The sequence below is a fragment of the Streptomyces sp. S186 genome, assembly GCF_051603415.1.
GTDB lineage: Bacteria > Actinomycetota > Actinomycetes > Streptomycetales > Streptomycetaceae > Streptomyces.
This window is the reverse complement of the sequence record NZ_CP193932.1, coordinates 8,154,201-8,211,871: the sequence shown is the minus strand read 5'-3', so window position 1 is coordinate 8,211,871 and position 57,671 is coordinate 8,154,201. Positions and strand designations below refer to the sequence as shown.

The 57,671-nt window shown below is 70.2% G+C and carries 46 protein-coding genes and 3 pseudogenes (1 of these 49 only partly in view); 19 read left to right on the top strand and 30 right to left on the bottom strand.

The genetic code is table 11. The features are described 5' to 3' along the window. The 6 genes from ACRAS8_RS35665 to ACRAS8_RS35640 form a co-directional block, all read left to right on the top strand. A protein-coding gene (locus ACRAS8_RS35665) for a hypothetical protein (protein ID WP_438490173.1) crosses the window boundary here: on the top strand, positions 1–599 show its 3' portion. Its footprint begins 1,618 nt before the window's first position; only the last 599 of its 2,217 coding nucleotides appear in the window; its start codon lies beyond the left edge, outside the window; its stop codon occupies positions 597–599. 17 nt (positions 600–616) lie between these two features. Beyond that, a complete protein-coding gene (locus ACRAS8_RS35660) occupies positions 617–1,177 on the top strand; it encodes a phage tail protein (RefSeq protein ID WP_438490172.1) in 561 nt (186 codons plus the stop codon). Further along, entirely contained in the window at positions 1,174–4,494 is a 3,321-nt protein-coding gene (locus tag ACRAS8_RS35655; RefSeq protein ID WP_438490171.1) for a baseplate J/gp47 family protein, read from the top strand. Before ACRAS8_RS35660 ends, ACRAS8_RS35655 begins: the two co-directional genes overlap by 4 nt. Then, positions 4,491–7,475: a beta-propeller fold lactonase family protein gene (locus ACRAS8_RS35650; protein WP_438490170.1), complete on the top strand. Its 2,985-nt coding sequence runs from the start codon at positions 4,491–4,493 to the stop codon at positions 7,473–7,475. The genes ACRAS8_RS35655 and ACRAS8_RS35650 overlap by 4 nt, the downstream gene beginning before the upstream one ends. 65 nt (positions 7,476–7,540) lie before the next feature. Next, positions 7,541–8,167 carry a DUF4255 domain-containing protein gene (locus ACRAS8_RS35645; protein WP_438490169.1) on the top strand — a complete coding sequence of 209 codons (627 nt, stop codon included), beginning with the start codon at positions 7,541–7,543 and terminating at the stop codon, positions 8,165–8,167. Continuing rightward, positions 8,164–10,347 carry an ATP-binding protein gene (locus ACRAS8_RS35640; RefSeq protein WP_438490168.1) on the top strand — a complete coding sequence of 728 codons (2,184 nt, stop codon included), beginning with the start codon at positions 8,164–8,166 and terminating at the stop codon, positions 10,345–10,347. The genes ACRAS8_RS35645 and ACRAS8_RS35640 overlap by 4 nt, the downstream gene beginning before the upstream one ends. Here the strand turns inward: ACRAS8_RS35640 and ACRAS8_RS35635 are convergent. The 12 genes and pseudogenes from ACRAS8_RS35635 to ACRAS8_RS35580 form a co-directional block, all read right to left on the bottom strand. Continuing rightward, positions 10,310–10,747, bottom strand: a complete 438-nt coding sequence (locus ACRAS8_RS35635; RefSeq protein WP_438490167.1) for a hypothetical protein — start codon at positions 10,745–10,747, stop codon at positions 10,310–10,312. The two genes, ACRAS8_RS35640 and ACRAS8_RS35635, sit on opposite strands and share 38 nt — an antisense overlap. A 7-nt stretch (positions 10,748–10,754) precedes the next feature. Next, positions 10,755–12,080: a phage tail sheath family protein gene (locus ACRAS8_RS35630; protein ID WP_438490166.1), complete on the bottom strand. Its 1,326-nt coding sequence runs from the start codon at positions 12,078–12,080 to the stop codon at positions 10,755–10,757. A gap of 35 nt (positions 12,081–12,115) precedes the next feature. Next, positions 12,116–12,556, bottom strand: a complete 441-nt coding sequence (locus tag ACRAS8_RS35625) for a phage tail protein (RefSeq protein WP_438490165.1) — start codon at positions 12,554–12,556, stop codon at positions 12,116–12,118. A gap of 25 nt (positions 12,557–12,581) precedes the next feature. After that, a complete protein-coding gene (locus ACRAS8_RS35620) occupies positions 12,582–14,039 on the bottom strand; it encodes a phage tail sheath family protein (RefSeq protein WP_438490164.1) in 1,458 nt (485 codons plus the stop codon). A gap of 269 nt (positions 14,040–14,308) precedes the next feature. After that, positions 14,309–15,063, bottom strand: a pseudogene (locus ACRAS8_RS35615) (carbamoyltransferase C-terminal domain-containing protein); the annotation flags it as partial. Positions 15,064–15,124: 61 nt separating this feature from the next. Beyond that, positions 15,125–15,469: pseudogene (locus tag ACRAS8_RS35610) on the bottom strand (radical SAM protein); the annotation flags it as partial. Positions 15,470–15,502: 33 nt separating this feature from the next. After that, positions 15,503–15,685 carry a hypothetical protein gene (locus tag ACRAS8_RS35605; protein WP_438490163.1) on the bottom strand — a complete coding sequence of 61 codons (183 nt, stop codon included), beginning with the start codon at positions 15,683–15,685 and terminating at the stop codon, positions 15,503–15,505. Further along, positions 15,682–16,245 carry a hypothetical protein gene (locus tag ACRAS8_RS35600; RefSeq protein ID WP_438490162.1) on the bottom strand — a complete coding sequence of 188 codons (564 nt, stop codon included), beginning with the start codon at positions 16,243–16,245 and terminating at the stop codon, positions 15,682–15,684. The genes ACRAS8_RS35605 and ACRAS8_RS35600 overlap by 4 nt, the downstream gene beginning before the upstream one ends. A 150-nt stretch (positions 16,246–16,395) precedes the next feature. Continuing rightward, the gene (locus tag ACRAS8_RS35595) at positions 16,396–16,974 is read right to left on the bottom strand and encodes a methyltransferase (protein ID WP_438490161.1); all 579 of its coding nucleotides are present in this window, start codon (positions 16,972–16,974) and stop codon (positions 16,396–16,398) included. Then, the gene (locus ACRAS8_RS35590; protein WP_438490160.1) at positions 16,952–17,404 is read right to left on the bottom strand and encodes a methyltransferase family protein; all 453 of its coding nucleotides are present in this window, start codon (positions 17,402–17,404) and stop codon (positions 16,952–16,954) included. Before ACRAS8_RS35590 ends, ACRAS8_RS35595 begins: the two co-directional genes overlap by 23 nt. A gap of 118 nt (positions 17,405–17,522) precedes the next feature. Further along, positions 17,523–17,660: a hypothetical protein gene (locus ACRAS8_RS35585; RefSeq protein WP_438490700.1), complete on the bottom strand. Its 138-nt coding sequence runs from the start codon at positions 17,658–17,660 to the stop codon at positions 17,523–17,525. Beyond that, complete coding sequence (locus ACRAS8_RS35580) at positions 17,602–17,946, bottom strand: class I SAM-dependent methyltransferase (protein ID WP_438490689.1); 345 nt, start codon at positions 17,944–17,946, stop codon at positions 17,602–17,604. The genes ACRAS8_RS35585 and ACRAS8_RS35580 overlap by 59 nt, the downstream gene beginning before the upstream one ends. Positions 17,947–18,748: 802 nt before the next feature. On the opposite strand from ACRAS8_RS35580, the gene ACRAS8_RS35575 reads away from it, so the two are divergent. The 5 genes from ACRAS8_RS35575 to ACRAS8_RS35555 all read left to right on the top strand — a co-directional run bounded on the left by ACRAS8_RS35575 (position 18,749) and on the right by ACRAS8_RS35555 (position 32,226). Beyond that, positions 18,749–19,246: a hypothetical protein gene (locus ACRAS8_RS35575; RefSeq protein WP_438490159.1), complete on the top strand. Its 498-nt coding sequence runs from the start codon at positions 18,749–18,751 to the stop codon at positions 19,244–19,246. Positions 19,247–19,546: 300 nt separating this feature from the next. Beyond that, positions 19,547–21,676, top strand: coding sequence for an MMPL family transporter (locus ACRAS8_RS35570; RefSeq protein WP_438490688.1), 2,130 nt, complete (start codon positions 19,547–19,549; stop codon positions 21,674–21,676). Positions 21,677–22,085: 409 nt separating this feature from the next. Further along, entirely contained in the window at positions 22,086–28,307 is a 6,222-nt protein-coding gene (locus ACRAS8_RS35565; RefSeq protein WP_438490158.1) for an SDR family NAD(P)-dependent oxidoreductase, read from the top strand. Continuing rightward, positions 28,307–30,601: a 3-hydroxyacyl-ACP dehydratase gene (locus ACRAS8_RS35560; RefSeq protein WP_438490157.1), complete on the top strand. Its 2,295-nt coding sequence runs from the start codon at positions 28,307–28,309 to the stop codon at positions 30,599–30,601. Before ACRAS8_RS35565 ends, ACRAS8_RS35560 begins: the two co-directional genes overlap by 1 nt. 23 nt (positions 30,602–30,624) lie before the next feature. After that, the gene (locus tag ACRAS8_RS35555) at positions 30,625–32,226 is read left to right on the top strand and encodes a PfaD family polyunsaturated fatty acid/polyketide biosynthesis protein (protein ID WP_438490156.1); all 1,602 of its coding nucleotides are present in this window, start codon (positions 30,625–30,627) and stop codon (positions 32,224–32,226) included. 29 nt (positions 32,227–32,255) lie between these two features. Here the strand turns inward: ACRAS8_RS35555 and ACRAS8_RS35550 are convergent, their stop codons facing one another. Continuing rightward, positions 32,256–32,378, bottom strand: a complete 123-nt coding sequence (locus ACRAS8_RS35550; RefSeq protein WP_438490687.1) for a universal stress protein — start codon at positions 32,376–32,378, stop codon at positions 32,256–32,258. On the opposite strand from ACRAS8_RS35550, the gene ACRAS8_RS35545 reads away from it, so the two are divergent. From ACRAS8_RS35545 to ACRAS8_RS35525, 5 genes are all read left to right on the top strand, one after another. Further along, complete coding sequence (locus ACRAS8_RS35545) at positions 32,364–32,639, top strand: hypothetical protein (protein WP_438490699.1); 276 nt, start codon at positions 32,364–32,366, stop codon at positions 32,637–32,639. The genes ACRAS8_RS35550 and ACRAS8_RS35545 overlap by 15 nt on opposite strands. A gap of 13 nt (positions 32,640–32,652) precedes the next feature. Then, a complete protein-coding gene (locus tag ACRAS8_RS35540) occupies positions 32,653–33,513 on the top strand; it encodes a universal stress protein (RefSeq protein WP_438490155.1) in 861 nt (286 codons plus the stop codon). A 124-nt stretch (positions 33,514–33,637) separates the two neighbouring features. Further along, positions 33,638–34,345, top strand: coding sequence for a CBS domain-containing protein (locus ACRAS8_RS35535; RefSeq protein WP_438490154.1), 708 nt, complete (start codon positions 33,638–33,640; stop codon positions 34,343–34,345). Then, positions 34,342–35,211 (top strand): universal stress protein, encoded by an 870-nt coding sequence (locus tag ACRAS8_RS35530; protein WP_438490153.1) that lies wholly within the window; start codon positions 34,342–34,344, stop codon positions 35,209–35,211. The genes ACRAS8_RS35535 and ACRAS8_RS35530 overlap by 4 nt, the downstream gene beginning before the upstream one ends. A gap of 58 nt (positions 35,212–35,269) precedes the next feature. Beyond that, positions 35,270–35,998, top strand: coding sequence for a helix-turn-helix domain-containing protein (locus ACRAS8_RS35525; protein WP_438490152.1), 729 nt, complete (start codon positions 35,270–35,272; stop codon positions 35,996–35,998). 141 nt (positions 35,999–36,139) lie between these two features. Here the strand turns inward: ACRAS8_RS35525 and ACRAS8_RS35520 are convergent, their stop codons facing one another. The 15 genes and pseudogenes from ACRAS8_RS35520 to ACRAS8_RS35450 all read right to left on the bottom strand — a co-directional run bounded on the left by ACRAS8_RS35520 (position 36,140) and on the right by ACRAS8_RS35450 (position 53,901). Next, positions 36,140–36,493: a CU044_2847 family protein gene (locus ACRAS8_RS35520; protein WP_438490151.1), complete on the bottom strand. Its 354-nt coding sequence runs from the start codon at positions 36,491–36,493 to the stop codon at positions 36,140–36,142. A 39-nt stretch (positions 36,494–36,532) separates the two neighbouring features. Next, on the bottom strand, positions 36,533–37,807 hold the full coding sequence (locus ACRAS8_RS35515; RefSeq protein ID WP_438490150.1) for an extracellular solute-binding protein: 1,275 nt from the start codon (positions 37,805–37,807) through the stop codon (positions 36,533–36,535). Continuing rightward, entirely contained in the window at positions 37,804–38,772 is a 969-nt protein-coding gene (locus ACRAS8_RS35510; RefSeq protein WP_438490149.1) for a hypothetical protein, read from the bottom strand. The genes ACRAS8_RS35515 and ACRAS8_RS35510 overlap by 4 nt, the downstream gene beginning before the upstream one ends. Continuing rightward, on the bottom strand, positions 38,769–40,280 hold the full coding sequence (locus tag ACRAS8_RS35505; RefSeq protein WP_438490686.1) for a vWA domain-containing protein: 1,512 nt from the start codon (positions 40,278–40,280) through the stop codon (positions 38,769–38,771). Before ACRAS8_RS35505 ends, ACRAS8_RS35510 begins: the two co-directional genes overlap by 4 nt. A gap of 46 nt (positions 40,281–40,326) precedes the next feature. Further along, positions 40,327–42,423 carry a tetratricopeptide repeat protein gene (locus ACRAS8_RS35500; RefSeq protein ID WP_438490148.1) on the bottom strand — a complete coding sequence of 699 codons (2,097 nt, stop codon included), beginning with the start codon at positions 42,421–42,423 and terminating at the stop codon, positions 40,327–40,329. Then, a complete protein-coding gene (locus ACRAS8_RS35495; protein ID WP_438490147.1) occupies positions 42,410–44,131 on the bottom strand; it encodes a trypsin-like serine peptidase in 1,722 nt (573 codons plus the stop codon). The genes ACRAS8_RS35500 and ACRAS8_RS35495 overlap by 14 nt, the downstream gene beginning before the upstream one ends. A 105-nt stretch (positions 44,132–44,236) precedes the next feature. Beyond that, positions 44,237–45,169 (bottom strand): hypothetical protein, encoded by a 933-nt coding sequence (locus ACRAS8_RS35490; RefSeq protein ID WP_438490146.1) that lies wholly within the window; start codon positions 45,167–45,169, stop codon positions 44,237–44,239. Between the two features lie 14 nt (positions 45,170–45,183). Continuing rightward, entirely contained in the window at positions 45,184–46,035 is an 852-nt protein-coding gene (locus ACRAS8_RS35485; protein WP_438490145.1) for a papain-like cysteine protease family protein, read from the bottom strand. Positions 46,036–46,564: 529 nt separating this feature from the next. Next, positions 46,565–49,402 (bottom strand): hypothetical protein, encoded by a 2,838-nt coding sequence (locus ACRAS8_RS35480; RefSeq protein ID WP_438490144.1) that lies wholly within the window; start codon positions 49,400–49,402, stop codon positions 46,565–46,567. A gap of 71 nt (positions 49,403–49,473) precedes the next feature. Next, positions 49,474–50,997 carry a peroxidase family protein gene (locus ACRAS8_RS35475; protein WP_438490143.1) on the bottom strand — a complete coding sequence of 508 codons (1,524 nt, stop codon included), beginning with the start codon at positions 50,995–50,997 and terminating at the stop codon, positions 49,474–49,476. Next, positions 50,931–51,248, bottom strand: a complete 318-nt coding sequence (locus tag ACRAS8_RS35470; RefSeq protein WP_438490142.1) for a hypothetical protein — start codon at positions 51,246–51,248, stop codon at positions 50,931–50,933. Before ACRAS8_RS35470 ends, ACRAS8_RS35475 begins: the two co-directional genes overlap by 67 nt. Further along, complete coding sequence (locus ACRAS8_RS35465) at positions 51,245–51,640, bottom strand: hypothetical protein (protein ID WP_438490141.1); 396 nt, start codon at positions 51,638–51,640, stop codon at positions 51,245–51,247. The genes ACRAS8_RS35470 and ACRAS8_RS35465 overlap by 4 nt, the downstream gene beginning before the upstream one ends. 149 nt (positions 51,641–51,789) lie before the next feature. Next, a pseudogene (locus ACRAS8_RS35460) lies at positions 51,790–52,577 on the bottom strand (preprotein translocase subunit SecY). Between the two features lie 391 nt (positions 52,578–52,968). Then, the gene (locus tag ACRAS8_RS35455; protein WP_438490140.1) at positions 52,969–53,370 is read right to left on the bottom strand and encodes a cellulase; all 402 of its coding nucleotides are present in this window, start codon (positions 53,368–53,370) and stop codon (positions 52,969–52,971) included. 24 nt (positions 53,371–53,394) lie between these two features. Then, positions 53,395–53,901 (bottom strand): SigE family RNA polymerase sigma factor, encoded by a 507-nt coding sequence (locus ACRAS8_RS35450; protein WP_438490139.1) that lies wholly within the window; start codon positions 53,899–53,901, stop codon positions 53,395–53,397. 342 nt (positions 53,902–54,243) lie between these two features. On the opposite strand from ACRAS8_RS35450, the gene ACRAS8_RS35445 reads away from it, so the two are divergent. Together ACRAS8_RS35445 and ACRAS8_RS35440 are read left to right on the top strand one after the other, a co-directional pair. Continuing rightward, on the top strand, positions 54,244–54,498 hold the full coding sequence (locus tag ACRAS8_RS35445) for a hypothetical protein (protein WP_438490138.1): 255 nt from the start codon (positions 54,244–54,246) through the stop codon (positions 54,496–54,498). 53 nt (positions 54,499–54,551) lie between these two features. Continuing rightward, positions 54,552–55,328: an SAM-dependent methyltransferase gene (locus tag ACRAS8_RS35440; RefSeq protein ID WP_438490137.1), complete on the top strand. Its 777-nt coding sequence runs from the start codon at positions 54,552–54,554 to the stop codon at positions 55,326–55,328. Positions 55,329–55,401: 73 nt separating this feature from the next. On the opposite strand, the gene ACRAS8_RS35435 is transcribed toward ACRAS8_RS35440, so the two are convergent. Then, the gene (locus tag ACRAS8_RS35435) at positions 55,402–55,956 is read right to left on the bottom strand and encodes a GNAT family N-acetyltransferase (protein ID WP_438490136.1); all 555 of its coding nucleotides are present in this window, start codon (positions 55,954–55,956) and stop codon (positions 55,402–55,404) included. Here ACRAS8_RS35435 and ACRAS8_RS35430 point away from each other — a divergent pair. Then, positions 55,937–56,605, top strand: coding sequence for a methyltransferase family protein (locus ACRAS8_RS35430; RefSeq protein WP_438490135.1), 669 nt, complete (start codon positions 55,937–55,939; stop codon positions 56,603–56,605). The genes ACRAS8_RS35435 and ACRAS8_RS35430 overlap by 20 nt on opposite strands. Positions 56,606–56,988: 383 nt before the next feature. On the opposite strand, the gene ACRAS8_RS35425 is transcribed toward ACRAS8_RS35430, so the two are convergent. Further along, positions 56,989–57,642: a hypothetical protein gene (locus ACRAS8_RS35425; RefSeq protein ID WP_438490134.1), complete on the bottom strand. Its 654-nt coding sequence runs from the start codon at positions 57,640–57,642 to the stop codon at positions 56,989–56,991. Positions 57,643–57,671 lie beyond the last annotated feature (29 nt).

The following is a 57,671-nucleotide window of genomic DNA, read 5'->3' as shown; positions in this document are numbered from 1 at the left end:
AATGCCAGGTGTCCCCGGACGCGGTGGCCGTCATCGACGGCGTCTTCTTCTTCATGAAGGGGACGAGGACCGAGCCCGCCCTCTGGCGTCGCGAGGACGACCCGCTCCACGTCCTTCTGGTGCCCCGCTTCGAGGGAGATCCGGAGGAGGAACCGTCCGGTGCCGCGTTCGACATCCCTGCGCACGTCCGGGACTCGGTGGTGGGCGTCGCCGACGCCACCCGGCTGCTGGGCGAACGACTGCTGGTCAGGGAACCCGACTACCACCGCTTCGGAATCGCGGCGACCGTACGCCCCTGGAGCTGCACGCCGGCGGACCGGGAGCGGACCGGGCTGGCAGCCGAACGGGCCCTGCGCCGCTTCTTCCACCCCACGGCCGGCGGGCCCGACGGGCGGGGCTGGCCGTGGGGCCGTCGGGTCCACGCTGGCGACGTCTTCACCGTGCTGGAGGCGGTGCCGTGGGTCCGGGACACGACCGACGTGAGTCTGTTCGTCGGCGACGGCGACAGCGACGGGGCCGTGCCGTCCGTCGAGGTCTCGGAAGGCGGACTGGTCCTCGTGGACGGCGTGGACATCTTCGTCGACATCACCGAAGGCTGAGGAAGAGAGGACCGCGCATGTCGCCGTACCCCGCACGTCCGCTCCCTCTGCCGGCCGTCTACGGGCACGACGAGGTCACGCTCGCGTTCGCCGCCGCGATCGGCGAGATCATGGCTCCCGCCGAGGAACGGATCGACGGTCTCGACGCGGTGCTCGACCCATGGCGCGCGCCACCGGCCTTCCTGGACTGGCTGATCCGGATCACCGGCGCCCGGGTGGAGCCGGGCTGGCCGGAGATCCTGCGACGCAAGGCCGTCGATCTCGCGCCCCGCCTGGCCGCTCACCGCGGGACACCGTACGGGCTGCACCTGGAGGCCCGGGAGATCCACGGCTGGGTGCCGCCCGGCTTCAAGCTCGTCGTCGTCGACCCGGGCCGCGCCTTCACCCTCGACGACCAGGCGCCCGGAGCCGGACGCCTGCTCGACGTCGCCCTGACCGCCCCGGCCACCGAGGACCAGCGGGCGCTGGAGAGCAGCCTCACGCGCCTGGTACGGGCACACTGCCCCGCCCACCTCCCCTTCAAGGTCACGGTCACCCTCGCGCGCAAGGGTCCTGATGAGAGGTCACAGCAGGGATGAGTCTGCCGACACCCGAGTACGACGGGCGCACCCGCGACAAGGTCGTCGCCACCGCCGTCGCCGCCGTACGGCGGGCGGAGCGTGCCTGGAACGGCCAGGACCGGACGGACCCCGGCCGGGGCCTGATCGAGACCTGCGCCGACATGGTCATGGCCCTGCGCGACCGGCTCAACCTGGCCCCCGACCAGCGCCGGCTGCAGATGCTGCGGCTCCTGGGCGTGCGGCCCTACCGGCCGTCGCCCGCGCAGGCCGAGGTCGTCCTCGGGCTCGCCGCGCCGTCGCCCGAGCCGGTGGTCGTCCCCGCGGGCCAGGAGGTGGCCACGCGACCGGTGGGCGCGGCGGAGCCGGTCGTCTTCAGCACGCTGACGGAGGCCGTGCTCAACCCCTGTGTCCTCCTCGCCACCGGGCACTTCGCGGAATCGAGGAGGGCCGACGGCACTCTGGAGGGCGCCCTGACCGCCTTCGGCCCGGGAGCGGGTCGGCCCGTCGAACCGGCCGGCCCCGACTTCGCCGGACCGGCATTCCACCTCAACCTCCCCTACCTCGGCGACTTCCCGCCGCCCGGGGACGCCTTCGCGGACACCGGCTCGGTGACCACAAGCGGTGGCGACTCCCCGCTGTCGTCGTATGCCCTGGTCGTCCTGTCGGTACCGGTACCGAGTACGCGTGTGACGCTGGACGTGAGCATGGGCGTCGGTCTCGCGCCCAAGGCGGGCACAAGCCTCAGCCGGGGGCACTGGGAGGCATGGCAGGGAACGCACTGGACCGGCTGCCGGGTCGTCACGGACACCGTGGCCGCCCAGGGCCGGTCGGGCAAGGTCACGCTCGACCTGCCCCCCGCTCACGCCCCCGCCCAGCTGCTGCTCCACCGGACGGCCGGCGAAGACGGCGGCGACTCCGTGCAGCGCCTGAGGGACGTAGGGCTGATCCGCTACTGCTTCGACGGGGTCCGGAGCCCGCTGACCCGGGTCGAGCTCGCGCCGGTGCTCGCCGTCTCCGTCCCCGTCATCCAGGCCCGGCTCGTACAGCACGAGACCCTGGGCACCGCGACGGGCGCCCCCGGCGAACGCCTCCGCTTCGCCCATCCCCCGCTGACCCGCAGCACCGACCCCCTCGTCGTCGAAGCCGTCCTCGACGGCCGGACCGCACAGTGGACGTACGTCGCCTCGCTCGCCGGATCGGGGCCCGACGACCGGCACTTCACCCTCGACCCGCGCACCGGGGAGGCCGTCTTCGCACCCGTGGTGGCCGGTGCCCGAGGACCACGACAGCGCGGTGCGCCACTTCCGGCAGGAGCGGTCGTCCGTATCCGGCGCTATCTGACCGGCGGCGGTGCCCGGGGCAACGTGCCCGCCCGCACCGTCACCGTGCTGCGCACACCGCTGCCGTACGTCTCCGACGTGACCAACCCCGCACCGGCGATCGGCGGCACGGAAGGCGAGAGCGCGGCCGCCTGCGCCAGGCGCCTGCCCCTGGGCTCCCCGGTGCCGGAGCGAGCGGTCGTCCCCGCCGACTACGAGCAGCTCGCACTGGCCGCTTCGGCGGGCATGGCCCGCATCCACCACGTCCGGGACATACCCGACGACGCGCTCGACCCGGCCCGCAACTACCTGCCGTGGCTGCCGGCCAGGACAGACGTCGTCTTCACTCTGGCGCCAGGCGTGCTGACGGCTCCCGCAGGGATTCAGGTCACCACGGGTAAGCGCGACCTGGTCTTCACGACGACGGGGGAGGCCACGCGCAGACCGCCGGACGCGGCGGGCGCGGCACACCTCGGACTCGTTCCCGGCATCACCGCCGCCGTCGAGATGTTCGAGGCGGGTGACTACCAGGAGAACGGGACGTTCTCCGGGCCCTTCAAGGAGGGCGGCGGACTGGTCCTGGCTCTGGTGAAGATCGAGGAATCGCACGATCCGGACCACCTCACGCTCTGGGTGACGGCGGGAGGCGACCGTGAAACGGCGGGAGGTGACCGTGGACCGGAGGACCGCATCGCGGTATCCGTGTTCGCGCCGAGGAAGTCAACTCCGTGGTGGGACACCGCCGTTCCCCTCGCCTATGCCTCCGCGCCCGCGCAAGAGATCACGGTGGCCGACGGGTCGACGGTCTCCGCCCATCCCGTCCACCTGACCCAGTCCGCGCGCTGGCGAACGGCCGTCGCCGGCGGTGACCTCGTCAGCACGGCGCAGGACGCCGTCGACAGACGGGACGACAGCGTCCCGAACGAGCGGGCCGCCTGCTGGATCGCCGTCCAGATCCTCGACCCCAAAGGCACACCCACCACGCCCTACACGGTCTACGTCGACTCCGGGACGACGGACGCCGTTCCCGCCGAACAGTACGAGGAGCGCAGCGGGGCACAAAAGGAGTGCAAGTCCACGGACAAGCCCGGTCAGGTCTACCCCCTGTTGTACTCCCCCGTGTACGTCCCGGAGAACGAAGAGCTTCCCAAGGTGCGCGTCGGCGAAGAGAACTGGCATACCGTCACGTCCTTCCACGATTCCCTTGAGGACAGCAAGGACGTGGTCATCAACGCCAGTACGGGCGAGGTCCACTTCGGTCCGGAGGTGACGGGCGTACCCGGGGGCAGCCGGCGGTACGGCGCCATTCCCCTGCCCCCGGGCACACCCATCACCGTGCACGGTTCGTACAAAACCACGCTCGGTGCGGCGGGCAACGGCAGGCGCCCGGGCGAGATCAGCCGGCTGAAGAACCCGGACGACCGCATCGTCAGCGTGCGCAACGTCTCCACCTCGCACGACGGCAGGAACGGCTACACCGACACCAGCGGCGGCAGCACCCAGGCCGGCGTGACGCTGATGGTCATCCCCTTCGTGACCACCGACGAACGGGGCTGGTTCCCCTTCCACATGCTCACCCCCTCCCGCGACGCCTGCGACACCTTGCGCCGCTCCCTGCGCGCCTGCCAGCCGGAGGGCGTTCCGGTGTGGCTGAAGCAGCCCGTCTACCACGGCATCCGGGTCGATGCCCGGATCGTTCCCGCCGATTACCGCACCGCCGACGAACGCGACGAGCTGCGTGCCGCCGCGGAACGCGCCCTGTACCGGTACTTCAGCCCCGTCACCGGCGGACCGGACGGCACCGGATGGCCGCTGGGGCGCCCGGTGTACGCGGGCGAGGCGTTCCGGGTCCTGGAACGGGTGCCGGGGGTGGGCCGGGTCGCCACGGCCGAGCTCGTCCCGGTCGATCCGCTCGACGGCTCGCCGTCGGACCCGGTCGTGCGAATCCCCTGCGGGCCCGGCGAAACCGTGTATTCCGTCGAACACCGAGTCACCGTGGCGGAGGTGCCCTCATGAGCGAGCGGAACGAGCCCTTGTTGCTGTCCCCGGACTGGGGTGCGGACGCGCTGGCCGTCGTGGGTCTCACGGCACCGGAGCGCCCCGAGGTCGGTGTCACCGCTGCGGGCAGCAACCCACGTGCCGTCGCCGTCAGTTCGGACGGCACACGGGCCTACGTCGTGAACCACGACGACGGAACGCTGTCCGTGGTGGACCTCACGGCTCCGGAACACCCGGTCATGCGTACCGTTCCCGCCGGGAACGGCCCGTGTGCCGTCGTGGCAGGACTCGTGGACGACCGGGTCTGCGTGGCCGCGTGGGCGGACGGCACGGTCGTGGTGTTCGACAAGGAAGGACTTCAACAGGGGCCGCCCCTGCCGGTCGGCAGCGGCCCCTGCGCGCTGGTGTCGGCTCCGGGCGGCGGAACACGACGGGTCTGTGTGATCGACGAGACGGACGCCACGGTGTCGGTGGTCGACGTGAGCCAGGCGGGCGCGCCGTTCGTCACCATGCCTCCCGTCTCTGTACCCGGGCTCACCAGGGCGGCCGCGGTGGCGCCGGGAGGACGGTTCGTGTACGTCGCGAGCCGGGGGGAGGGCACGGCCGACGGCCGGGTGACGGTGCTGGACCTGGACTCGGACGGCGCGCCGTCGGGCGACCCCGTGCCCGTGGGGGCCGAGCCCCGCGCCCTCGCGCTCAGCCCCGCCGGCGACCACCTTTGCGTGGCCAACTACGGCTCCGCGTCCGTCTCCGTCGCCACTGTGGACGTGCACAGCGGCCGGGTCGGCACCCCCCGCACCGTCCTGGTCGGGCCGCACCCAATCGCCGTGGCCTTCGCCCCGGACGGCGGCGTGATCCACGTCGTCGGCCAGACCTCGGGCCTCCTCACCGCCATCCTCCCGGACACCCTCGACCACACGGCCGTGCCGGTAGGAGGGGTGCCGGTCGGGGTGGTGTTCGGCCCGGAAGGCCACCACTCCTATGTCACCGACCAGGCCACCGGACAGCTGACCGTCGTACGGGCCGCGCCTTGCAGGACGACCGGTATCTCCACCGGAGCGGGGTCGAAGCCGGTCAATGCCGCCGTGGACCCCGACGGCACCTGGGCCTACGTGGCCGACTCCGCATCGGACAAGGTCGCGGTACTGGACCTCGGCGGCCACGCCCCGCTCGGCCCGATCAACCTCGGGGCCGAGCACAAGCCTTGGGACGTCGCCCTCGCAGCCGACCTGGGGTTCGCCTGCGCGACCAGTCCGGACTCGTCGCATCTCCTCGTCCTCACGCCCGCGCAGGGGACGAGGCTCAGTGCCGACGGCGACGTCGAGGTGACGCCGGTTTCCCTGGAGTCCGGCGCGTGCCCGCGCGGAGTGGCCGTCACCCCCGACAGCCGGTACGCGGTGACCGCCGACTCCGGTACGGCGACGGTGTCGTTCGTCGACCCGAAGGGCGGTAAGTACCCGATCAAAGCTGAGGTCCTGGGGTGCCAGGAGCCCACCGGTGCCACCGTCTCCAAGGACGGCCGGACGCTCTACGTGGCGGACTTCGCTGCCACCGGGGAGGGCCGGCCGGGCGGGCAGATCGCGATCCTCCGGAGGACAGGGCCGGGAGAGTGGAAGCCCCAGGAACCCCAGGGCGTCATCGACGCGACGACGGGCGTCCTGTCCGGACCGCACGAGATGGCCCTGTCGCCCGACGAGCTCCGGCTCTACGTCGCCAACTACCAGAACGGGACCGTCTCGGTCCTCACACGCGACGCGGTGAACGCCCCATGGCGTCATGAGATGACGGTGGCCAAGTCCCCGACCTCCATGCACCAGCCCACCGGCCTGGCCCTGTCACCGGACGGAGGAACCCTCTACGTGTCCAACGACGCGGGACAAGTGGCAACGGTTGAGGTGTTCAACGTCTCCACCAACCCGGCGGAGCATCGGGAAACGATCAAGATCAAGACCGCCAAGACCCCCCTCAACGCCGGGCTCGCCCTCTCCCCCGACGGCCGCTACCTCTATGCGGTCGACGCCGAATCCTCGCTGTCGCGGGCCGGGGCGTCGGGCGCGGTGTACGGCATCGAACTCAACGCGGGCGACGAGATGCGCGTCGTCGCCACGGCCCCCCAATGGCACATCGACCGGCCCAACGCGCTGGTCTGCCGGGACGACCACACCCTGTACGTGGTCAACAAGGGAAGGAAGGACAGCCCCGACCCCCGCGAAGCATGCCTGGCGGTGATCACCCTGAAGAAGGATTCGCGACTCGATGTCGAGAGCGCCGAGTCCCGCCCCCTCGACAAGGACGACGTGCCGTACGCGGCGGCGTTCTCCGACGACGGGACACTGTTCGTCGCCAACTACGCCACCCGGACGGTCACTGTCTTCGGGTCCAAGGTGACGCCCGTCCCGGTCGGTCAGCCGGACGCGTCCCAGCCGTGGGACGTGGCCGTCACCGACGACGGCGCCTACGCCTATGTCACCGACCGCACCGCCGCCGCCCTGCGGTGCGTCCACCTCTCCGACCACGACGTGACCTCCCTGGACGTGGGCCGGGACCCCATGGGCGTGACGAGCGCCCCGGGCGGGCTGCGGGCCTATGTCGCCAACCACGGGGACGACAGCATCTCGGTCATCGAGCGCTCCCCCGGCAACGGCGAGGGTGCGCCGGGCGCGCCCGCAGTCGTGGCGACCTGGCGGCACCCACGGCTCGCCAGGCCCGAGTCGGTGTCCGTATCGGCTGACGGTGCCTGGCTCTTCGTGACCACCGAGAACAGCGGAGCGCTGCTGATGCTCGACACCCGGACCGGAACACCCGGGTTCACCGTTCCGGCCGGCGAGAAGCTCGTCGGAAGCGCTCCGCACCCGCACCCCACCGCGCATCTGGTGTACCTGGTCGACGAGGCCGGAGAGGCCGTCGCGGTGGTCGACACCACGCCGCTCCGCGCTCTGGACGGGACACCACTGGGGCTCGACGTACGGCAGGCGGTCGGCGGGACCGCAACGCCCTGACCCCGACCCCATCGGCTCTCACTCACCCATCTCCCCCATCCGGCGTCGCGGACAGAGGCACAGACATGATCGAACTGGTCGACCAGGCACTGGAGTTGCGAGTACGGCAGGACCTGACGTGGCCACCACCGGGCTTCCCCGTCACCTTCCAGCCGCCCGGCCGCGACGGAGCGCACGGCGAGACCGCCGGTTCCGAGACGGTCGGCATCTATCTGTACGACATCCGCGAGGACCTCGACCGGCGGCAGACCGGCACCGTCTACCAGTACGCCGGGCCACCGGCCGACGGGGAACACCCCCGTAAGAAGGCCGAGTTCGACCCGCCGCGCTACGCCCGACTGTCGTATCTGGTCACCGCCTGGGCGCCGGACGCCCTGGGCGTCCACCGCATCCTCGGTGAACTCCTCGTCGGCTTCGCCAGGAGCCGGGCGTTCCCCGTGCCCCTGCCCCCGGAACTGCAGGAGATGGAGTTGTCCGGCCACCTCGACGTCGGCCATCCGCCGGCCGAGGACCGAGCCCTGACGGAACTGTGGAGCGCGGTGGGCCACACCCTCGTCCCCGCCCTGAACGTGACCGTGACCATCCCCCTGTTGTCGTCCCTCCCGGAGGACATCCCCCACTTGGTGAAGGAGCCCCCTGTGGTCCGCGAGGCGCTCAAGTCCGGACCGGGGACGGACGAGGACACGCGGTGACCGCCACCGCGCGCCCCGGAGCGCCCGCCCCCACGGCCGCGGACTGGCTCCTCGCCCGGCTGGCCGTCGTCGAGGCCCGGGTGCGGCGTGCGATCGCTCTCCGTACGGGCGAGGAGTCCGCACCGGCAGAGTTCCTGGAGCCGCCCTTCGATCCGTTCCAAGGGCTCTACATCTCCGACGACACGGCCACGCACCTCCTGGACACACCGGCCGGTCCCCTGCCCCCCGCCACCGGGGACGACGCCCTTGCCGCCGCTCTGCGCACCCGGGAGGACGCGGCAGCGGCGGCCGGGGCCGCACCGCCCCTGCGCCGCCTCGCCGAGGAGTTCGGGCTGGATGCGCTCGCCCTCGACATCGTGGTGCTCGCGCTCGCTCCCGACGTGGACGCCCGGTTCGAGCGCTGCTACGGCTACCTCAACGACGACATCACCTGCCGCCACGCCACCACCGGCCTGGCGCTCGCCCTGTGTGGCATCCCGAGTGCCTCGGCGACCGCCCACCGGGTCTTCGCGGCCGACGCGCCCCTGCGCGCCGGTGGCCTCGTGGAGATCCCCGACGTCTCCCGCCCCTATCTGACCCGGGCCCTGCGGGTCCCCGACCGGGTCACCGCGCACTTGCTGGGCGACGACACCCTTCCGCCCGGTATGCGCCATCTGCTGGCCCTGCCGGAACCCGGCCCGGCATGGGGCGAAGGCCCCCTGGCCGAAGCCGTGCGGCACCTGACCCGGCTGCTCGCCCACCGCCACCCGGTCCACCTGCGCGACAGCCCGGACGGTACGGCGGGACCCGTCGCCGAGGCGGCCCTGCGCGCGTGCGGACGGCCCGCGCTCCGTCTGGACCTCGCGGGCCTGGCCCACGAGGCGGACCCGGCGAGGTCCGTCCGCGCGGCGCTCCTCGAAGCACGGCTGCGCGGCCACGGGCTGATCGTCGGCTCCGTCGATTCCCCCGACGCGCGGCACGTACACGACCTGCTCGCCCCGCTCGACGGCGCACCGGTCCCGCTGGTCCTCACCGGACGGCAGCCGTGGGACGCCCGTTGGACGGCCGTTACCCCGCTGCTCGCGGACTGCCCGCCCCTCACGGGACCGGAACGCACGGCGCTGTGGCGCTACGAACTCGGCGCCCAGGCCGGCACCGTCACCGTCACCGACGCGGCGGTCGCCGCCGGCGCCCGGTACCGGCTCGGCCCCCGCCGGATCCGCGCCGTGGCCGCGGCGGCCGTCCGGCAGGCCGCCGCGCACGGCACCCCCGTCGACGCGGCCGCGGTCCGGGACGCGGCCCGCTCCTGGAACGGCGGCGCGCTCGACCGGCTCGCCCGGCCCGTACACCCCGCCGTCGGCTGGGGCGATCTGGTGCTGCCCGAGCGGACGCACGAGCAGCTGCGGGATCTCACCCGGCGCGTACGCCATCGCGACCGGGTCCTGGGAGAGTGGCGGATGCGGCCGGGAGGGGGACGCGGACGTGGCGTCACCGCCCTGTTCAGCGGCGGCTCCGGGACCGGCAAGACCCTGGCCGCGGAGGTCGTGGCCGCCGATCTGGGCCTCGAACTGTACGTCGTCGATCTCGCCACGGTGGTCGACAAGTACATCGGCGAGACCGAGAAACACCTGGAACGGATCTTCTCCGCGGCCGACGCCGTCGACGCCGTCCTCCTCTTCGACGAGGCGGATGCCGTCTTCGGCAAGCGCACGGCCACCCAGGACGCCCACGACCGCTACGCCAACACCGGCACGTCCTACCTCCTCCAGCGCCTGGAGTCCTTTGACGGCCTGGCCCTGCTCACCACCAACATGCATGCCAACATCGACTCGGCGTTCCTGCGCCGTCTCGACCTCGTCGTCCACTTCCCCGCACCCGACGAAGCCCGGCGCCAGGCTCTGTGGGACCGCTGCCTGGGACCCGCCGTGCCCCGGGCCGACGACGTCGACGGGGCCGGCCTGGCGGCCCTCGCCGCGGCCGTCGACCTGTCCGGCGGCGCGATCCGCTGCTGCGTCATCACCGCCGCCTACCGGGCCGCCGACGAGGACCGTCCGCTCGCCATGGCGGATCTGCTGGCGGCCGTCCGCGAGGAGTACGCCAAACTCGGCCGCTATGTGGACGAGTCCCGCTTCCCGGCCGGGGGCCGGCTGTCCGGAACGGCGGCTACCCGGCCCGCACCGGCCGTACGCGGGGGCAGTTGAGGGTCGCCTTGCCCTGGTACGTGGCCCCTGGGGTGTCCGTGGCGCCGGAGGGGTGACTCGCTGGGGTGTTCACGGTGAAGACCACGTCCAACGGCCCACCGTTTACGACGACTTCCGTCTCACCCTGGCTCGTCCTGGCGTACTTGGCACGGTCCTGAGCGGGAACCTTCAGCTCGACGCGACCGAATCCGGGCTGCGGTAGGGCCGGCGTCGTATAGGTGACGGGAGAAATGACCAGCGACTCGATGTCGTCCGGTACGCAGGCGGGAAACCCTTCGATCTGGAATCCCGCGGTGCCTTTGGGGATGGGTGTCGGGGGTGGCGGGACGAGCGTCGCCGGGGGCGTCAGGGCCGGCACGAGGGTAAGGGTGTCGCCCTGCCTGACCACGATCTTCTGCATGGGCGCCTCAGCTGCTCGTGCCGGGTTGGCCGGCGATCTGGGTGATGGTGAACTCGACGAACTCCGCGGGACGCACCGGCGCGATACCGATGTCGCAGATCACCTCACCGCGGTCGATCGTCGCCGAGGTGTTGTTCGTACGGTCACAGATCACGTAGAAGGCTTCGTCGGGGGTACGGCCGAGCAGCGCGCCCTGGCGCCACTGGTCGGTCAGGAAGCTGGTGACCGAGTGCCGGAGGGTGGCCCACAGACGGTCGTCGTTGGGCTCGAAGACGGCCCAGGTGGTCGACTGGCGGATGGAGTCGGACAGGAACGACACGAGCCGACGGACGTTGAGATAGCGCCAGTCACGACTGCTGGAGCGCGTCCGGGCGCCCCACACCAACAGGCCCCGGCCGGGGAAGACGCGGAGGCAGTTGACCCCCTGCTCGTTGAGTTGACCGTTCTCGTCATCGGACAGCAGGGTGGGGAGGTCGAGCACGCCGCGCAGGTTCTGGTTGGCGGGGGCCTTGAAGACGCCGCGCTCGGCGTCCGTACGGGCCCACACACCGGCCAGATGACCGGAGGGCGGCACCGTGCGCGGCACACCGTCCACGCCGGGGACTTTGACCCACGGGTAGTACAGCGCCATGAACGCGGCCTCGTCCGAGTCCGGCGAGGCGACCGTGCCGACGAACTCCTTGAGCGGTTCGACGAGTTGGCCGGGAGGTGCGTCGACCACCGCGAGACGGTTGCGCTGGGCGGTGCAGTGGGCCAGGACCTTGACGATGAGCGACTTTCCGTTCGGCAGATGCGGCTCCGGCGGGGTCTTGGCGTCGGTGGCCGCGACAGTCATGTCCCAGAGGCTGGGCACCGCGACCATGGTCACGTCCGGCACCGTCTTCAGACCGTCGAGCCCGGTGCGCGCCTCCTCGTTGCCGCCGAGGCCGTTTTCCGACACAGGGGCCTCCGGGTTCAGGAAGCCGACGACGTAGCAGGACGTGCCGCCGTTGGCGAAGAACCCGTAGACCGCCTCGGCGAGGGTGAAGCAGCGCTGGATTACCTGGATCCTCTTGAGGTCCGCGGCCACCTGCGGTTTCTTCGTCAGGAGGGCCGCCAGCTCCTTCCCCAGTGCCGGGATGCTGTACCGGTCGGTGAACTCCTGCCACCCGCGGATCGGCTGCGGGATCTTCCGTTGTTCCGGTGTGAACGGAGGGGTCGCCGTCTCATCGGCGGTCCCGGTCGGTGTGGTGGTGTATCCGAGGAAGGCCGGGGTGGAGGTGCCCACGCCGACGATCATGCGCACGCCGCTGGACTTCTCCGTGACGTAGACACCCGGAGGCTTCGTGGTCATTGCTGTCGTTCCCCTCTCGGCTGTTCGGCTCCGGGTTATTCGACGGTGATGTCCTCGTAGGTGATCGTCACCTGTTCCGTCGCGTTCGTGGAGTTGGCCGCGCCGAGTTGGGGGCCTTCCCAGCGGGACGCCCAGGCGTTGGTCAGGTGGATACGGCGGACGGTCTGCTTCTGTGCGTCCTTCAGGGCGATGGTGATGTTCTGCCGGGCACTGTCGAGGTCGGCGTTGACCAGGGTGGTCTTGATCCAGTCGGTGAACGCGGTGCTCTTGTCCATGCCGCGGGTGATGGTGATCTCGCCGGTCCTGCGCGCGCCCGGCTGTTTGCGCACGATCAGCTCGCCGGTGGAGGACACCTGCCGGGTTTCGACGACGTCCTGTTCCAGTGTCAGGCCGGAGACGTCCTGGACGGTCTCGACCTGGAACTTGCCGAGTTCGATGGCGAAGGTGCTACTGCTGAAGGTGTCACCGGTCAACACGTGCGTGCCTCCTGAATTCCGGGCGTCAGTTGTCGGTGCCGGGCTGGCCGGCGATCTGAGTGATCGTGAAGTGGACGAACTCGGCGGGGCGCACGGGCGCGATACCGATGTCGCAGATCACCCGACCGGCCTCGATCGTCGCCGAGGTGTTGTTCGTACGGTCACAGATCACGTAGAACGCCTCGTCCGGCGTGCGACCGAGCAGCGCACCCTGACGCCACTGATCGGTCAGGAAACTGCTGACCGCATGCCGCAGGGTGCCCCACAGGCGGTCGTCGTTGGGCTCGAAGACGGCCCAAGTGGAGGACTGGCGGATGGAGTCGGACAGGAACGACACCAGCCGCCGCACGTTGAGATAGCACCAGTCACGACTGCTGGAGCGCGTCCGGGCACCCCACACCATCAGCCCCCGGCCGGGGAAGAAGCGGAGGCAGTTGACCCCCTGTTTGTTCAGTTCGCCGTGCCGTTGGTCGGTGAGCAGCGTGGGGAGGGACAGCACGCCGCGCAGGTTCTGGTTGGCGGGGGCCTTGAACACGCCGCGTTCGGCGTCCGTGCGGGCCCACACACCGGCCAGGTGACCGGACGGGACGACGGTGCGCCGGGTGCCGTCCACGCCGGGCACCTTGACCCAGGGGTAGTACAGCGCCGTGAACGCGGCGTCGTCTTCGTCCGGGCCGGCCAACTTGTCGAGGAACGCCGGCACATCGGCCGGTGCCGTGTCGGGTGGCGGTTCGAGGAGGGCGAGCCGGTTGCGCATGGTCGCGCAGTGGCCGACGACCTTCCCCATGATGGTGGCGGCGTCCGCCGGAGTGGTGCCCTCACTCCATACGTCCGGGACGGCGACCATGGTCACGTCCGGCACCGTCTTGAGTCCGGCCAGACCCGTGCGTGTGTCGGGGCGCCCGTCGACCTCGTCTGAGAGGAGCTGGTCGGGGTCGAGCCGGAGGACGTAGCAGGACGTTCCTCCGTTGGCGAAGAACCCGTAGACCGCTTCGGCCAGTTGGAACTTTCCGGACTGCTCGAAGTATCCGGCACAGACGGTCAACTCCCCCTCACGCCGCTTGAGGTCGGCCACTTCGTTCCCGGCCGCGAGCCAGCGCCCGTACGGCCCGGGAAGGGCTTCCAGCGCCTTCTTCGCCGCGTCTTCGGCCGCCTTCCTCTCCTCCTCCCCGACGGCTTCCCCGGCCCAGTCGGCAGCCTGCACCAAGGCGAGGACGGTGATTTCCTGCTGGGTGAGGACAGGGGGATCGCCCGTGGTGGCCTTCTCGGCGAGATCCGTTCCCAGACGCTCAAGCTCCGCCGTACCCTCCGCGATGGCCCCGGGCAGCCTCTCCAGCTCCCGCCCCAACGCCTCCGCCCCCATCGGGGGCCGGAAGTGGAACGTGTCCACGAACTCCGACCAACTGCTGACCCGTACCGGCGGCGTGGAGGTCTGTGGACCGCGCACGGTGTAGCCGAGAAATGCGGGGGTGGACGTCCCCACCCCGGTGATCGTCCGGACTCCGCTCGAACGCTCCTTGACGAACACTCCGGGTGCCAACGGACCTGAAACCATGCCCTGTTACCCCTCTCATCCAGAATACGGCTCTCATCCAGAACGCGGCACTGATCCTGAATGCGGCTCTCATCGGGAATGCGGCACTTCAGCGAACCACTCCCGTGGGGCGCACGCACGCAAACGGAGGAAGGTACGACAGAAGACGTAGCGGGGCCGCTGATATCCCGCCAAGGGGGAGCCCCCCGCTTCCCGTCTCAACCGTCGAGGTCCGTCACAGCGGCCACCCGGGTGCTGCCGAGGTCGTTGCGGTGGATCGCGAACGGGCCGAGGACGAGGACGTCGATAGGAGCGGTGGCGAAGCAGGCGAGGGCATCACGGGGGTGGTCGACCATGGGCTGTTCCGCCGTGTTGAAGCTCGTGTTGATCACGGCGGGAATGCCGGTGCGCCGTTCGAACAGATCGAGGATGCGGGCCACCGTCGACTCCGTGGCGGCGTCCACGGTCTGGATGCGGGCGCTGCCGTCCACGTGGACCGCAGCCGGGATGATCTCGCGCCACTGAGGCCGTACCCGGTGGGTGAAGAGCATGTAGGGGCTGGGAAGCGGCCCTTCGAAGACGTCGGCCGCCCGGTGCAGCGCGACCATGGGGGCCACGGGGCGGAACTGTTCCCTGCCCTTGACGTCGTTGAGGCGCTCGGTCATCCGCGGGGAGCCCGGGTGGGCGAGGATGCTGCGATGCCCCAGCGCCCGGGGGCCGAACTCGCTGCGCCCCTGGAAGTACCCGACCCCCAGGTTCTCCGCCAGCGCCTGCGCCGTGACCTCCGCTGTGTCGGCGGGCCTGGTGTGCGGGACACTGGCGTTGGCGAGCCACCGCGCGAGTTCCTCATCGCTCCAACCCGGCCGAGGGCCGCGGTGGTCATCGGTGCGACGGGGTCGCCGTTCTCGTGCGCCACGTGGAGGGCGCCGCCGAGCGCGGTACCCGCGTCGCCTGCCGCGGGCTGCACCCACACGGTCCGCGTCGCAGGAGATCGAGACGAGGGAGCCGCAGGACATCATCCGGTCCCACAGATCCGGTTTGTCGACCTGGCCGTTGGTGACGATGCGCAGTTGCGCTCCGGAGTCCAGCACGCGTTCGGCCATCGCCGCGAACCGCGGGTAGACGAGGCTTTCGCCCCATCCGCGCAGGTCCACGATCATCGCGTCGTCGAAGAGTTCCTCGGCCGCCCGGTCGAACACCTCGGGCTTCATGTTCCACTCGCGGCGGTACGGTCCCTGGCTGCGGCAACTGGGGCAGTTCAGGTTGCAGTTCTGGGTGAGTTCGACGAGCAGCGTCAGCGGCCGGCTCTCCAACTCGGTGCACTGCCGGGCGAACTCGCCGATGTTTCGCTGTTGGTTCTTCTTCCGCCGTTCCGTCATCACGGGATGAGCAGTGGGCATGGCGCCATCACTTCAATCTGTGCCGGATACCAGTGCGTGGAACCGGGCGAAGAGCGCTTCCGGTTCCTTTGCGGGAACGTCCTGTTCCAGGGCCACCCAGTCGATGTGGTTGCTTTTGGCGGCCCGTACGGATGCGCGCAGCGGGACATCGCCCTCTTCCAGGTCGCTGCCGCCGTCCGCGGTACCGTCCTTCAAGTGGTAGTAGCCGCTGCTCGCGGAGTACCGGTCGATGATCTCGGGAGGGCTCTGGCCGGCCCGTGGATCCAGTAGGTGTCCAGGATCAGCCGCAGTTGCGGCACGGTCCGGAGCAGGTGATCGATCCCCTCTTCCCCCTCGTCCGTCCGTACGCCGAACTCCGCCCCGTGCGAATGGAAATACAGCTCCGTTCCCCATGGGTACAGACGGTCGGCGATCCGCTCGATCTTCCGGACCATTTCGGCGTGCTTGTCGTACGTGCCGTCGACGGCCGCGCAGGACAGCGCCAGCGCCGGCCTGCCCAGTTTCTCCAGCACCTCCGCCCAGTGGCCCAGGCCGCCTTCGTCGATCTCCTCGACGAAGAGGTGGAGGGCGGCGACGCGGATGCCGTGCCCCGTGAGTGCCGTGCGGTGTTCCTCGGACGAGGCGAGGTTGCTCATCACCTCGACCCCGTCGAAGCCGGAGCGCTCGGCCAGATCCAGTACGCCGGGCAGGTCGGTCTCCGGACGTCGGCCGAGCACGCCGAAACCGTTGAGTCCGAGTTGCAGAGCGGTGTGCACAGAATTCACCCACCAGAAGGCCGTGTCGAAGTCTTTCCTTCATCGAAGTCGCGCCTTCATCGATGTCTTGTCTTCGTCAAGATCGTGTCTTCGTCAAGGCCCGGTCGAAGGGGAAGTGGTCGTCGTTCCCCTCACGCCGGCGTTGTCGTTTTACGTGCCATGACGAGCATGATTCCGGGGTTGCTTCGCAAAGCGGTCGGCGCGAGGGGGGGAGAGTCCGGCCGAGCGCTGCCATTCCCGGATGCGCGCGGCGGACCACAGTGCGGAACCGCTGCTGACACCGAACGAGAAATCCAGCAGGCCGGCCACGAGGTCCGCCGCCCCCGGATCGTCCGGAGCGATGTGGTCCTGCACGATGACGAGGCCCCCGGGCTCCAGCGCATCGGCGACCCGGCCCAGCAGTTGCCGGTTCTCCGCGTCGTCGAAGTGATGGCACAGCTGGCTGATGAGCACGACGTCCGGACGGTCCCGGCCGAGGTCGTAACGGCGTACATCCGCGGCCACATGGCTCACTCTGTCACCGATCCCCTCGCGCGCGAGGAGTGGCGCCGCATGCCGCACCGCGTCCGGCAGATCGATGATGCGTGCCCGCAGCCGCGGCCAGCGCCGGCACAGTGCGGCGGAGTAGCCGCCGTGCGAGCCGCCCAGGTCGAGCAGCATCCGGGCGTCGGCCAAGGGCGGGACGGCGGTGGCGAACTCGGCGAACTCACGCTCGGCCAGCACCCGCATGCCGTTCTGGTAGAGCTGCCACTGCCTTTCGTCGAGATTGCTGTGGCATTCGGCGGGCTTTCCCGTCCGGACGTATCGGCTCGGCCCACTTCCATTCGTTGTACGGCAGGAGTTCCAGGTAGTCGACGACGGATCCCGGTCGGTCGCTGACCAGCCACCGGCGGGAGGTCCCGGTGGGCGCAAACCTCTTCTCCCGTCCCGGACCGCCACCCACATCGACGACGTAGCCGGCCGCTTCCAGAACGTTCAGCACGCGCGTGAGGGCGCCGCAATCCAGGTGCAACCGATGAGCGAGTTCACCGGCGGTGAGCGGCTTCTCGGCCAAGCGGTCCATCAGTCGCAGCTCCGCCGTGACGACGAGGACCCGGGCCAGCAGTGAACCGAGATGGGCCTCGATCAACGGACGAGGCACCTCGGCGTTGTCCAGCAACTTCCTGTCGTGTGCGTTTTCCCCACAGAGACCGACCTTCACCGCTGCACTCCGTTCCACACGCCCATCACGCCCATCGCCAAGAAAGCAAGAAGTTCGAGGGATCCGGCCCGTCGACTCACCCGCCGACCCGCCGCAGCACGCGCAGCGACTTGGCCGCGCGCACGTCCTCGTACAGCCCGCTGGAGAGCGCACGCTCATAGGTGCGGCGCGGGGCGTGCCAGCGTTCGTGATCGACATAGACTTCGTGGAACACGAGATATCCGCCGGGCAGAATCCAGCGCGACCACAGGTCGTACTCCTCGTCGGAAGTAGGGAAGGGTTTCGATGCGCGTCAGATCCGCGTCGAGCAGGCTCGGATCGTGGTATTCCTCTCCGACCTGATGCTCCTCGGATCCTCGGTGGTGATCCACCGTGACCACGAGACCGCCCGACGGTTCGACGCCCGCAGCGAGATAGACGGTCGACTTACCGCAGAACGTGCCGAGTTCGAGTATGACGCCCCGCCGCGCCTGCTCCAGCGCCGACTCGTACAGCGCCATCCCTTCGACCTCGTACATCCAGCCCCTGGTAGACCGCGCGATTTCCAGTAGCTCTTCCCGCATCGCTGGAATCGTCTCTGTCTCTGTCATCGGCAGCCCCTCTCAGCGGTTCGGCGAGCTACTTTCCGCCAGGTGGTTGGCCAACGCGTGGCAGCACACGGAAGATACGACTTCCTACTCGTTCATACTCGTCTCTCACTGCCCCGAGAGACAGGTGACCGCGCCCAAAGCCTGTCGTGCCCTACCCCAACGCCCCCGCTGGGGAACCCGCGGGATCACGAGTCACTAGGGGCACCCCCGCCACTCCCAATCTCACATCCGGTCAAATATCGAATACCTGCGTTTCGTTGATGTGTTTTATCGAAGTGACGCGTGAAGGACATTTGTCCCGTCGTGGCAGCGTTGCGGAAGAGCAGTTGAATTAGTACGTTCCGGCGCCTTCCCCTGCGAGGCACACCGCTGTACGATTCGCATAAGGGTGGAGCAGCCTCGGCCAGTCAACGACTCTGCCCTGCATGCAGCGCAGATAGGCGCGCACTTTTTCGTTAAGCCCAGTCACCCGGAACTTACCCGCCGCTGCCGCGAATCTGTGGCTGTCTTGAGTAATTTTCGCGTAGGGATTTCCCCTGTCCCGGTGTAGAGATATTTCCTCTCGGAAGGAGGAGGCATGTGCGCTGAAAAGAGTGTCCGGGGAAGCCTGGAGGAAGATGTTGGGGAGATTGCGGGCGCGACGTCGAAGTGGCGCCGCCGTCTCATCCGTCTCGGTGTCTACGGACTGTTCGCGGCTCTGGCCGGAACCGCGGTGACGGCCACGGTCGCGCCCGCCGCACCCGCCGCATCGTCGCGGGCGGCCGGCATCACAGCCGTCAACATCATCTGCAAGGACGGCACAGGGTCCGTGACGAAGACCGACGACCCCGGTGAGAAGGGCGAGCCGGTCAAGTACCGGGCAACGGGGTCGTGCGACGTCACAGGCACGGAGAACGGCACCGGCATCGGCACGGCGACGTTCTCCATCCCGCGGAACAACTGCACGGGCGCAACGACGAACGTCACGGCCAAGGTCACCTGGCCCGATGGGCAGACCAGCACCGGCGCGGGAACCGTGGTGTGGGCCGCCACCGCCGGCCACGGAATCTCGGGCAGCATCGCCAGCGGCTCGATCACCGGCGGCGCCTTCGCGGGCGCGATGGTGAAGGGTGCGGGCACCGCTCCCGAGCAGGTTCGGCTCGACTGCATTTCCAACGGGACCTTCGCTGGGGCCACCGGCTCCGGTAGCGGGTCCGTGAACGGAACCTGAGGGGTTGAACGGGCTTGCGCCGGGCGTTACATACCCTCCGGCGCAAGCTCCAGCAACAGGATCTCGGTAGCCGTTGACAACGGCAGCGAGCAGCCCGTGCTCCGTGACGGAGATTCTCCGGGAGGCCCCTCTTCCATCCTTTCCGCATTCACGTCCTCCACCGACATTCACGCTGACGGAACCGGGCGCGCGGCATGCGCCATGTGGCACCGTCGCGGTTGCCGGCAACCCGGCGAGCTGGAATTCCGGACGCTCGCGTACTGCCCCCACCGGCCCGATCCGGGAGGACCTGTGTTCGTGATGCTCGGCCGTGCCGCCACCCGCCGCAGGTGGGTCTTTCTCGTGGTGCCCTTGGTGCTGGCCGCGTTGGCGGCGGTGGTGGCGTCAGGCATCCACGACCGGATCAGCTACGGGGGATTCATCGCGCGCGACGCCGAGTCGAACCGGGCCGCCATGGCGATCCGGGAACGCATTGGGCGAGGTGGCGCGGACGTGATCGCCATCTACCGCAACCCCCGCCATACCGTGAAGGAGACGGCGTTCCGCCGGGCAGTGGAGGGTTCGCTGGCGTCCGCGCCGAAGGGGACCATCGTCTCCACGATGACGTATTGGTCGCGCGATCTGCCCCTGCTCGCTTCGAAGGACCGCCATGCGACAGCCGTCCTCATCATGCTCGCCGGCGCGGACGACACCAGCCGCACGGCCAGTTACCACCGGCTGCGCCCAGCGTTGCGGGCGGCGGGCTTCGACATTCAGTGCACCGGGCCGATCGCGTTGGTCGACGGAGTCGCCGAGAGGGGCCTGGCGGATGTGAACCGGGCCCGGCTCATCGCGCTTCCCCTGGTGTTCGCCCTGCTCCTGCTGATCTTCCGGAATCTGGTGGCCGCCCTGCTGCCGGTGGTCATCGGTGGGCTGAGCATCAGCATCACGCTGGGCATACTCGTGCTGCTCAACGACGTGGTGGAGATCTCGGCCATCACCCTGACCCTGGTGACCGCGCTGGGGCTGGCCCTGGGAGTGGACGCCGCCCTGTTCGTCGTCGGCCGGTTCCGCGAAGAGCTCGCCGGCCGTGACAGCGTGTCGGACGCCGTCTCCACCGCCTGCGCGACCGCCGGCCGCACGGTGTTCCTTTCCGGGGCCACCATGAGCGGCATCGCTCTGGCATTCCTGCTCTTCCCTGTCGGCATCCTGCGGTCGATCGGTGTCTCCGCAGCCCTCGTCATCACCGTCAGCGCCGTTCTCAGCGTCACCGCGCTGCCCGCCGCGCTGGCCCTCCTGGGCCGGCGCCTTACCGCACGACGGCTCCGCCCGCCACGGTGGAAGCGTGCGGGCCGGGAAGAAGGGCCTTGGGCCAGACTCGCCGGGGCGGTGATGGCCCGGCCAGGGCACTACGCGATCGGCGTCCTCCTGACCCTGCTCGTCCTGACAGCGCCCTTCGCACACCTCACCCTCGGGTTTCCCGACCAGCGAACCCTGCCCACCGACGCACCGGCCCGCCGGGCATCCGACGCCCTGCAACGCGACTTCGCACTCGGCGGACTGGACGCCGTCCAGGTGGTCGTCACCGTCCCGGACCGGCTGGACACAGACACCGGGAAGCGGACGCTCACGGCCTGGGGCAACGAACTCATCCGTCTGCCCGGCGCCGGTGCCGGGCTCATCGCCGCGACGTCCCAACACAGCGCGGTGATCTACCTGACGCACGACAGCAGCGCCGAGGACCCGGCCACCCGCACTCTGGTGCAGCGCATCCGCGCGCTGCACCCACCGGACGGCGGACAAGTGCTGGTCGGCGGGCTGTCGGCGATGGCTCAGGACACCCTCCAGATGCTGGGCCGACGACTGCCGTGGGCCCTGCTCTTCATCGCGGCGTTCACCTATGTGTTGCTGCTGACGGCGTTGCGGTCGGTGGTCCTGCCGGCGAAGGCGCTGCTGGTCAACGCGCTGTCCATCGGCGCCTCCTTCGGCGCACTCGTATGGATCTTCCAGGACGGGCACCTGGCATGGCTGGTCGGTGCAGGCCGCACCGGCTATATCGATGTCACCCAGCCCGTGACCATGCTGATCCTCCTGATCGGCCTGTCGACGGACTACGAACTCCTCCTTCTGTCGCGCATCCGCGAGCAGTACGACGCCACCGGCGACAATGCTGTTGCGGTCGCGACGGGGCTACAGCGGTCCGCTCCGATCATCACCGCTTCCGCGGCGGTGGTGCTGGTCGTCAGCGCGATCTTCACCACCAACGGCGTGGTTCTGGTAAAGGAGTTGGCCACGGGCGTCTTCATCGCTGTAGCGCTGGACGCCAGCCTCGTCCGGGCGCTGCTCGTTCCGGCCGCTATGCGGATGCTGGGGCGAGCCAACTGGTGGCTGCCCACAACACGCAGACCTCGGTCCCAAGTGTCGGGTCCATCAGGCGAGTTCGTGTCCTGAGTGCGAAAACGCCAGTGCGTCGTCGTGGTGAGGAAGCAGTTCTCAGTAAATACGTCCGTGATCTGTCCGAGTTGAAGAGATCACGTGATACGCGGAGTCAACCTCGTACAGTTTTCGCCGCCAAACTCCATGGCAACAGAAATGCGGTGCACTTTCGGGCAGAGTTTCATGGCACATACGATCGGGGCATTAGTGGTCGGCTTTCTTGGCGCGGCCGATCCATCAGCGCAGACCGCTGTCCGGTCTGTCGGGTGAATATCCGCTACGGGCAATCCCAGTTGGCACCTACCGAGGGAATGACAAAGGCGCTAGCCTCACAAAGAGCGCCCAATAATCCCGTTCCCGCCGAGGCGGCAATGGGTGTCGGCTGCTTCTTCCGTTGGTCGCTGTCCGAGTGGGGTACCCAGTGATGCGAACCGATGTCGTCGACCGCCGCCTGGCGCACGATCCGATTGCGATCGTGGGCATTGCCGGGATGTTCCCCAAGGCCCGGGACGTACAGGAGTTCTGGGACAACATTGTCGCGGGCCGGGACTGTTCCGAGGAAGTCCCCGAGGCGTGGTGGAGCACGGACGACCACTACGACCCCGATCCCTTCGCCGAGGACCGGACCTACTGCCGCCGCGGAGGGTTCCTGGCTCCGGTGGTGTTCGATCCGCGGGAGTTCGGGATGCCGCCGAACAGCATCGACTCGGTTGGCCTGGTGCAACTGCTGAGCCTGATGGTGGCCAGGGACGTGCTGGCCGACGCGGGCCGCGGGCGTCGGGACTGGTTCGATCCGGAGCGTGCCGGTGTGGTGCTCGGCGTATGTGGGGCCAACTCCACCTTGATCCCCCTCGCCTCCCGGCTGCTCGCTCCCGAGATGGTGCGGACGATGGTCGCCTGCGGGATCCCCGAGGAACAGGCACGCCGGGTCATGCGCACGAGTCTGGCCGGCTTGCCGCCATGGACCGAGGACTCCTTCCCCGGAGTCCTGGGCAACATCGTCTCCGGCCGGATCGCCAACCGGCTGAACCTGCGGGCCGCCAACCACACCGTGGACGCGGCCTGCGCCAGCTCACTGGCCGCACTGCGCTCGGCTGTCGACGAACTCCTCAGCCGTCGCGCCGACTTGATGCTCACCGGAGGCTGCGACGCGGACAACACGATCGTTCCCTATATGTGTTTCAGCAAGACACCCGCGCTGTCACTGAGTGGACGGGTACGTCCCTTCGACACGGAGGCGGACGGCACGCTGGTGGGCGAGGGCGTCGGGATGCTGGCGCTCAAGCGCCTGGGCGACGCCGAGCGGGACGAGGACCGGGTCTACGCGGTGCTGCGGGGGCTGGGCAGCTCCAGCGACGGAATGGCGCAGAGCATCTACGCGCCCTGCGGTGAGGGCCAGTTGGTCGCGTTGCGCCGGGCGTACGAGGACGCCGACTGCGCGCCGCGGTCGGTGGAGCTGATCGAGGCTCACGGCACCGGCACCCCGGCCGGCGACAGCGTCGAACTGAACGCGCTCAGCGAGCTACTGGCCGCCCTCGGCGAGGGCCGCTTCGCCGCGGTGGGAAGCGTGAAGTCGCAGATCGGCCACACCAAGGCCGCGGCCGGAGTCGCCGGGATGATCAAGGCGGTGCTGGCGCTGCACCACAAGGTGCTGCCGCCCACCATCAACGTGGACACCCCCAACCCGGCCGCCACCGCCGAGAACAGCCCGCTCTACCTCAACACCACTGCTCGCCCCTGGGTGCGTGACGCCTCCCGGGGGGTGCGCAGGGCGGGCGTCTCCGCGTTCGGATTCGGAGGGGTGAACTATCACGCCGTCCTGGAGGAGCATCCCGGTGGGGCGGGGCACCCGGAGCATGCACTGCACCGCACTCCGGCGGCCTTGCTGTGGCATGCCGCCGACCCGGACGAGCTGCGCGAGCGCCTGGAGCGGGGCGATGCCCCGGACGACGGTCCGGTACCGGCCGGGCACGCCCGGGTCGGTTTCGTTGCCACCGGGAAGGAGCACCACGATGCGCTGCTTGCCGCGGCCGTCCAGCAACTGCGGGCGAACTCCGGCCATGACAGCTGGAGCCACACCAAGGGCATCCACTACCGCCGGCGGGCCCTCCCGACGGAGGCGAAGGTCGGCGCGCTCTTCTCCGGCCAGGGCAGTCAGTACGTGGAGATGGGCCTGCATGCCGCGATGGCCGTGCCCCCGGTGCGAGCCGCCTTCGACGCCGCCAACGCGCTCTTCCCCTCCTCAGACAGCCTGGCCCGCGCGGTCTTCCCGCCGCCCGGCGTCGGGGAGGAGCGCGCGCGTGAGGAACGGCTGCGGCGCACGACGTACGCGCAGTCGGCGCTCGGTGCCCTGTCCATGGGCCAGTACCGCTACCTGCGGGAGCTGGGATTCGTTCCGCACGGACTGCTCGGACACAGCTTCGGGGAACTGACCGCACTGTGGGCGGCCGGTGTCTGGGACGACCAGGCGTTCCTGGCGCTGGCACACGCGCGTGGGCGGGCCATGGAGCCCCCGCCGGACCGTGAGGGCGACGCCGGCACCCTTGCGGCGGTCCGGGCACCGGAGCCGGAGATCCGGCAGGCACTGTCCGGACACGCCGAGCTGACGGTGTGTAACCGTAACGCCCCCAACGAGTACGTGGTCGGGGGCCCGGTCCCCGCCGTGGAACGGTTCGTGCGGGAGTGCGTCACCCGGGGGGTCCCGGCGCAGCGGCTGCCGGTCGCCGCCGCCTTCCACACTTCCCATGTGCAGCACGCGGCCGAGACGTTCGGCGCGGCCTGTGCCGCGACCGCGTTCGCGTCCCCCACCCTGCGGGTCTATGCCAACACTCCCGGTGCCACCTACGGCCAGGACCCGGAGGCCAACCGCCACACCCTCGTCGAGCAGCTTCGTCGACCGGTCGACTTCGCCGCCCGACTGGAGGAAATGTACGCGGACGGTATCCGGATCTTCGTGGAGTTCGGGCCCAAGCACATCCTGACCGGTCTGGTGGAGCGCACCCTGGGCGAACGCGGCGTGACGGCGGTCGCCTGCGACATCGGCGGTACCGCCGACAGTTGCGCGGCCTTGAAGCAGGCCGCTGTCCAACTTGCCGTCCTGGGACTGCCGCTGAGCGACATCAACCGCTACGACGCCCCGCCGCAGGCCGAGCGCCCCGTCCCTTCCAAAGTCGCCCGCACCCTGGAGGGTCCGCTCTTCGCCACCGTGTCCCGCCGCCCCGCCTACGAGAGACTGCTCGCCGAGGAAGGGGCTCGTCCCACCGCTGAAGAGCGCCGGGTCCCGTCCCAGGAAGAGACCTCGACGCCCGCTGTCGCCGCGGGTCCCGCCGTACGTGAGTGGCAAACCGACCCGCTCTCCCGTGCCGCCGCCGAGCATCTGGCCGCGCACACCCGTTACCTGGACGGCCAGTTGCACACGGCGGAGCAGTTGACCCGCCTGCTGGGCCAGAGCGCCGCGGACGGGCGGGTGGACGCGTCACTGGCTGCCGCGGTCAGCGCCGTCACCGAGCACAGCCTGGCTCTGGGGGACGCACACACCAGGGCCGGCGAGGTCGTCACCAGCCTGCTGCGGCTGCCCGTCAACGGCCAGACACAGCTGGCGAGTTCACACCAGAACGGCGATGCGCCACCGGAGCTGCCCGGCCCCCGGAAAGCGGGCGACGACAGGCCCTCGCCGGCTGCCCCGCCAGCCGGAGAGCCGCCTGCCGATTCGGGTACGTCGCAGAGTTCGGCCAAGTCGGCATTGGCGCAGCTGTGGGCTGTGGAAAGGGGCGGCGCCGAGGACGAACGGCCGCCGATGGAAATCGGCGATCTGGATCCAGAGGAGATGGAACGGGTCTTCCGCGAAGTCGTGGCCGAGAAGACGGGCTACGACGTCGACATGATCGAGCCCGATATGGACATCCAGATGGACCTGGGCATCGACTCGCTGAAGCAAGTGGAGATCGGCGCGGAGATGTGGCGTCGCTACCCGGCGATCACTCGGAGCGAGTTGTACCAGTTCAGCGAAGCCAGAACGGTGCGCGAGCTGATCGACAAGCTGTACGAGGTCCTCACCGGCTCTCGGCCCCAGCTGCAACTGTCCTTCGACGACTGCGAACTGGGCCGCGCCTTCGTCGCGTTGCGCGAGCTGCCCGAGCCGGATGTGTGCCCGGACGTCTATCCGGAGCAGCCGCACGCCCTGCTGCTGGACGACGGAGGTGACCTGTCCGGCACACTCGACGCGGCCCTGCGCTCCCGTGGTTGGCGGACCAGCCGCCTGTACGTCCCCCACGCCGCACGCGGCACGTCTGAAGGGAAGACCCGCACCTGGCAGCTGGAAGACTGGGAGGAAGCCACGCTCTCCGGTGGCCTGGCCGAGATCCTGGCCGACGAGCCCCGTCTCGATCTGTGCGCCCTCCCGATCAGTCCCTCCGCCGCTCTGCCTGCCGCCCAGGTGGTCGAAAGGCTCCGGCACGCCGTGCTGGTGGCCAAGCAAGTCTGTCCCGCTCTGCGGGGAGCGGCTGCGGGCGGGAAGCGGGCCGGGATATTGACGGTGACGCAGCTCGACGGGGCCCTCGGCTACGCCGGGGCCGGAGGCGACCTGGCCCTGGCGCCGGCCGGCGGCCTGAGCGGGTTGGTCAAGACGGTCGCCCTGGAGGAAACCAGCCTGTTCTGCCGTGCGTTGGACTTCGCGCCCGGGCTGTCCGCTCGGAGTGTGGGCGACGCCTTCCTCGCAGAGATCACCGACATCGCCACGGACCTCCGGGAGGTCGCCCGGGACGGGACGCACCGCCGCACACCGTTCCTGTCCCAGACACCGTCCCCGCCGCCCGAATACCTTCCCCCGTCCCTGCCCGCACCGCGGAAGGCGGAGCCCGCCGATGCGCGGGAAGCCGGCGCGACGGCGACACTGACCGAGGACGATCTGCTGCTGGTCACCGGAGGAGCCTCCGGAATCACCGCCTGGTGCATGGCCGCGCTCGCCCGCGAGCACCGGTGCGGCTACCTCCTCCTCGGCCGCACCCCACTGACCGGGGAACCGGACTGGGCGGCCGGGGCGGACAGCGTGGAGGATCTGCGTACCGTCCTTCAGGCTCGGGCACGCGAGGCAGGCGAGGACCCCGACGATCCCGCAACCCTCACAGGGATCGCAGAGCGCGCCGACCGGCTGCTGCAACAGCGGCGGATCCGCCGCGCGCTCGACGAGCTGCGCGCGCAGGGCGTCCAGGCTGAGTACGTGGCCGCGGACGTCCTCGACGCCCAAGCGCTGGCACAGGCTCTCGCCCCGTACGCACCGCGCATCACCGGAGTGGTCCATGGTGCGGGCGTGCTGGGCGACAAGCCACTGGCGGAGATGACCGCGGAGTCGATCGCACCGGTGGTGGACACCAAGCTCCGTGGCATCCACCACGTGCTCAACGCGCTGGACGTCGACCGCCTTCGGCACCTGGTGCTCTTCTCCTCGGTATCCGGCCTCTGGGGCAATCTGCGCCAGGCCGACTACGCCCTGGCCAGCGAGGCGTTGACCCGCTTCGGCTGCGCCTTCCAGGCCGCCCACCCCCGGTGCCGGGTCGTGCCGATCGACTGGGGCCCGTGGGCCGGCGGCATGGCGGCCCACGTTCAGCAGCTCTACAAGGAAGCAGGGGTTCCGGTGCTGACCCGGGAAGCCGGGTGCGCATACTTCCTGGCACTGATGAGCGGCCGGGACCGCGACGCGGCCGGGGTCACCGTCGCAGGTCCGCTCGGGCCGCCGTACCGCCGGGTGGACCAGCTGCCACCCGAGGGTCTCACCGCCTACCGCATGCTGACCGGCCTCGGCGGAGAACCGGTCCTGCGCGACCACCGCATCGGCGACGTGCCGGTAATGCCCATGACGGCCGCCGCGGGCTGGGCTCTGCACACGGTCGAACGCGCACACGGCGGCAGTCAACCGGTGGTCGAGTTCCGCGACTTCCGTATCGCCCGAGGGATCTTCTTCCCCGAAGGACACCCGGAGCGGTACCGCATCCAGCTGGTACCGGATCCGGAAGCGGGCCCGGACACCGTACGGGCGACCGTCCACGACGCCACCACCGCGGACGAACAGCTGCACTACACGGGTTTCTTCCGACGGGCGGAGCGGCCACCGGAGGCGCCACGCGTGCAGCTGCTTCCCTACGAGGTGACCGAGGACCTTCACCCTGGTTACGACGACGGCCGGCTCTTCCACGGCCCGACCCTGGCCGGGCTGCGCAACAGTCGGGTGGACGAGTCCGACCGGCTGATCGTGTCCGCCCGTATGCCCGACCCGTCGCTCGGCAAGGGAGCGTTCGGGGGTCGTCTCTACAGTCCGGCCCTGGCCGACCTGCTGCTCCAGGCCGCACTGCTGGACCTGCTACGGCAAGACGGCGACGGCCTCCTCCCGCTGCCGGTCGGCGTCGAGCGGGTGGAACTGTTCTCCCCCTTGCCCGACGACGAGCCGTTCGTGATCATCTCCGCTGTCGACTCCAGGGACAACCCGCTCTTCGCCACCGGCACGCTGACCGCCTGCGCGCCCGACGGACGGATCCACCAGCGCTGGAGCGGGGTGCGCGCTCTGTGGATCGAACCGGAAACCGCCGTGCGCGGCACCGCCGCACGAGCCGGCTCCCCCATCTACAGCCAGGTACTCCCCGGGACGGCATGATGGAAGAACTCACCTTCGAGGGAGTCCCCCTCGGCGAGCTCACCGCCCCGCCCGGCCCCCTGCCGGCTCAGCGGGCGACCAGGCCGTCGGCAGTGCAGCCGGGCAGCGCGCCCGTCCCCGTCCCTCCCACGGCGCTGGCCGCGACGATGGCCGAGCAGCTCCAGCGAGCCCACGCCGCCGTACTCGACGCCCATCGGGCCATCAGTGCCTGGCAGCTCGCCCGCACGGCCCCGCTCACCGGCACCACGGACATCCTCCGGACGAACGGCGCGCACCCCACCGGCGACGGCCCGGCGCCACTCACCAGGCAGGAGGTCTACGACGGCACGGCAGCGGTCCTCGGAACGGCGGCCGGCGCGCTTCCGGGCGACGGCACCGGCGCGATCGAGGTGACCTGGTGCAGCACCGTGCCGGACGGTCCCACGACACTGGATGCCCGTCCCGCCCCCGGCTCCGGTGGAACGCCCCTGCCGGCACGGTGGCACATCCGCGACGGGGACCGGGTCATCGCCGTCGTCACCAGGCACCCACAGGCCCCGCCGTGGCCGCGACGGCCGGTCCCCCGCTACCCGCGCGATCCGCGCCCCCTGGCCCGCACCCCGGTGGAACGGCTCTGCGCCGCCGAGCTGGACGCCCTGATCGCCGGGGAGTTCGCCACGGTCTTCGGTGTCCCATTCGACCAGCGCGGCCTGTCGCCCGAGGAGCTCCCCGCGCCCTGGCCTGCCCGGCTGCTGACCGAGGTCACCGCCATCGAGCCCCGCGGCGGCGCGTACGCACAGGGACTCCTGCGGGCCACCGCGCACCTGCCCGCGCAGGAGGGCACCGCCGCCGCCTGGCCGCGGCTCATCGCGACGGCGAGCGAACTCCTGCGGGTCTACGCCTTCCACCGCGGGTTCCACCTGTGCCTCCCCGGTGCCAGGACCACCCCCCTGACCGACCGTCCCGCCCTCGTCGAGCTGCTCGACACCCCCGCACCGCAGCAGGCCGAACTCCACCTGGAGATGGAGGTGACCGAACTCGGCATGGTCCCGCGGCCGTTCCTGATCGGCGACTGCCGCATCACCGTGGGCGGACAGCTGGTCGCCTGTCTGCGCGACCTGGGCGTCACGCTCCGGGAGAGGCCGGGAGCCGATCTGGCCTTCGGCTTGGAGCGGGAAGGCTGCCGCCGCAGCACGGCCGGACGGTGGGCGGTGTGCAGTGAACTGGTCCCGGCCGTCGCCGCCGAGGGAAACTACCGAGCCCATACGCTCCACGACGTCCCCGACCTCCACGGCACGGCACAGATCCGCCCACGTCTGCCCCGCGGCGACATGCTCATGCTGGACCGATGCCGCCAAGCGGAGATCGGTGCCTGGCTCGAGTACCGGCCAGGCAGCTGGCTGGTCAGCGAACACGACGTACCGGAGGATCCGTGGTACGTCCGTGAAAGCGGCGGCGCCCTGCCGCAGTTGGCGCTCATGGAGATCGCGCTACAGCCCCCAGGCATTTTCAGCGGGCTCCTCGGCGTCCTCGGTGAGTACCCCGACCAGGACCTGACCTGCCGTAACCTCGACGGCACCGCTCGGCTGCTGCGCGAGGTCGATCCGCGCGGCGCGACCGTCGAGCAGCACACCACCCTCACCTCCCACACCGCCCTGCCCGGCGGCCTCATCCACCGCTACGACTTCACGCTGAGCACCGGCGGCGAGCCCTTCTACACGGGCACGGCCGTGCACGGTTACTTCACCCCGGAGCTTCTGGCCCAGCAGCAGGGCCTGGACGGCGGGCGCCTCGTCCCGCCCTGGTTGGACCGCTGCCCACCGCCCCCGGCGCAGTTGCGCCGCCTGGATCTGCGCGACGACACCCGGCTGGGCCACGGGCGGATGGCACTCCTGGAGGACGCGATCCTGGTCCCCGACGGGGGCGAGTACGGCACCGGGTATCTGCTGTGTACCAAACCGGTGCGCCCCGACGACTGGTACTTCGAACAGCACTTCTTCCAGGACCCGGTGATGCCCGGCTCGGCCGGAGTACAGATGCTCTACCAGGCCGTGCACGCCTACGCGCTGCACACCGGTCTGGTGGACCACCTCCTGCCACACCCGCACTTCGCCCTCGCGGTCGGCGAGGAGGTGCGGTGGACCTACCGCGGACAGATCCTCCGCGAGCACCAACAGGTCCGCGGCGAAGTGCACATCCGTGAGGTGCGCCGGGAAGGCGAAGCCGTCCGGCTCCTGGCCGACGGCAGCGTCTGGCGAGACGACCTGCGCATCTACCAGGTGGACAACATCGCCGTACAGGTCACCTCCACGTGACGGGACGACAAGGGGGAATCGGGATGACGACCGTCAGGCACGACCCCGAGGGGTTGTACGAGGTGCTCTCGGCACTCGACCGCCCCTGCTACATCGTCAGCAGCGGAGGCCGGCCGGGCGCCACCCACCATCCCCCCGCAGCCGGCTCCGGCACCACCCTGCTCGCCGCCGTGGGGCCGCTGTCCCACCGGGCAATCGGCTCCGCGGAGTTCCGGCGCCACCACGGCGTCCGCTACGCGTACATGGCGGGCGCGATGGCCGGCGGCATCGCCTCCGTGGAGTTGGTCGCCGCGCTGGCCCGCACCGGACACCTGGCCTCGTTCGGCTCCGCGGGACTGCCTGACCACCAGATCGACCAGGCCCTCGGCCGCCTGGCGGCCGAACTCGGCGCCACAGACACACCCTTCGCCTGCAACCTCATCCACAGCCCCCTCGCGCCCGCGATGGAGAAGGCCTGCGTGGACGCGTGCCTGCGCCACGGGGTGCGCTGCCTGGAGGCATCCGCCTTCGTGCGGCTCACCCCGGACCTGGTGCGCTACCGGGTGGTCGGACTGCGCCGCGACCCGGCCACCGGGGTCCGGGCCGAACACCGGCTGATCGCCAAGGTCTCCCACCCGCAGGTCGCCGAACTGTTCCTGCGGCCGGCCCCCCGCGAGATCGTCGACGACCTCACGGCCCGCGGCCTGGTCTCCGCCGAACAGGCCGAACTCGCCCGCTCCGTCCCCATGGCCGACGACATCACGGCCGAGGCGGACTCCGGCGGACACACCGACCGCCGCCCGCTGGCCATCCTGCTGCCCACCTTCCTCCGGCTACGCGACCGGATCGCCCGCGAGCACGCCCACCCGCACGGCACCCCGGTACGCATCGGCGCCGCCGGCGGTATCGGCACCCCCCACGCCATGACGGCCGCCTTCGCCCTGGGCGCGGACTACGTCGTCACCGGCTCGGTCAACCAGGCCACCACCGAGGCGGGCACCTCACCCGGCGTGAAACGCCTGCTGGCACAGGCCGGCCCGGCAGACTGCACCATGGCCCCGGCAGCGGACATGTTCGAGCAGGGCGCGCAGGTACAGGTCCTGGCCCGCGGAACACTGTTCCCCGGCAACGCGGCCCGCCTCCATCGCCTCTACCGGGACCACGCCGGCCTGGATGACCTCCCGCCCGACGAACGCCGTACGCTCCAAGAACGCATCCTGCGCCGCCCGTTGGCACAGGCCATGGACGAGTGCACCGCCTACCTGAAGGCTCATCACCCCGACCAACTGCCGCGCGCCGAGCGGGACCCGAAATACCGGATGGCCCTCGTCTTCCGCTGGTACCTGGCAATGGCCTCACGCTGGGCCACCTCCGGGCAGGCCGAGCGCTCCGGCGACTGGCAGATCTGGTGCGGCCCGGCGATGGGCGCGTTCAACGCCTGGACCGCGGACAGCACACTGGCCGCCCCGGAACGACGCCAGGCCGCCACCATCGCCGAACACCTCCTGCGCGGCGCAGCCTTCCACAGCCGGGTCAGCCAGCTGCGCCTGGCCGGCGTACGCCTCCCGGCCTCCTGCGCCGAATACCGTCTGCCGTCCCCCTCCCCCGCGGACCCCGGCGTCCGCGGGGAACGTCGTACTCGGTGAGGCAGGCTGACCGCGGTCCGCCGGGCAGGCTACGTTCCGCCGCTCGCACCCCGGACGACGACGACCGGGCACGGCGCGTGCTGGGTACAGTGCTGGCCGACCGAGCCCAGCGGGGCGCCGGCGAACCCTCCGTGACCGTGGCTGCCGACCACCAGCTCTCCGGCAGCGACGGCACCGCCCTGCCGCACCTCCCTGCGGCAGGCACCCCCCGCCGCCTCGCCCTCAGCGTCCCGTGCACGGGACGCACGACGCATGGGGCCACCGGTCCGCAGCACCAGGGCCGCATGGCCCCGGTACGGCCGTCCGGCCTCTGTGCCGGGCAACACGAGTGGCGGAGGATGGGACGGTGGGGCGCCGCGGTCGAGTACCGCATCGCACCACGGCCGTCCGGCCCGCGCCCGTACACCCGGTGAGGCGGTGAGCCGTATGAGTACACCCCTGGTCGTCGGCACCGACGGCTCGGACGACGCCCTGCGCGCGGTGGACTGGGCCGCCGCCGAAGCGGCCCTGCGTGGTTGTCCGCTCCACGTTCTGCACGCGTCGCTGTGGGAGTCGTACGCGAACTCCGCGCTGCCCGGCGCGCGGAATCCGCAGGCACGACGGGATGCCGCGGCCCAGGACGTGGTGGCCGGCGCCGAGGAGCGGGTCCGGCTGCGGCGGCCGGCGGTGACTGTGTCCGCCGTGGTCCGGGAGGAGGACCCGGTGTACGCGCTGGTCGACGCGAGCGACCACGCCGCCATGGTCGTGGTCGGCAGCCGGGGGCACGGCCTGGCCGGCATGGTGTTGGGCTCGGTGAGCCTGACCGTCGCGGCACGGGCCCACTGTCCGGTGATCGTGGTACGACCCGGCCGTGCCTCCGACGAGGCAGGAGGGCAGTGGGTCGTGCTCGGGCTCGCGGAACCGGGCCGGACGCCGGCAGCGGCCGACTTCGCGTTCGCGGAAGCGGCGCTGCACGGCTACGGCGTCACCGTCGTGCACGCCGCCGTCCACGCTGGTCTGTCCGCCGAGCGCCACGCCCGGCGGGAGCAAGCGGTCGAGGACTGGCTGGACGAGTCCCTGGCACGGTCCGTCGCACTCCACCCCGACGTGCCGGTACGCCGTGTCGTTGTTCCGGGCCGTGCGCATCCGGCGCTGCTCGGGGCGGCGAAGGGCGCGGAGCTACTCGTCCTGGGGGCCCGTCGGCGATCGAACCCCCTCGGCCCGCAACTGGGGCCCGTCAACCACGCGATGCTTCACCAGGCACCGTGCACCGTCGCGATCGTCCCGGTACAGCCGACCGGTGGGTGAGGCGGCCTGCCGGGGACGGCCGGCCATGCGAGAGGGCCGAGTGGCTCATATCGGGCCGGCGGCGGGCCCGGCCACGCTGGAGATGCGGCCGCATCGCGGGCCGCCGTGGCGGAAGGAGCCGGAGATGGAGCACCGCACGATAGGTGAGCTGATGACCCGGAAGGTCGTGAGCGTGAAGCTCGACACCCCCTTCAAGGAGATCGCGCAGACCCTCGCCGACCACGCGGTGAGCGCCGTACCGGTCCTGGACAGCCTCGGCAGGCCGGCCGGCGTCGTCTCGGAGGCCGATCTGCTGCGGAAGGCGGCCGACCGGTCCGATCTGTCCGGACGGACACCGCTGCCGCATCTGGAGGCGTGGGAGAAGGCCCGCGCGGAGGGCCGCACCGCAGGGGAGCTGATGTCCGCTCCGGCGGTGTGCGCCCATCCGGACTGGACGGTGGTGGAGGCGGCCCGGCTGATGGAGGTACAGCGGCTCAAGCGGCTTCCCGTGGTCGACGAGGCGGATGTCCTGCTGGGCATCGTCAGCCGCAGCGACCTGCTGCGCGTCTTCCTGCGCAAGGACCAGGCAATACGGGAGGAGATCACCCGGGAGGTCGTCGGGCGCACGGCACGTCTCGGCGCCGCGGGCGTGACCGCCGCGGTCAACCGGGGACAGGTCGCCCTGCACGGCACCGTGGCGGATCCGCTGCTGATCCCCGTGCTGGTGCGGATGTGCGCAAGCGTCGACGGCGTGGTGTCGGTCTCCGAGGACCTCAAGCCGGCACCGGCAGCCGGCGACCGGACCGTCGGGATCAGCGAGGAACGAGGAGAGAAAAGCCGGGCGCCGTCATGAAGAACGTCGTCACCGTCGGCGTGGACGGCACGCCCCATGCGCTCGCGGCAGCACGGTGGGCCGCGCGCGAGGCGCGACTGCGGCAGTCCCGGCTGCGGCTCCTGACCGCCTGGCAACCGCTGACCGCCAAGCCGCGGGCCGCACCATGGGCCCGGGAGATCCCGCACCGGCCGGACCCGATCATCGAGGAAGCCAGGGCCGAGGTCGAGTCGGCCGAGCCGGGAGTGCCCGTTGAAGTGAGTCCGGTGCGCGAGCCGCCGTTGGACGCCCTGGCCGAGGCCGCCGAGCAGGCAGATCTGCTGGTCCTGGGGTCGCGGGGGCTGGGCCCGGCGGCGCGCTTCGCGCTCGGCGAGACGGGCCTGGACCTGGTGCCCCGGGTCGCGATTCCAGTCGTCCTGGTCCGGGCCAGGCAGGACGGTCCCACGGCCGACGACAGCAGCAGCGTCGCGGTCGGGGTAAGCCTGCACGCCCCCTGCGACGCGCTGCTGGCCTTCGCCTTCGAGACCGCCGCCCGGCGCGCCGTCCGGCTCCGCGCCGTGCACGGCAGGAACCTCCCCCCGTTCGCCTACGACTACGACCGGAGCGGCGCCGTGGAACGCGCCGACGCGGAGGTCGCAGCCCGGATGGCGCGCCAGGAGCTGTCCGAGGCGCTGCGCCCGTGGCGGGAGAAGTTCCGGGACGTGCCGGTGGAGGAGCAGGTGGTGATGGAGAGTCCGGCGCCGGCCCTGCTGCACGGCGCGGCGGGCACGCAGCTGCTGATCGTCGGCCGTCGGCACCTCGGCCACGCGGTCCCGCGCATCGGGCACGTCGTCCACGCCGCCGTCCATCACGCGCCGTGCCCCGTGGCGATCGTGCCCCACGAATGAGCCCCCGAGCCCCCGCACGGGCGAGTCCGTCCCGCCTGCCAGAAAGGATGCGTGCACGATGACGACCGACCGAGCAACCGGATCCGGCGCCGAACCGAGCCGTTCCCGCAGCGACCTGGGGCGACGCGTTACACTGCGCCGGCAGCAACTGGGGCTGACCCGCGAGGAGGTCGCGGCCCGGGCCGGCGCCTCGCCCGGCTACCTCCAGTACGTCGAGGAACACGGGGCCGAACCGGGCATCGGGTTCCTGCTGAGCCTTGCCAGTGCGCTCAACACCTCGATCGCCGAGCTGGCCGGCGGCACCGCCGACCTCCCGGCCGGCTTCGGCAAGGCCGGCGCCCACCCCGAAGTGCTGACGCTCGGCCCCGCCGAATGCCGGGAACTGCTCTCCACCCACGGCATCGGCAGGGTGGCGATCACCCTCAACGACACCCCGGCCGTCTTCCCCGTCAACTACACCGTCATCGACGACGTGATCGCCTTCCGGACCCAGGCGGGCTCCGGTCCCGCCGCGGCGGCCGGTCACGAGGCCGCCCTGGAGGTGGACCACATCGACGACGCGTTCAGCCAGGGCTGGAGCGTGCTCGCCGTCGGGCCCGCCGACGTCGTCACCGGCTTCTACGAATCCCGGAAGTTCGAGGAACAGGCATACTCGGCCCCTTGGGTCGGCAGCGGCCGACATCAGTGGATCGCCATCCGGCCAACGCACCTCAGCGGGCGACGCATTCGCGTCCCCGGGGCACCGTCCCCGCCGACCGGAGAAGCCACGCACGACTCCGGCCCATGAACTCCGGAGCCGGCGAGCCGCCGAGCACGCCACGGTCCCAACAACCGCCTCGCCCGACACCACGGCGGCACACCCGACGGCGCGCCGCTCCCTCAGCCGCGCGGCCTCCCGGGCTGACCGTAGACCGGTGATGCCGACGGGTCAGGACGGGGATTGGGCCTCGGCGTCGGCGGATGGGGTGGCGGCCGAGCCCTTCCAGCGGAGGGTGACATCGAGGTGGGCGCCGGCGTTGGCGCCAGCGATGAGGCCGCCGAGTTTGCCGTCCAGGATGACGCCGAAGCTGACCTCGACCTCGTCGGGGCGGTGGACGAGGTTGCGGAACCCGTCGATCGCCTCGGCGGCGGCGGTGGTGACGGGGGCGAGCGCCTCGCGGAAGCCCTGCTGTGCGGCTTGCAGGCGATCGCTGAGGCCGACCGCTCCGGTGCCGCTGCGGGCCGGGGGTGCGACGAGGACGACGGTGCCGTCGGAGAGGGGGAACTCGATGGCGTCCGGCATGACACTCCCAGGGTGAGACGGTGTGCGGGGATGCGGGGATCAGGTTGAGGCGGCGCAGAGTCCACCCGGCGGGGCCGGGGAACTTCGCTGTGAGCGCTGGATTGCGTCGAGTCTCCGGAGGAGGGGTTGCAGCGGGTCGCCGGCCGCGTAGTCGAGGACGGCTCGGTAGAAGGCGGCGGACAGGTCGGGCGTCATCGCGTCGGCGGCGCTGAAGCAGAGCGTGTAGCCGGAGTGGGGCTGGAGCATGGTGGCGATGCGGCGCTGCACGGGGTTGTTGTACTGGGTGGGTGTGACCTCGGTGTCGGCTGAGAAGGCGTAGCCACCGGGCTTGTTGACCCAGTCGCGTTGGACGTCGGTGCGGGAGAGGTAGGTGATGAGCGCCTGGGCGCTGGGTTTGTTGGTGAACATGCCGATGTAGTCCGCCGAGACCTCCAGTCGTCGCGCGGATTCCGGGATCGAGGTCACGTAGTCGTAGGCGGTGCCCGCGTGGGCGGAGTCCGGGAAACCCATGGCGGACAGACTGCCGTGGGCGAGGGAGCAGGTGGGGCGATGGGCGGTCATGCCGCCGGCGGCGTCGCCGTAGGCGCGGACGGCGGCGCCGCGGAGGCTGTCGGTGACGAGGGTGCGCCAGGTCTCCCAGGCCCGGGAGACCTGCGGGGAATTCCATGTGAGGTTGCCGGAGAGCCACTTCTCGTAGTCACCCCGGCCGCCCTGCCCGCCCGTTCCGCTGCCGGCGAGGAGGAGGTCGGCGATCCAGTCGGCGCCCGGCCAACCGGAGGTCGGGCCGGATGCCAGCCCCAGGCACCAGGCACCGAGGTTGCGGCGGGTGCGGGTCTGAAGGTCGGGGAGTGCCGAGGGTGGTGGTGTGCGGGTGGCTGCGGGGTTGTACCAGATGAGGCTTTTGACGTCGGCTTTGACGGGTACCGCGTAGACCTTGCCGTGGACGGTTGCCAGTCCGCGGAACGGCTCCCGGTAGTCCTTGGTGACGGCGCCGAGCGGCTGGAGCCGGCCGTTCACGGCATAGTGGTCCAGTGCTCCCACGCTCGGCAGTACGGCCAGGTCGGGTGTTGCGTGGGCGGCCACCGCGGCGTCGAGTTGCTGAGCCTGGGCGCGGGTGACCTCCACGTCGACTTGGATGCCGGTGTCGTCGTGGAAGGACTTGAGCACCGAGTAGAACGCCTGGAACTCGGCGCCGGACCAGGGGACCATGACGGTCAGCCGGTCGGGCGACTGGCCGTCGCCGCAGGCGGCGGCCGTCAGGAGCAGCGCGAGGGTCAGGGCGCAGCGCGTCAGGCGCGTGATCAGTGTGTTCATGACCGTGGGAACCGGTATTCGGCGAGGCGGGGCCGGTAGGCGAGGTAGGTGAGGGCGGCCGCGGTGGCGAGCGCCGCCAGGGCGAGCGTCAACGTCACCGGGGTTCTGACCAACGGATGCTGTGCCAGGCGCTGTTGGTCGAGGCCGGTGAGGACGGACGTGCCGGTGCCGATGCCGACCGCCGTGGTGGCCAACAGCGCGAGGGGGAGCCGCAGGCCGATGTACCGGCGGAAGTGCCGGGCGAGGATGCGGCTGGTGGCCAGGACGAGCAGCAGCATGATGACTGCCGGTCCCGCGACCAGCGGCCAGACATAGGCGGGGTTCAGCCATCGTGAGTGGCGCTGTTCGTCCAGTGCGTGCTGCTCGGTGGCCTGGAGGTCGTCGAGCGAGGCGGTCAGACCGCCGGTGCCCGGGATGGGCCGCTGGGTGCCGCGGTCCCGCTGCCGGTCGTCGGTGAGTGCGTGGTGGGCGGCCCGGACGCCGTACTGTCCGGTGCGGGCGTAGTCGCGCACGGCGGCGTCGGCCAGGCGCAGACACGTGGTCAACTGGCCCTGGACGAACTGGATCTGGGTCAGTCCCGGTTTGCCTGCGGCGTTGCCCTCCGTCGCGGAAGTGACGTTGGTGTAGACGCGGGCGATGTGGTTGGAGAATGCGGAGCCGGTGCCGATGAGGGGAACCTGGTCGGCCTCGAAGACGGAGGTGAGCGCGGCATCCGCGTCCCGGGCCTCGCGGTGTGCCGTGTTGATGAAGTCGATGGCCTCGTAGGTGTGTTGGGCAGCGGCTGTCTGGCGGTCTGCCTGGGTCGTGACGACGAGGTGAAGCAGCGCGGTGACCGCCACCGCGGCCAGGACTCCCGCTCTGAGCCAGCGCAGCAGCGTGGTCGGGTGGGTCGTTCGGAGCCGTTGCCGCCATCCGCCGGGCGAGGTGTCCGGTGGGGTTTCCGTATCGGGCACAAGCTGGGTCATGAGGCGTCCACCGGAGTGTCGCCGGGCGGCTGGTCGCGCGGATCGTCTGGAGCTGCGTCGTGCGGATCGTCCGGAGCTGCGGGGGCCGCCTCGCTGTCGAACGGATGGCCGCACTCCTCGCAGAACCGCGGCTCCGGAGCCGTCGTCGTGGCTTTGCAGCGCGAGCAACGGCGCTGCACCGGGCCGCCGCCGGGCTCCCGCGCGAACGGGTCGATGTCCCGGGCCGCGGTCCGCGTCGATCTGAGGCCGAGCTGCTGGATGTGTCCACGCGAGGCGTCGCGGCGCACCTGAGTCCGGCCGTCGGGACCGGTCGTGCTGACGGCACGCAGCAGTTCCAGTCGTTCGGTGTCGCCGAGGGCTTCGGCGAGTTCGAGGGCGATCCGCAGTTCCCGGTCTGCCTCCTCATACCGCCCGCTCAGCTGGGCGTCGGCGCAGGCACGCATCGACATGCCCAGTTCGCGGAGGTTCTCGACGTGCGTGAGGCTCTCGGGCGGTCGGACCGGAAAGTCCCGTGCGGCCAGCCGCCGGACGAGCAGGTCCTGGGGGGCGGCACAGGGTGTGCGGGTGGCGTCGGGGCGTTCGGCGCGCAGGGTGATGCGGGCGGCGCTCAGTTGCGTGTCGAGGGGCAGCTTGTCGGGATCGAAGCGGAGCGAGAGGTGGTACTGGCGTTTCTCCGGCGGCCAGGCGCCCAGCGGGATGTGGATCTCTTCGCCGTGGAGCTGTTGCTGAGTGGTCAGGTCGGCCTCGACGGGGACGGTCTGGCGGACGAAGCCCAGCCGGAACCACTCCCCCAGGAGCAGACCGAGGTAGACCCGGGGCACCACGATGCTGCGGGCCTCCTCCATGAGGTGAGTGAAGTCCCGGGTGAGGTCGGAGATTTCGACGACCGCGTCCGCGTTGCCGTGCAACGACTGGGAAATCCGCAGCAGTTCGGTGTAGTTCCAGTCGTTGCCCAGCCCGCGGGCGTGGCACACGAACTGGTCGACGCATATCGCGAGCGCGCTGTCCAGCTCCTCGGCCGACTCGTGTTCGTCCCTGCCGTCCGTGTAGAGCACCGCGTGACGCACGGTGTCGCGGGCCGGCAGCGCGTCGAAGAGTTCCCTGGCGCGGGTCAGCCAGGTGCCGATGGCGGTGCCGCCTTCGGGGAGTTGGCCCATGACGCGGCGCTTGGCCACCGCCTTGGCCTCGGCGTCGACGCGAACGAGGCCGACGGTGTCCGGATAGATCACCTCGGCTTCGTGGTGGCCGGCGATGATGCCCAGGTACGTACCGTCCTGGAGGGTGTCGATGGCGGCGCACATCGCGCGTTTCGCCTCGTTGAGCTTGCCGACGGCGGCCATGGACAACGACCTGTCCATGATCAGGATTTCGGCGATCGGGACGTCGGAGGGCGCGTCCGCGGCGGGGCTTGCCCTGATGGTGAGCAGGGTGTCGGCCCGCTCGTCGTTGAACGCGAGGTCCGAGGACGCGTCCATCTCGATGTTGAAGCTCAGCCCTAATGGCGTCATGTCCCCCACCGGCACCACCTGACTGCTCCATCGCTGTCCGAGGCAGCTAGGAGCGTAGCGTCTTGGTGCCCGCTCCGAAACGCGATTGGGTGGTTCCGCTACGGCGTCCGCGGCGTCGCCATGTCAACGGGGGGCGCAGCCGGTTCGCCAGGTCGACCAGGGCGGTGTGGTCCCGCTCGGTGGGGGCGTACGGGGCGAGTCGGCGTACGGTCTCCGACAGGGCCAACCGGTCACGGGTATGCAGGTATTCCGCGTACTGGAGCTCGGCTTGCAGGGTGGCGGCGGTGGCGGGGTCCGCGTCGAGCGCCGCCAGCGCCGCGCGGGCCCGCACCAGGTGGGATTCGGTCGGTTCGGCTGGGTGCGCCGAACCGGCTGCCGGGCTGCCCGGATCGGCCTTCCCGTCGGGCTCCGGTCCCGCGACGGTCACCAGCAGCCGCACCGCCGCCACTCGGGCCTCCCGTTCGTAGCGGAACTCGTGTGCCAGCTGTTCCGCGGTGTCCACGGCTTCCGTGCGCCGGCCGGCCAGCAGGTGGACGCGGGCCAGGCCGAAGCCCGCCGCGCCGAGGGCGGGGGTGGTGTCGAAGACCGTGCCGTAGTGCGCCTGGGCGACCTCAAGGTCGCCCCGCAGCTCGGCGCACAGGCCGAGCGCGAGCTGCGGGATGAGCTCACCGGGCAGCGCGGCGCGCACGGTGGTGAAGTGCGTGGTGGCCAGCTCCGCGTCGCTTCGGGTCAGGGCGATCAGGCCGGAGTACCAGCAGAACAGCCAGTGCCATCGGGGCAGTTGCGCGCGGCCCAGGGCGAGTTCGGCCTGGACCGCGTCCTTCCGGCGGAGGGCGAGCCGGCTCTCGGCCAAGGCGCTTTCGGCAGTGGGGGCGACCTCCCGGTCGTCCGGGTCGGCCAGCGGGGTCGGGAGTGCCGCCGCGATCGTCCGGGACAGCGGTGACGCGATGGCCGGCGGGAGGGTCAGGGTGCCGTCCTCGTTCGAGGTCGCCGCGATCCAATGGGCGAGGGGGCGAGCCGCTCCCAACCCACCGTCCAGGGGTTCCGGCATCGAGCCGAACAGTGCGGAGGACCGGGACACTTGACGCAGTGTCGGCGGTGCGGCGACGACCTGCCGGATCACCCCGCTGAGCTGCTCGCCGAACTGGCGGGCGGAGACGAAACGGCGCCTGGGTGTGGCGTCGTCGGTGGCACGGTCCAGCAGCAGATGCAGGGAGTCGATGCCGGGGGCGGTCCGTTCCCGCAGCTGGGTGCGGCACACTTCCTTGAGCGTCATGCCCAGGCAGTACAGGTCGAAGCCGGGCGTGGGGTGCAGGCGTTCCGGGTCGCCCTCGGGCGGTGCGTAGAGCCTGGTGTACTCCGTGACCGGCCCCTTGTCCTTGCGGGCCCGCACCGAGCCGAAGTCGATGAGCCGCACCCGGTCGCGCGGCCCGAAGGAGCTCTCCTCCCGGAACCGGATGACGTTCTCCGGCTTGACGTCGCAGTGCAGCAGCCCTCGGGCGTGCAGGTAGTCGAGGGCCTGGAGGATGCGGAGACCGTGGGCGAGCAGGTATTCCAGTCGGTCGCCGGGGCGGGCGGCGAGCGGGACGCCGGGGATGTGCTCCAGCACCAGGTGCGGACCTTCGGCCTCGTAGCCGAGGATGCGGACGATGCTGTCGTGCCGCAGTCCGACCAGGACGTTCCGTTCCTTCTTCGCGGTGTCGGCGACCGCGCTGTTGTTCAGCCGCTTGAGGACCACGTCCGTGGCGAGATTGCGGTCATGGGCGAGGTAGGCGGCCCCGTACGCCCCGGAGCCGAGGTAGCGCTCGACGTCGTAGCGTCCGGCGATGGTGAGGTCGTGAGGCTGGGTGAAGTCGAACCGGGTTCCGCAGTGGGGGCAGTAGCCGGTGGTGCGGCCCGGTGTGCTGCCATGGCCCCGGCCGACCGGCCGCTTGCAGGCGGAGTTGGCGCAGTAGCGGTGTTCCTCGGCGACCGGTCCGGCCTGCGGGGCCGGTACCTCGACGGCCTCGGGTGGTCCGCCGGCGTCGGCGAGATCCAGGCCGTACCAAGGGTCGGGGCGTACGTGCGCCACGCCGGTGCGCACGCCCTGGGAGCCGTCGTCCGCCGCGCGGTGTTCGTGCTCCGCTGCCTCACCGTTCGGCACGGTCTGCTCCCTCCTCGATGCGGCGGTTGACCTCGTCGGTGTAGTACCTGACCCGTTTCCGTGCGGACTTCAGGTCGATCGGCGGGGTCTGCAACGCGCGGGCCGCGGGCGCGTAGAGGTCGCCGAGTTTCCGGTCCTCGTCGCCGAAGTACCGGGCGGCCCGCACGCGGTGCAGCTCCAGCGTCTTGCGCAGGTCCGCAAGGTCGGTGATCGCGCGCCGCAGGTCGTCGGCGTAACGGGTGACCTCCGCGTGGGCCGCGGCCGCGTGGGCGTGGATCGCGGCGAGTTCCGGGTCCGGTGCGCTGCCCCGGGCGACGGCCAGACGCACCCGCAGGCGGGGCGCGGCGGCGGGCGGCAGCCTCGACGCGGCGAAGAACGACAGCCCCCATTCGGCTTGCAGCCGGGCCGCCGCGTCCTCCGCGGCGGCAAGTTGTCCGACGGCTTCCTCGGCCTCCTCCGTGGTCATGTCCCCGGGTACGGCCTCGGTGAGCGGCTCGGGGTCCAGGGACACGTCGAAGGGCAGGTCGGCCGGCGGTTTGCGCTCGAAGCCCAGCACGAGGCGGAGGCCGCGGGATCGGGCGCGGGCGGCCAGCGGGCCCAGCAGATCGCGGATGAGCCTTTCGGGGTCCTCGGCCCGGTCGATGCTGCCGACCACCAGGCAGGCGGGCGGGCGGCGGCGCAGCAACTGGCGGACGATGTCCCGGTCTTCGCCGCCGGCGAGCCCGAACCGGTCCACGAGGTAGCCCGCCACCTCCGCCACGGTACTGCCGCGGGCGTCGTAGGCCGCGTCGATCGCCCCGAGTCCGAGGACGGTGTCCCCCGGTTCTCCGGTGAGTTCGGCGTCGGGCAGGCCGGCCCGGGCCGCGGGGTCGGCGGTGCGCACCAGGCGCACGAGCCAGGAGGTGCCCGCCCCGGTCGCGTTGCCGGTGCCGACCAGGGCCGTGCCTGCCCACATCCCGCCGAGCAGTCGCGTGAGCTCCTGGGTCAGGGCCAGCTGCAGTGCGTCGTCCAGCACGCCGTCCGGCCACTTCTCGTCAGGGGGCTGCATCCTGTTGACGCAGCCGCCGTCGGTGAACGGCTTGATCTGGGGCAGGTGCACCTCGATGCTCTCGGTCGGCAGCATCCAGGCGGCGCGGGCCTCACCGTCGATGTAGTCCGCCACCACGATGCCGATGACGCGGTCCTTGAACTCTCCGTCCCGGACGACCACTCCGGCTCCGGAGTAGCCCCGCTCGATCCAGGGGCTGCCGGGACGGACGAGGTTGAGCAGACCCCATCCGTCCCGGCCGCCGGAGAATCCGGACAGTTCGGCGTCCGTTCCCATGCCGATCATCCTCGACGCCTGGGGGAAGCCATAGGCGCTCACGGTGCCGCCGGAGAGGAGCGCCCGCCAGAGGGTGGTCCGGGTACCGCAGCCGGCCGGTTCATCGAGCTGCAGCAGTGCCACGTCGCCGCGCTGAGTGTCGCCTTCGTGCACCCACGAGCCGGGAGCCACCCGTGCCGTGCGGGTCCATTCCGGAGTGCAGGCCACACTGGTGATCCGGAGGTGGTCGATGCTTCCCCCGGGTGCGGCCCCGGTGAACTCGACGACATGCGCGCAGGTGAGGACGTGCCGGTCGTCGAGCAGTACGCCCGCGCCGTGGGGATTTCCCTCCGCGTCGTCCACTCTGACCCGCCACGGCTTACCACTGTGGTGATGCTGCCCCATGCGCCCACGGTATTGCGTAACCCGGCGGGTGTCCCTCCCCTCGCAGCGTTCACGAGCTGGGGTCGGCTGGGCTTCGAAGCGGAATACCCACGTCGATGCGGACACTCAACTCGCCTGCGAGCGCCTGCGGTTGCGGCGCCATACCGCGACGGCGCCGGCGGCAAGCATTACCGCCGTCGCTCCCCAGCTGGCGAGTTGCGTGGGGGCCAAGGACGGAGATGCCGCCTTGGATGCCAGGTCCGATGGTGCCTTGGCTGCCAGGCCGTAGCCGCCGGCGAGCCCTTTGCGGTCATACGTGGACCCCGGCTGTTTGTCCGCGTAGCGACTGTGCACGAACTTCTGGTAGGCGGCGAGCGTCACCGAGCGCTTGCCGTGCAGCCCGGAGGCCGCATCCCGGTTGAGCGGTTCGACGGTGTTGTTCTTCAGCCGGTACCAGGCATGGATCTGCGGCTCGGCGAAGACCATGGAGCCGCCCGTGGACTGTCGTCCGTAGGTGAGGTCACCGTCGCCGTCGCGCACGCCCGCCAGATGCCACCTGCTGTCGCTGTTTCCGCTCTTTCCGCCGCCCTTGGCCGGGGCGGAGAGCAAGACCGTGGCCTTGTGCCCGTCGGCAGTGTCGGCCAGGGAGGCCAAGTGCGACAGGCGTACCGCATTGCCTGCGGTGGGCTTTTCCTTCCCGGTGATGAAGCCGGGCGCGAGCTCGTACAGCGGTATCGGATCCTTCAAGCTGAACGCCTGCTGGTCGTTACGTGCCTCAGGGGTCATGGGGGCAGCCGCACCCGCGCCGCCGTCGGCGCCGGCGTTCGCCGTCGCGCTGAGGAATCGGGAAACCGTGTCGTGGACTTGCGGAGTCCGCAGCACTTGGCGTGCGCCCTGGTAATCGGGGACAGCATTCGGGCCGTCGGCCGCCTGGGCCTGACCGCAGAAGGCGGTGGAGAGCAGGACAGCCGCCGCTCCGAGGGAGAGCGCCAGGCTCGCCGGACGAGCAGCACTGCGTTGCAGGGGAATTCGTTGCAGGGGAATGTTCTTGCCGCGCATGGTTGCCGCCCGCCTCACTTGTGTATCCCGACGCGTGAATGAGTCCAGCGGAACGACGAGTTGCCGACGTAGTCGTCGTAGTTCCACCAGGTGTAGGTCTGCGTGGAGGGCCAGGGGTCACCGACGGCGATCATCTGTGATGACGGGTCATAGCCGTAGATGACGTTCATGTGGCCACCGCCGGCGTTCCATCCGATACGGGCGGCGAAGGGGCGGCTGCCGTCGATCTCCTTGCCGACCTCCGGGAAGGAGGCGTTGCGGGAGAGGTCGTAGCCGGTGTTGCCCAGGCCGATGTTGGCCAGGCCGTTGGCGATGTCGTCGAGCGTGGCAGGCTGGTCGTCGCAGCTGAGATTGCTGTTCCGGGCCGCGAGCCGGCAGAAGTCATGCTGGTTGTAGTTGGTGTAACCCCAGTACTTGGCGATGGTCAGTCCGCTGGCGTCCCAGCACCACTGGTCCTGAACCTGCTTCTGCATGTCTATGGTGAGTGCCACACGCCCGCCGGATTTCGGGCTGGAGGACCCGCATTCCGGAAGGTTGTCGGTGTTGCCCTTGATGAAGGCGTTGGCTATGTAGAAGGATCCGGATTCCGACCAGACCCACCGGGGGTCGTTCTCCACGGTCTCGCCCTTGACCCGGCAGGTCAGAGAAACCGTACTACCGACCGCGGCATGACCGACGACGCGGGCGGAAAGACTGGACGACGACCTTTCGTTGATGCTGCGGTAGTTGCTCTGACCGCCCGTCACAGTGCCGGTAACGACACCGGCCTGGGCGTTGCCATGGATGAGCACGAAGCCGGCGGCGACCGCTGTTAACGCGATCAGCGTCAGCGTTCTCCACAGCGTCAAGACGCGGGGAAGGCGCATATACAGGCTCTTTCGAAGTGTGGGGGGAATGTGTCGCGACTCGCGTCGCGTGCGGGCCTGTTACCAGCCAATTCCGTTGCGCATACGATTTACCGCCGTCCACAACAGGCGGCAGTAAACCAGCGGAACCTCTCTGGCCCGTAGCGCTCGGGAAGCACAGGAGAATTACTACAACATCCTCACTCGCCGACGCAATGACGCCATGTCAACACCCATGAATACTGGGGAGTAGTTGGTGAATCCACCGAGTTACGTACAGCACCGGAACGATTACCCGGACCTTGAATTGCCTGAGCCTGGGCGCCTTTGCCCAATTCGTGGCGTCACGTCAGGTACGGCGAGCCCCTACTGACAGTCGCCACTTGCCAGTTGACGGCGTATCGGAAGAAATTCGTGAATCAAACCGTTCAACCGGCGTGCTCTCGCAGGTATTTCCCTAACGGTAATTTGGCAATCGGGGCTGTGGAGGTCATGGGCGCCAACGTGCCCGGGAAGCGCACACGGTCCGTCATGCACCGGATCCCGCCGCTCAGTGCCCCGACTTCCGGCACCACGGCATCCGGCTTCGGGGCGTGCTGCTCTCCACCGGGAGCAGTGCCGCGACCCGGTCGCCGATCCAGCGGCCGAGTGCCTGGTAGGCGTCGAAGCGCCGGCAGTCGAACCATTGGTCGCTGGTGCCGTCGTGGGGGAATTCCTGGTCGGCTTGGGCGAATGCGAGGAGTTCGTAGGGCATGTCGGCAGTCAGCGCGGCCCGGGCGACGATCAACCGGCCCCGCGTTCCGAGCGTTCGGCCGTGCTCGTCCACCAGCGCTCGCGGGTAGACGATCTCGCCCTCGACCACCGCCGCGGCCGAGAGCCGGAGGTTGAGCGCGGCCAGCGGGTTCGGTGCCAGGCCCGGCAGGGGCGGCAGGCTCGGCCCCGGCGGGTTCTGCTGCGGTGTGAGGGGAGGCGCGCTGCCGGGGACGAGCTTTTCCCAGTCCTTGCGCTCAAACCTGATCTCGACGCCGAGCTCCTCCTGGGCCAGCGCGATGGCCTCGCCCAGAGCTGCGGCGAAGACCCCGGAGCCTCCGCTGGCGTCCACGCACACGGCGGTCCTGACACCGTGCCGGAGCAGTTCGACCAGGCCGAGGTTCTCGTAGTGGCCGCCGTCGGTGACCAGCAGCATCCGGTCGTCCATCGGATAGCGGCCGGACACCTCCCGCAGCAGGTACGGCAGGCGGCGGATGCCCGGCATCGGGGGCAGGACCCAGTCGGCATCGTTCTTCCAGAGGACGCCCAGCACACCGGGGTTGGGGAGCCAGGTTCCGAGCCGGGCGTTGGAGAGCGCGAACAACGTCTGGAACGCACGGGCCTGGCGTCCCATGGCCGACGCGAAGGCCGCGCCGGAGACGGCGACGGCGGACTCGACGGTGAGGTCCTTGCGGATGACTTTCCGGGTGCGGTTCCACAGGACGTCCGTGCGGGCGTACCCGACATCCGGGCCGCCGACGTAGTCGTGCGACAGCGTGAACGACACCGCGTGCCGCCCCGGCGGTGTCCGGTCGTCGCCGGACAGGTTGGCCGCCGCCGCGAAGATGACCTGGGGGAAGCCGGGGTGCCGCCGGTCGTACCAGGGAAGCGGTGTCGACTCGTCGAACTTGTAGGGGACCGCGAGCTGTTCACCGTCCGGGTCGGTCCTGCGGCGGACGGCGAACGCGGAGGCCAGCCGGGCGCGGTAGAAGGGGTGAAGGCTCATCCACGTCTGGTCGAGGCTCAGCACGAGCAGCCCGAGGACGACGGGCAGGCCGATCTGAACGGCCGCAGGCCAGCTGCGTCCGTCGACGATCGTCCCGCCCAGGACGAGCAGGGAGGCCACTGCCACCACCGCGAGAACCGCCCACACCAGCAGGTACTTGCCGAGGATGGGCACAGCGCGCACCAGTCGCGAACGCCTGGCGGACCCGACCGCTTGCTCGGCGGACTCGATGCGCCGCCATGTGGTGCCGAGCAGCGCGGTCACATAGGTGAGCAGCGCGGCGCCGCCGGCGCTCAGCCCGGTATCCGGGGCAGGAAGCTTCCATATGTGCTTCGTCCCCCAGGCCAGGGCGGGGAGGACGACCACCACGACGGCCAGCAGCAGGCCCGCCACCACGAACGTGAGGTAGACGGTCTTCAGAGCGCCCGACAGGCGCTGCCTGGCGAAGAACAGGGACACCAGCCAGAGGAACCAGAACGCGGCGGCGCAGCCGAGCAGGACCAGGACGGCCCACGGCGCGGGTCCCCAGAGGACCGGGGGCCGGGTCGGGTCCGCCAGCGGAACGAGACGGTAGCCCCAGCTCAGGGCGAGCCCCAGGACCAGCAGAGCGGCGGTGAGCAGCCCCAGGGAGGCCAGCAGGCCCCGCAGTACCGCGCCGATGGCGGCCAGCCACTGGCCGGTGCCTTCCGCGACGTACTTCGAGTGCCGGCGGGTGTGGTCCTCCTCCGGTGTGCCGCGCATGAAGACGTTGCCGGGACCGGTCCTGTACCGGCCCTTCCCGGCCAGCGCCAGCTGCAGGGCACCCGTCGTGTAGCCGCCTCCGGAGACCGACACCAGGTACCGCGCCTCGCACAGCTGGGTGCGGAGGGCCTGCAGCGCGCCCAGGGCGACGCAGGCCGAGCGGATGCCGCCGCCCGAGACGCAGAATCCGGTCCCGCCCTGTTCCCGGCCGGGCGGCACCCGGCTGCCGTTCTCCCATCGCGTCGCCCTGGAGCGGGGAGAGTCACTGCGCGCGGTGCGCGGCCAGCGGCGCAGGCCCCACTCCATCACGGGCCAGGGCGGGACGACGTCGGGCCCCTGGGGACCGGAGCCGGTACTGCCGGCTCTGCCCTTGCTTCCGCATTCCCTGTCGTCCATGCGTTCCTTGTCGTACCTGCGCTGGGCGTACCCGTAGAACACGGCCCGTTTGACGACGATCGTGACCACGACCGCCGCGACGGGCACGGTGAGCACGAGCAGCAGCCACTTGACCGTCGCGAAGCCGGCTGCCCACGCGAACGGCCAGTCCGCGCCGCCCAGTCCGTGGAGGAGCAGCACTTTCTCCGTCACGGCACATACGCATGCGGCGAGGACGCCGACGATCCCGTACCGCACGAGGGAGCGGTGTCTGATGCGCACCGCGATGGTGCGGCCGCTCAGCCAGAACACGAGCGCCGTGCCGAGGGTGTACGCCCCGACGAGGAAGAAGTCGGCCGTCAGTGCCTTGCGGAAGTCGGCGGCCCGGCCTTTGACAATGCCGTGTGCTTTACCTGCGCTGCCCGCCAGTTGCAGCCCCACGTCGTTGACGCCGGAGACGCTGAGGCGTATCCAGAGCCCTGCCGCGAAGATGGCGAGGGCCGCGACTGCCAGCATGCAGCCGCACCTGCGCGACAGGCGCGGGGGATCGTGCGTCTCCCGGCGCGGGTGGCACGTTGCGCGTCCCATCACCCACGTCCGCTCTCACCGCGAGCCCCTGCCGCGGTCCACGGCGCAAACGCGTTGCCCACCGAACGCAGGGACGCGCGCAGCTCCGGGAAGTGCCGCAGCAGCACGCTGGTCATGGTGTTGTTCTCGATCCAGTCCAGACCGGTCTGTGTGTACACCTGCGGCGTGTAGTCATGGGTGAGGAACCGGTCGCTGTTGAGGCGGCGGGACGCCATCAGGATGAAGATGCGGAAGGCGGTGTCGCTGAAGGCGAAGCCCCGTGGGCGAGGTTCGGCGAACATGCCCACCGAGAGGTCGACGCGCTCGATATCCCCGCCGTAGACCCGGCGCAGCTCCTCGGCCCAGACGGGGTTGTCCGTGAGGGCGTCGAAGTCCTCGGCCGGCAGGAGGTGGAGCTGGCGCCGGAACTCGTTGTAGCGGGGCACGCCGACCTCCCGCGAGCGCAGGATGTCGACGGCGCCGAGGTCCATGAGTCTGCCGTCCGGACGCTGGAACTCCTGTAGGTACCGCGGGTAGTTGTGCAGGGTGACCAGTCCCGGGTGCGAGGTGCCGAAGGAGTAGAGCAGGTCGGTCAGGGTGTGCTTGCCGAGGATGTCGTACGCGTTCCGCCCTGTCAGTTCGCGGAAGGTGGCCTCCTGCAGCAGCGAGTCGTCGGCGGCCGACCGGAAGCTCCAGTCATCGGGGATGAGGGGATGCATGCGGTAGACGGCGACGAACTCCTCCGTGAGCGAGTACGGGACGCCGAAGTGGTCGGTGCGCCCGCCCACGATGCCGCTGAGCACCTCGCTCCGGCTGAGGCGGCCGAGCAGCTTGTGCAGGCGCTCGCCCAGCAGGCCGTACCAGTTGGCGTGCATGGCGGTGACGGTTGTCGGATGACTGATGACGGCGGGGGTCCACTCCACGGTGTGGATCTTGGCGATGAGGGCCGCGCTGATCAGCCGCGCCCGCTGGAACAGCTCCTCGTCGGACCACACCGGGTAGGCGCCGTGCAACGCGTCGCAGATGGCGTTGTGTTCGAGCAGGAAGATCATGTGCATCATGGCGAGGCCCAGCCAGAAGCCGGGAACGCCTGACGGGTCCTTGTCCGGGTCGTCCGGGAACAGCGGGCCGTTGGGGACCCGGAGCCTGCCGCCCTGGCCGGTGCGCAGCGACCGCTGCTCGTCGAGGTTGTTTCCGTACAGCTGGGATGCGTCCCACCAGGGCGAGTTGTCGTTGCGGAAGGTTGGCGGCAGACCGTCGTCCCCGTCCGGTCGGGTGGGGTCCGGGACGGTGCGCGGCACGAGCATCGGCGGTGTGGGCCACGGGTCGCCGTCGGCCAGCTCGATGCGCCAGGGGCGGTCCATGGTGCCTGTCCCGTGGCTGACCCAGTCCTTGATCATGAACTGCAGCCAGGCGGCGACCAGGGCGTTGACGGAATCCGCGGGGACGAACGCATGCCGGGTCAGCAGGGCCCGGCTCACCTCGCGAGGGCTCGGGGAGAGGAGGTCCGGCTCGGGTTCGGGGAAGGCCCGGTCCGGCGGCACGTTGCGGCCGAAGCCCCGGTGACGGTGACGGCGTGCGCGTCCGGCGGGCCGACCTCCGGCAGGTTGTACGACGGGTAGGAGCCGGTGTCGAAGAGGTTCTTGCGGCGCAGGTTGTCCCGCAGGCCGACGAGAGTGAGCAGGCCGAGGGGCTTGGGCAGGTTCTGCCAGCCGACCTTCTGGTCGACGGCAACCGCCAGCCGGTCGTGCAGCTGCACGAACCACGGGGCCCTGCCCTGTGGTGCTGTGCTCATGAGGGGGTCCCTTCCGGCGGCCGGCACGGCCGCCCCCGGGCCACGAGGGTCAGTGCGACGTTGACCGTCGAGATCGCCGTGGCCGCGGTCGCCATGCGGCATGGGAGAAGGCCGTCGCGGCCGGCGCAGGCGGCCGCAACGGCGTCGCTCGCGTGGATGAGAGTGCCGGTCCGCAGCATCCGGTCGAGCTCGTTCGCATCCGCGGGCCAGAGCAGTTGGGCGCCGATGGCCACGGTACGTACACCGAACATGCGCAGCACGTAGACCAGCGCAGGCTGTTCGGGGTCCGCGCCGAGCCGGCGGGCCATCACTCGCGGGGTCAGCAGTGCCGCTGCGCCGTTCACCAGTCGGATTCCGGCCAGGCAGAAGCGCGCGGCTGTCCGCGCGTCCATCTCAGCGTCCCTTCCTGGCGGACATCCACATCCACAGGATGTCGCGCCCTCATTTCGACGATATGGGAAGCGGCCCTCCTACGCGCGTCGGAACTGCGGGGCGGCCGCCGACCGGTCCTTCCCCCCTCTCCGAGCCGGCGCACTGCGCGTCAGCGCAGGAACCCTCCGTAATTGCGCTGCTGGAGCTGACTCTCGATCTGCTTCACGGTCTCCAGTCCGACGCTCACGATGATGAGGATGCTCGTGCCGCCGAACGGGAAATTGCTGCCGTTGAACAGCACCAGTGCCGCTGTGGGCACAAGGGCGATCAGCCCCAGGTAGAACGCTCCCGGCCAGGTGATCCGGTTGAGCACGTAGCCCAGGTAGTCGGCCGTGGGTCGATTCCGCGGTCGGTGATCAGCTCTCCGAGCCACATCACCACGGCGGTGCCGGCGGTCATGGTGATGACCATGACGGAGGTCCGGAAGATCGAGGTGTCCGGGACGATCTGGGCTCGGAGCTGGCAGGTGGGGAAGAGTCCACCGCTTTGGGCTTTGGCCACCAGGGCGGCGCCCTGGAGCACCGCCAGGCCCAGCGTCAGGTACCGGGTGTACTGGGTGATCTTCGCGGTGCCCGCCTGGCCCTCCTTCTTCAACGCCTCCAGGCGCGGAATGACCACCGTCAGCAGTTGAAGGATGATGCTCGCCGTGATGTACGGCGTGATCCCCAGGGCGAAGATGGTGAGTTGCAGCAACGCACCACCGCTGAACGCGTTGATCAGGCCGAAGAGGCCGCCGTCGCCGACCCCCGCTTTAATGCACTGCGTAACGCTCCGGTAATCCACTCCAGGGACCGGAACGTTCTGCCCCAGCCGATAGATAAGCAAGATCCCCAGCGTGAAGAGGATCTTTTTGCGAAGACCGGACGCTTTGAAAACCCTGACGAATACGGTATGCACTTTTCAAGTCGTCCTTAATTTCGCAAGTTGATGGGCGTTTGCATTGATTCCCGACATTCAACTGCCTTTGACCGGTTGCCTTTGCGGGCTGATAGCCAATGACTTCCGCAAACTGGATACGTCTTGATATTCCAGTGGCAGGCAGCAGCTATCGCTGCTGGCAAGGATGAGGTTGCTGAGTGCACTCAGTGGCTGGTTGCCTGTGAATAAGACGGCTCTACGCGATTGCCGTGAGGCCAACAGGGACCGTGGCAGCATCGGCCCGACCCGCTACAGCCCAACCCAGTGGCCTGGTCGCGGCGTGGGCAACCGCCGCGGCGGGTACGCGGGGATCACCGGCGCTGCCATACCGTCCGCTCCCCAACCGCCATAGCCTGATCCCCGGCCACCGCTACTTGGTCGTTGAGGTGGTGTGGGTCGGGATCGGGGCCGGCGCGGCCGTGCAAGTGCGGGTGGGGATCAGGACCGGCACGGTTGTTGAGGTGTGGGTCGGAAGAATCGGGACCGGCACGGTCGTGCAGGTGCGGGTCGGGACAGGAACTGGCGCGGAAGTTGAGCTGGGTTGGTGCTGAGGAACGGTGGGCCCGCCTTGAGCGGAAGCGCTCGGCAGGACTTCCAGCCCGACGCCGAGCCCGGCGATCGTCAGCGCCGAGCCGGTGGCCATCCAGACCGTCCGAACACGCCGACGAGCACGGACCCCAGCTTGCAGCCGCTGCCGGTGCTGGTCCTCAAAGGGGGTGTCTGCCTGGGTATCACGCATCATCCGCGCGAGTTCGTGTTCAAAGTCTTCCATGACGTCTCCTCCTCCACTTCTCCTTCACTTCACCGGCTCGATGGCGTCGCCCAGGAGCTGCCGCAACCGCGTCACGCCCCGTGATGTAAGGGACCGGACGGTGCCCACGGGACACCCCAGCGCCTCGGCGACCTGCGCCTCGGACAAGTCCTGGTAGTAACGCAGCACCACCGCGGCGCGCTGCCGTACCGGCAGCAATGCCAGCGCGGCCTCCAACCGAGTCCGTTCCTCCACAGCAGCGGCCACATCGCCGGCCTCGGGAAGCTCCGGCAACCGTTCCACCGGGCGCTCGCCCCACCAACGACGTCGCGCCGAGCGAGCCGCCGCACGTGCCAGCACCCGGCGCACATACGCCTCCGGTGCCTGCTCGGCCACCCTCGGCCACGCAAACCACAGCTTGACCAGCGCCTCCTGCAGCAGATCCTCGGCCCGATGCCGATCTCCACCGGTGAGCAGATGCGCCAGGTGCAGCAGCGCCGACCAACGAGCCGCCACGAACCGGTCGAACGCATCGGCCCGCAACTGCCCCATCAACGCCGTCCCCCGCCTCTCGATACGTGCCTACACCCCTACAAAGACACTGACCCACGTCCCGCTATGCAGTCCCCGGATGTGAGCTGCCTCACGTACCCACGCCGATCTCGCACCCGCATCGTCACCGCTGCCCCGCGAAAGCGTGCCGGTTGAGAACGCTGTCCTTGATGGTCTCCGAGGTGGTCTCGAACGGAATGACATCCCCGCAGGTCAGCACCCGTCATCGGCCATGCGGCAGCGAAGATGACATCACCCGATTGCAGCAGCTGTCATGTGCCCCGTGAGTGTCCCCGTGCTGAGCTAGGTGATGGATTTGATCCCAACGAAAGGGGAGCAGCCATGTCTGCACCAGTCGTTGACTTCGTCGAGGAGCTGGTTACGCAGCCGCGCCGGCAGCACGCGTTCCGCCGTTCCGCGGAGGCGTACGTCGCCGACAGCGCCCTGGGCGCCGCGGAGCGGGAGGCGGTCGTCTCCGGTGAGGTGAGCCGTATCCGCAGCCTGCTGTCCGAGCACAGCCCGGTCAGGGAAGAACCGTCCGCGCTCATCGTCATCCTCGGCTTCGAGCCTGACGACGAGAGTACGTCCGGCTCTTAAGCGAGCGGATACGGCAGATACGTAAGGGAGCCGGTGGCCTGGTGGAGATGACCATGGAAAACGCGCAGCTGGTCGTGGTGGGGACCGGGTACCGGGCCATCGGCGACCTCACGGTGGAGGCACGGGCCTGTATCGAGCAGGCCGACAAAGTGCTGTGTCTGATCGGGGACCCTTTGGTGACCCATCACATCGGCCAGCTGAATTCCTCGGTCGAAACGCTCGACGGCCACTACGCCGCGGGCAAACCGAGGTATGCCTCCTACGAGGAGATGGTCGAGCACATCCTGTCCGAGGTACGCCGCGACCAGTTCGTGTGCGTGGCCCTGTACGGGCATCCGGGGGTGTTCGCCTACGCGGGGCATGAAGCGATCCGCCGGGCGCGCCTGGAGGGGATTGCGGCGCGCATGGTTCCCGCCTGCTCCGCGGAGGACTGGCTCTTCGCGGACTTGGGCCTGGATCCGGGGCAGCAGGGGTGCCAGAGTTTCGAGGCGACCGACTTCCTGATGCGCCACCGCGTCTTCGACCCCACGAGCCTGATGATCCTGTGGCAGGTCGGTGTGATCGGCATGCCCGACGCCCATCGACGATTCGACGCGGTCCCCGGCGTCACCTGCCTGACCGAGGTCCTGGTACCCCACTACGGTTCCGACCACCCGGTCACCGTCTACGAGGCATCGCCATACGTCACCGCGGAGCCGCGCAGGACCGTCACCCCGCTGGCCAAGCTCCCCGACACCTCTCTGTCGACGGCTTCCACACTGGTCGTGCCGCCCCTGCCGCAGCGGCCCGTCGACCGGGAACTGCTGGCCCGCCTCACCCGTCGCCGTTGACCGGACCAAGGTGACCGGCGAACAGGCGCCCTCCCCCAGGTGGGCGCCCGGCCATAGCGTCAGTCACATACCGTCAGTCATCCGTTGCCGGCGGCGGAAGATCACTGCGCAGGACCGCGAGCACCTCTGCGTCCCGCCAACGGCCCCCACGCCAGGCGGCACCCCGTGCTGTGCCCTCATGGATCAGCCCCGCCTGCTCGGCGCAGTGGCGAGCCACGGCGTTGCCGGCCTCCACATGGACCTCGATACGGTGTGCCTGGGTGTGCGCGAACAGGTACTCCACCACGGCACGGCTTGCCGCCGCCAGCACGCCGCGGCAGCGTTCCTCCGGCAGTACGAAGACCCCGACGTTCCAGCAATGCGACACCGCGTTGTACGTCACGGGGCGCCAGCTCACCGCGCCCACCGCCGCGTCCTCCCGCACCAGGGCCAGCATGCTCACTTCGGGCGACAGCAGTCGGTCCTGCTCCCACCGCTGCCGCAGCGCAGCCGCCTTGCCGGACCATCCGGTCCACGCGAACTGCCCCAGAACCTCGGGCTCGTTGAGCATCCGCTCCAGGACCGGGAGCTCACTTTCCCGGAACGGACGGAAAGGAAGGACCTCGCCCATGCCTCGCACCTCGCTCATCTCTCGCCTCACCTTCCAGAAACCTGCGCCGAAGCCGGCACCTCGCGCATCGAGAGCCACCGTTGCCTGGACCCTGGCAGCCGCCACGGCCGCAGTGGAGTACGGTCTGGAGGCCAAGTGGGCCCTGCGACAGCGGCGCCGGAACCGGCGCCGCTCGCCACAACCGCTCGCCACGGAACGACGCAGCACCTACGTCCTGCTCACTGCCCTCGCCCTCGGCGAGGTCGGCGCGGCATCCCTGCTGCGCTGCACCCGGCCCGCACGCCTGCGCCTGACCGGCGACCGCGCGACCACCACGCTCATCGCCCTGCCCGGTGTCTGGGCCGGACTGGCACTGCGCCACTGGGCGGTGGCCTGCTTGGGCGAGCACTTCCGCGGCACCGTCGATGTCCGTCCCGGCCAGCCCGTGGTACGCACCGGCCCCTATCGCTATCTGCGGCACCCCTCCTACGCCGGCGGCCTGATCATGGTCGCCTGCGCCGGGTTCTGCCTGGACCACCTGCCGGCCCAGCTCGTCCTCACCGGCAGTGCCCTGGCCGGGTGCTGCTACCGCATCCACATCGAAGACACCGTCCTCACCTCCGTCCTCGGCGCGGACTACGCCGACTACGCCGCCCACACCGCACGCCTGATCCCGGGTATCTGGTGAACCACCGCCGGACGGCCACCTGATCCTCACCGCTCCGCCCTGCGCAAGGTACATCCATGGAACGCATGAGACGCTCCGTGCCACGCGTGTCGCCTGCAGCCCGGGGTCTGGCCTGTGCGAGCAGTGGCTCAAGTCCGGCTGGGGGTGCCTGCGCGCCACCAGCGCAGGTATCGCGCACGGCACAGTGGACCAGCGGCCGGCGGGCCTGCTCACCCATCAGGCGGATCTCATGAGCCGACGCAATCGCAGGCTACGCGTTGGCCGATATCAACGACACCGACGTCAACCTTGGCGTTGAACGCCGACGTCCGCAGCCGCCGCCCAACGAAACCGAAGAGAGCCCGCCAGCCAGTCAGCTGACGGGCCCTCATGCACGGTCGAGGCTAACGCGCAGTGGAGCAGTAGCTCTTGGTCTCTTCGTCCGTCATCGGTGACTCATCGGCGACGAGGGAGGGCTCGCGCTCCTGCATGACGGCGGCGACATGGTCGAGGAGGTGGTAGGTGTACCCCACACCGCTGTCGTTGTACCGCTTGACGAACAGCGAGCCCTCGACCGACTTCAGGTGCTTGACTGCCTTGACGAAACCGGCCTTCCGAGGCTCGATGGTCGCTGTGAGTTCTTCGGACTTGGTGGTCGCCCAGTTCCAGGACCTGGCTTCCTCGTACTTGGCCTGGATGGAGGACTTGACCGCCGCGCCGAACGCGTCGCCGCCCAACTCGGAGCCCAGTGTGACGCCGGTCGTCACGGTGTAACTTCCGCCGAACGTCTTGGAGACGGACAGCTTGCTGCTGAGATTCTGCGTCTTCGAGCAGTTGTACTTCTTCTCCGAGACGACCTCCGGCGGCGCATCGTACGACGTGGCGGGGTTCCCGTAGGGCTTGAACTGGCAGGAGCCGGCGTCCTTCTGGCAGTAGGCGATCAGATCGCGGGCCAGGTCCGGGACCTGACTGGCATCCTGGCCCTTGACCTCGTCCGCATGCGCGGTCGCCGGCATGAGGAGGCTGAGGGCGGCAAAGGGAGCCGCTATCGCACTCACACGGCGTACGGTGCGCCGGGACCGTCGTT

What these genes read in the sequence shown, in the direction of transcription:
- ACRAS8_RS35660 (WP_438490172.1), top strand. Translation starts at nt 617, where the DNA reads ATGTCGCCGTACCCCGCACGTCCGCTCCCTCTGCCGGCCGTCTACGGG.
- ACRAS8_RS35655 (WP_438490171.1), top strand. Translation starts at nt 1,174, where the DNA reads ATGAGTCTGCCGACACCCGAGTACGACGGGCGCACCCGCGACAAGGTC.
- ACRAS8_RS35650 (WP_438490170.1), top strand. Translation starts at nt 4,491, where the DNA reads ATGAGCGAGCGGAACGAGCCCTTGTTGCTGTCCCCGGACTGGGGTGCG.
- ACRAS8_RS35645 (WP_438490169.1), top strand. Translation starts at nt 7,541, where the DNA reads ATGATCGAACTGGTCGACCAGGCACTGGAGTTGCGAGTACGGCAGGAC.
- ACRAS8_RS35635 (WP_438490167.1), bottom strand. Translation starts at nt 10,747, where the DNA reads ATGCAGAAGATCGTGGTCAGGCAGGGCGACACCCTTACCCTCGTGCCG.
- ACRAS8_RS35630 (WP_438490166.1), bottom strand. Translation starts at nt 12,080, where the DNA reads ATGACCACGAAGCCTCCGGGTGTCTACGTCACGGAGAAGTCCAGCGGC.
- ACRAS8_RS35595 (WP_438490161.1), bottom strand. Translation starts at nt 16,974, where the DNA reads ATGCGGGTGCTGGCCGAGCGTGAGTTCGCCGAGTTCGCCACCGCCGTC.
- ACRAS8_RS35580 (WP_438490689.1), bottom strand. Translation starts at nt 17,946, where the DNA reads ATGGCGCTGTACGAGTCGGCGCTGGAGCAGGCGCGGCGGGGCGTCATA.
- ACRAS8_RS35570 (WP_438490688.1), top strand. Translation starts at nt 19,547, where the DNA reads ATGCTCGGCCGTGCCGCCACCCGCCGCAGGTGGGTCTTTCTCGTGGTG.
- ACRAS8_RS35565 (WP_438490158.1), top strand. Translation starts at nt 22,086, where the DNA reads ATGCGAACCGATGTCGTCGACCGCCGCCTGGCGCACGATCCGATTGCG.
- ACRAS8_RS35560 (WP_438490157.1), top strand. Translation starts at nt 28,307, where the DNA reads ATGGAAGAACTCACCTTCGAGGGAGTCCCCCTCGGCGAGCTCACCGCC.
- ACRAS8_RS35555 (WP_438490156.1), top strand. Translation starts at nt 30,625, where the DNA reads ATGACGACCGTCAGGCACGACCCCGAGGGGTTGTACGAGGTGCTCTCG.
- ACRAS8_RS35540 (WP_438490155.1), top strand. Translation starts at nt 32,653, where the DNA reads ATGAGTACACCCCTGGTCGTCGGCACCGACGGCTCGGACGACGCCCTG.
- ACRAS8_RS35535 (WP_438490154.1), top strand. Translation starts at nt 33,638, where the DNA reads ATGGAGCACCGCACGATAGGTGAGCTGATGACCCGGAAGGTCGTGAGC.
- ACRAS8_RS35530 (WP_438490153.1), top strand. Translation starts at nt 34,342, where the DNA reads ATGAAGAACGTCGTCACCGTCGGCGTGGACGGCACGCCCCATGCGCTC.
- ACRAS8_RS35525 (WP_438490152.1), top strand. Translation starts at nt 35,270, where the DNA reads ATGACGACCGACCGAGCAACCGGATCCGGCGCCGAACCGAGCCGTTCC.
- ACRAS8_RS35520 (WP_438490151.1), bottom strand. Translation starts at nt 36,493, where the DNA reads ATGCCGGACGCCATCGAGTTCCCCCTCTCCGACGGCACCGTCGTCCTC.
- ACRAS8_RS35515 (WP_438490150.1), bottom strand. Translation starts at nt 37,807, where the DNA reads ATGAACACACTGATCACGCGCCTGACGCGCTGCGCCCTGACCCTCGCG.
- ACRAS8_RS35510 (WP_438490149.1), bottom strand. Translation starts at nt 38,772, where the DNA reads ATGACCCAGCTTGTGCCCGATACGGAAACCCCACCGGACACCTCGCCC.
- ACRAS8_RS35505 (WP_438490686.1), bottom strand. Translation starts at nt 40,280, where the DNA reads ATGACGCCATTAGGGCTGAGCTTCAACATCGAGATGGACGCGTCCTCG.
- ACRAS8_RS35495 (WP_438490147.1), bottom strand. Translation starts at nt 44,131, where the DNA reads ATGGGGCAGCATCACCACAGTGGTAAGCCGTGGCGGGTCAGAGTGGAC.
- ACRAS8_RS35490 (WP_438490146.1), bottom strand. Translation starts at nt 45,169, where the DNA reads ATGCGCGGCAAGAACATTCCCCTGCAACGAATTCCCCTGCAACGCAGT.
- ACRAS8_RS35485 (WP_438490145.1), bottom strand. Translation starts at nt 46,035, where the DNA reads ATGCGCCTTCCCCGCGTCTTGACGCTGTGGAGAACGCTGACGCTGATC.
- ACRAS8_RS35480 (WP_438490144.1), bottom strand. Translation starts at nt 49,402, where the DNA reads ATGCTGGCAGTCGCGGCCCTCGCCATCTTCGCGGCAGGGCTCTGGATA.
- ACRAS8_RS35470 (WP_438490142.1), bottom strand. Translation starts at nt 51,248, where the DNA reads ATGAGCACAGCACCACAGGGCAGGGCCCCGTGGTTCGTGCAGCTGCAC.
- ACRAS8_RS35465 (WP_438490141.1), bottom strand. Translation starts at nt 51,640, where the DNA reads ATGGACGCGCGGACAGCCGCGCGCTTCTGCCTGGCCGGAATCCGACTG.
- ACRAS8_RS35455 (WP_438490140.1), bottom strand. Translation starts at nt 53,370, where the DNA reads ATGGAAGACTTTGAACACGAACTCGCGCGGATGATGCGTGATACCCAG.
- ACRAS8_RS35450 (WP_438490139.1), bottom strand. Translation starts at nt 53,901, where the DNA reads ATGGGGCAGTTGCGGGCCGATGCGTTCGACCGGTTCGTGGCGGCTCGT.
- ACRAS8_RS35445 (WP_438490138.1), top strand. Translation starts at nt 54,244, where the DNA reads ATGTCTGCACCAGTCGTTGACTTCGTCGAGGAGCTGGTTACGCAGCCG.
- ACRAS8_RS35440 (WP_438490137.1), top strand. Translation starts at nt 54,552, where the DNA reads ATGGAAAACGCGCAGCTGGTCGTGGTGGGGACCGGGTACCGGGCCATC.
- ACRAS8_RS35430 (WP_438490135.1), top strand. Translation starts at nt 55,937, where the DNA reads ATGCCTCGCACCTCGCTCATCTCTCGCCTCACCTTCCAGAAACCTGCG.
- ACRAS8_RS35435 (WP_438490136.1), bottom strand. Translation starts at nt 55,956, where the DNA reads ATGAGCGAGGTGCGAGGCATGGGCGAGGTCCTTCCTTTCCGTCCGTTC.